Genomic DNA, 51,213 nt, shown 5'->3' on the forward strand with positions numbered 1-51,213 from the left:
AATATATGGTCTGTTGGTCAAGCGGCTAAGACGTCGCCCTCTCACGGCGAAAACAGGGGTTCGATTCCCCTACAGACTGCTCTGATGAAAATCAGCCCAACCCGAAAAAACTTGTGAGTCGTTTATGGCTTACAGGTTTTTTGTATATAATAAAAAGCTTTGAACAGAATAGTAAATATTTGGAGTCTTTAGAGAGGGACTGGCTGCTGAAAAGTCCTGACATAAAAATATTGAACCAGCCTGGGAGCTGCAGGAATAAAAAACCTGCCGGAAAGCCACCGTTATTATGGCATAGAGTGTGTATTATTAAATGTTTGTTTAATATATAAATTTAGGTGGTACCGCGGAAGTATATTTCGTCCTGAACATTATTGTTTAGGACTTTTTTATGTTATAGGAAATAAATGCTATGCATTCCGCTCAAGCGCGAAAGAGTCGCAAGCGACTCTTTGTACTATGTTATAGAAAAATATGGAGGAAAACAAAATGAAAGTATCAAAGTTAGTTGGATTAAGATTTAAAGAAAAACCTGCTGATTGCGTAATTGACAGTCATGCACTTATGGTTCGAGGCGGATATATGAAATATGTAGGAAACGGAATTTATTCTGAATTTCCTACACTCAGAAGAGTAACTGCAAAAATTGAGAAGATTATTCGTGAAGAAATGAATGCTATAGACGGTCAGGAAGTATTATTTCCTGTTGTTATGCCGGCTGAACTTTGGGAAGAGTCAGGAAGATACGATAGTGTCGGAAATGAGCTTGTAAGACTTAAGGACAGAAGCGGTTCTAAACTTGTTCTTGGTATGACGCATGAAGAGGCATCAGTTCAGCTTGTTCGTGAGTATGGCCAGTCATACAATAATTATCCGTTTATGATATATCAGATTCAGCGTAAATTCAGAGACGAGGCGAGACCTAGAGCGGGAATGATTCGTGTGCGTGAGTTTACAATGAAAGATGCTTATTCATTCCATACTTCTCAGGAGGATCTTGAGAAATATTATGATGTATGTTATAAGGCATACAATAGAATTTTCCAGAAAGCAGGAGTTCCGGAAGTTGTTACTGTAGCATCAGACTCAGGTATGATGGGAGGAAGCGTATCACATGAATATATGCTTCTTACACCTGTAGGAGAAGATTCTATCGTTACATGTACAGAGTGTGATTACAGAGCAAATATGGAAGCTGCCGAAAACATAATGCCTGATGAAAAGATAGGTACTGTTTCTGAATTGGAATGTATAGAAACACCGGATTGCAAAACTATTGAGGATGTATGTGACTTCCTTCACAGCTCGGTAGAGACATCATGCAAGGCTGTTGTATATCAGAGAAATGCTGATGATTCATTTGTTGTAGCATTTGTGCGTGGTGACTATGAGGTAAATGAGACAAAGCTTCGCAATATTGTTGGAGAACCTATACATGTTGCACAGATTATGGAAGATGACCCACTTGTTGCAGGTTATATCGGACCATACAATATTTCAAAGGAAGTTACGGTTTATATCGATTCTTCTCTTAAAGGTGTTGAGGGAATGGTCGCCGGAGCAAATAAAGAGGGATACCACTATAAGGGACTTAATCTTGAGAGAGACCTTGGCGAAGTTAATTATGTTGATATTGCAAAAGTTAAAGAGGGTGGAATATGTCCATGCTGTAAGAAAAATTCAATCAGCATTAAGCGTGGTATCGAGGTTGGAAATATATTCCAGCTCGGAACAAAATATACAAAAGCTATGAATATGACATATACTGATGAGAACGGAGAGACAAAGAATCCTATTATGGGATGTTACGGAATTGGTGTAGGAAGACTTGCAGCGTCAGTATGTGAGGCAAAGCATGATGAGTATGGTCCTATCTGGCCTATTTCAATAGCACCTTGGGAAGTTGAAGTATGCTGTCTGCGTGTGGATGATGAACAGACAAAAGAAGTTGCAGATAAATTATACAAGGATTTGCAGTCAGCCTCAGTAGAAACTTTGTATGATGACAGAGATGTACGTCCGGGAGCAATGTTCTCAGATGCCGATTTGCTTGGAGCACCTATAAGGGTGGTTGTAAGTCCAAGAAACCTCAAGGAATCATGTGTTGAGATTACAACAAGAGATAAGTCTGTAAAGGAAATGGTTCCTGTTGAAGAGGCATTTGAATATATCAAGGGACTTAAAGAAAAAATGTTTGCAGAAATCAATGCAAAAGTTGAAGAGTATTAGTTTTCCTATCATTGGATAATGATAATCAACAGAAAATTTAAATGCAATTAAAAAGAGCGATGTTTCCGTGTGTACAAAATCATAGAAACATCGTTTTTTTGATAATATGATGCAAGGTTCAAAAGATATTTTGATTTTTGCACAGTAGCATGTTTTAAAAGAAAAGGGGAGAATTATGTATAAGCTGATACTTGCGTCACAATCACCAAGAAGAAAAGAGTTATTAAAAATGATTGAATCGGAATTTGAAATTAAAGTTTCAAACTGTGAGGAAATAATAACAAGCAGTGAACCAAAGCAGGTTACGATGGAACTTGCAGAGCAAAAAGCCATGGCGGCTGCAACTGAGTTGAATAGACAAAAGAAGAATGATAAACAAATTGAAACAACGGTAAAAGATGAAGATAGTTTTATTGTAATTGGGGCAGATACAGTTGTTGCATCAGGTACAGAGATTTTTGGCAAACCCAAGGATAAAGATGATGCGAGAAGGATGATAAATAAAATATCTGGTGCAAGTCATCAGGTATATACAGGGGTGGCACTTGTACTTGTAAAAGGCGGAAAGGTGGAGCGTATTGATGTATTTTCTGAGAAAACAGATGTTGAAGTTGCACATATGAGCAGTCAGGAAATTGAAGAGTACATAAGCAGTACGGAACCGTATGATAAAGCAGGAGGTTATGGGATACAGGGGACTTTCGGAAAGTATGTAACGGGAATTAAAGGTGATTACAATAATGTGGTAGGATTACCGGTTTGCAGACTATATAATGAGTTAAAAAAGTGCACTAAAAATATATAAATATTTTTATAATAGATTTCGCGATAGCGAAATCTATTCGAGTTATTGCACAAGAAAAAAATAAATAATATAATGGATAATAATAAACTATAAATAATATATTATTGGGAGATTTTGCATGAAAAAATATATTTTAGCATTAGACCAGGGAACTACAAGTTCACGTTGTATTTTGTTTGACAAGCAGGGAAATATATGCAGTATGGCGCAAAAAGAGTTTGAGCAGATTTATCCTCATGCAGGATGGGTAGAACATGACCCTATGGAAATTTGGGCGTCGCAGTTATCGGTTGCAACAGAAGCTATAAGTAAAATTGGGGCAACAGGAGAAAATATAGAAGGTATTGGCATTACAAATCAAAGAGAAACAACAATTGTATGGAATCGTCATACAGGGGAGCCAGTTTACAATGCGATTGTCTGGCAATGCCGAAGGACAGCAGAACGTATTAAAGATATGGTAAAAAACGGATGGTCAGATTATATACAAAAAACTACAGGTCTTGTTCCTGATGCATATTTTTCCGCATCTAAAATTGCATGGATATTAGACAATGTCGAAGGAGCAAGGAAAAAGGCTGAAGCGGGAGATTTGTTATTTGGAACGATTGACACTTGGCTGATTTGGAATTTGACGAAAGGTTCGGTTCATGTGACGGATTATACAAATGCGTCCAGAACAATGATGTTTGATATTCATAATTTATGCTGGGATGAAAAGATACTTGCATATTTTGGTATTCCAAAGTCAATGCTTCCAAAGGTGTGTCCGTCAAGCAGCGTGTATGGATACACTGATTCGGGAATACTTGGCTGCAAAATTCCTATTGCAGGGGCAGCAGGAGACCAGCAGGCAGCGTTGTTTGGTCAATGCTGTTTCTCAGAAGGAGAAGTTAAAAATACATATGGGACAGGTTGCTTTCTGCTGATGAATACGGGAGAACAGGCTGTAAATTCTAAAAATGGTCTGCTTACAACGATTGCGGCAAGCTTTGAAAATAATGTACAATATGCGTTGGAGGGAAGTATTTTTGTGGCAGGAGCCGGAGTACAGTGGATGCGTGACGAGATGGACTTGTTTAGAGATGCATCCGAGACGGAAAAATATGCAGATTCCGTGGAAGATACGAATGGAGTTTATGTGGTTCCTGCATTTACCGGACTAGGTGCACCGTATTGGAATCCGTATGCGAGAGGAACGATTGTGGGTTTGACAAGAGGCTGCAAAAAAGAACATTTTGTGCGTGCGGTATTAGAAGCAATGGCTTATCAGACATATGATATTTTAAAAATAATGGAAAAAGAGTCCAGTGTGGATATTGTGAGCCTTAAAGTCGATGGAGGAGCATCAAAAAATAATTTTCTGATGCAGTTTCAGGCGGATGTGCTGGATGTAAATGTGCTTCGCCCTGAATGTGTGGAGACTACGGCATTAGGAGCAGCTTATCTGGCAGGTCTTGCAGTCGGCTATTGGAAAGACCTTGAGGATATACGCAATAACTGGGCACTTTCAAGGTCGTTTGAAGCTGATATGCCACAGGAACTGCGAAAGCAGAAGTTAGACGGCTGGGAAAGAGCGATACGTTGTGCACTTGCCTGGGCAGAAGATAAATAAATTAACAGGAGGAACTTAAGATGCGTTTTGTGATTCAAAGAGTGATGAATTCAAAAGTGACGATTGATGGTAAAATAAGAGGTCAGATAGGAAATGGCTTTATGGTTCTCATAGGTGTCGGAGAAGGTGACACTGTGGAGACAGCGGATAAAATGATTCATAAAATGATAAATCTGCGTATTTTTGAAGATGAAAACGGTAAGACAAACCTTGGATTAAAAGATGTTAGCGGAAGTCTGCTGATTATCTCGCAGTTTACATTGTATGCTGACTGTAAGAGAGGAAACAGACCGTCATTTGTTAAAGCAGGTGATCCCGACATGGCTAAGTCTTTGTATGAATATATAATATCAAAATGTAAAAATGAGATTGAGGTTGTAGAGCAGGGAGAATTTGGTGCAGATATGAAAGTTGAGCTTGTAAATGATGGACCATTTACAGTGTTGTTGGATAGTGATAAATTGTAGAATATAAAACAAATAACAGGTTATAGGAGGAAGATGATGTTACCGGCAGCAGTTAAAAATAAAATTGAACAGATTTGGCTTGATGTTATTGCGGGAGGGGTATCTCAGCCAACAGAAGTAATTGAGCAGCTGACATATCTTATGTTTGCAAAGCAGCTTGATGAAAGAGAGGCAGATATAGAAACGGCAGAATTACTTTCCGGTCAGAAGCAAGAGCATATATTTGGAGAGTCGAAAGAAGAACAGGCGCTTCGTTGGAGAAATTTTAAGGGGATGGAGGCAAGAGAACTTCATAGACATTTTATTGAACAGGTGGTTGATTATGTGGTAGAAAATGGCTATATAGATAATGCTATTGATTTAATGAAAGCTCCGTTTGACAGACCATATAAATTTAGTGCGATTTTTTCGAGAGAAGAACAAATGAAATTTGTTCAGATAATCAAATGTATTAAGGAGAATGCATTAGCTGCTTAAAAAAGTTATATCGTTTTTTACAATACAACTAAATAATTTAATGATAAAGTCTAATCAACAAATGATTAAGACAAAGGCGTCTGTTAGAGATAACAGGCGTCTTTTGTTTTCGGGAAATTAAGGAGGTCTGATATATATGGAAAGAATAGAAAATCATCCGATTTTAGGTGAGACACCTAAGCGTAAAAAAGTAACTTTCAGTTATGACGGAAAGCTTTTAGAAGGATATGAAGGAGAGCCGATTGCTACCGCGTTGAAGGCAGCAGGTGTTATGGCTCACAGATACACGGCGAGAAATCATGAGCCGAGAGGAATCTTTTGTGCAATAGGAAGATGTACAGATTGTGTAATGATAGTTGACGGTAAGCCTAATATCAGAACATGCATTACACCTCTTGAGGCAGGAATGGTCGTGCAGACACAGTATGGTGTTTCTGCAAAACCGGAAGAATAAAAGAATTATAAAACAAGAAGTATTGACAACTGATATTTTAGAGCTTGTAACTTTGTAACAATAAATTGTTCAGAAAAGAGGTACATTATGAAAATAGAACGATATGACATGATAGTAATTGGCGCAGGTCCGGCGGGTTTATCGGCAGCAATCGAGGCGGCAAAGAAAGGTTTAAAGCCTATTGTATTTGATGAGAATGCAAAGCCGGGCGGACAGCTTTTTAAACAGATACATAAATTTTTTGGTTCAAAAGAGCACAAAGCCAAGGTAAGAGGTTTTAAGATTGGGGAAGAACTTCTCAGTGAGGCAGAGGAATATGGTGTTGAAGTAATTTTAAATGCAACTGTTGTTGGTCTTTATCCTGAGAAGGAAGTTACGGTAAAGGTTGGTGACAGTGTTAAGCATTATAAAGGTGATGCTGTTTTAGTTGCAACCGGAGCTAGTGAGAACATGGTTAATTTTGAGGGATGGACAAAGCCCGGTGTTATCGGTGCAGGTGCGGCACAGACAATGATGAATCTTCATCACATTAAACCCGGAAACAGAATATTGATGCTTGGTTCGGGAAATGTAGGACTTGTCGTAAGCTACCAGCTTTTACAGGCAGGATGTGAGGTTGTGGCACTTGCAGATGCAGCTCCAAGAGTTGGAGGATATGGTGTTCATGCTGCAAAGATTGCAAGATGTGGTGTTCCGTTTTATCTGTCACATACTATTGTGAGAGTTGAAGGCGGAGATGCGGTTACGGGAGTTGTTATCGGACAGGTAGGACCTGATTGGAAGATAATACCGGGAACCGAAAAACATTTTGATGTAGATACAGTATGTCTTGCTGTTGGATTGTCTCCGATGTCACAGCTTTTAAAGCAGGCAGAAGTAAAAATGAATGACACAAAAGGCGGTCATGTCCCTGAAATCGATAAATACGGTGCAACAAGTGTTCCAGGAATATATGCCGCAGGTGATGTTTCAGGTATTGAGGAAGCAAGTTCGGCAATGATAGAAGGAAGAATGTCGGGAGCATCAATTGCATGTTATCTTGGATATATGACAGAGGAAGAGAGAGATGCAAGAATAGAGGAACTTGAAAATCAGCTTGAAACATTGAGACAGGGTATGTTTGCACCAAAGAACAGAGGTAAGCTTGTCGAAAAGACAGACGAGGGAATAGATGTCTCAATGAATCTTTTAAATAAGGGTTTTGTAGCTGATGATGAGATAGAGAGATTTCCGGGTGTTACACACCAGAAAGGAATACATCCTGTTATAGAATGTACACAGAATATTCCTTGTAATCCGTGTCAGGATGCCTGTAAGATGGGATGTATCCGCATCGGTAAGAATATAACTTCACTTCCTGCAATTGATGAGGAGAAAAAATGTATCGGATGCGGTATGTGTGTTGCATCATGTTCAGGTCAGTCAATTTTCCTTGTAGAAGAGGATGTAGAACCGGGATTTGGCGAAGTGACAATGCCATATGAGTTTTTACCGGTTCCAAAAGTCGGAGATAAAGGTATTGCACTTGGAAGAAACGGAAAAGAGGTATGTAAGGCAGAGGTTACTAAAGTTAGGACAGCTCCTGCATTTGACCATACAAATCTTCTTACAATAAAAGTTCCGAATGACATGGTTATGAAAGCAAGATTTTATAAAAAAGAAGCATAAGGAGGGTTTAGTTATGACAGACATTCAGGCAAAATTAAAAGAAATAGGACCATTTGTTGAAGGTGCTGACGACAGCCTTCTGGTATGCCGTTGCGAGGAAGTTACTAAAGGACAGATAAGAAAAGCTGTTCATGAGGGAATATTTACATTGGAAGAAATGAGAAGATATTTAAGGTCAGGAATGGGTCTTTGCCAGGGACAGACATGTGGAAAAATGGTTAAATCAATTATTGCATCTGAACTTAAAGTATCTCCGTCTGAGGTTGTACCTGCAAGTTCAAGAGCTCCAATGAGACCAATAGAAATGTGTATATTAGCAGAGGATGGAGGTGCAAGCCATGAATAAAACAGCAGATGTAGTAATTATCGGTGGTGGAATAAACGGATGCGCTGCAGCTTATTATCTTGCAAAAAAAGGTGTTAAGAATGTGGTCGTATTAGAAGCAACAAACAGTATAGGGCATGGAGGTTCGTCAAGAAACGGGGGCGGTGTACGCCAGTCGGGACGTGATGTTAGAGAACTTCCGTATGCGATGTATGGAATTAAAAATATGTGGCCTACATTATCGGAGGAACTTGGTGTAGATACGGAGTATACTCAAAAAGGAAATTTAAGAATGGGTAAGACAGAGGAACATCTGAAAAAACTTCAGACGCTTGCCGACAATGCAAAATCAGTAGGTCTTGATGTAAGAATGATTGATAAAAAAGAAGTTAAGGAGATTTGCCCTTATCTTTCAGATGATGTAATCGGGGCAAGCTGGTGTCCGACAGACGGTCATGCAAACCCTCTCACAACAACACTCGGATACTATAAAAGAGCACTTGAAATGGGTGTGAAATTTTATACAGATGCACCTGTAAACGCACTGCAGAAAGTTAAGGGTAAGGTAAGAAAAGTAATATTAAATGACGGTACCGTATTTGAAGGCGAGACAGTAATACTTGTGGCAGGCTATGAAAGCAGGGAGATAGCAAGGACAATAGGCATCGACGTACCTATGACAAGACTTATAGATGAATGTCTTGTAACTGAAATGCAGCCTCATATGATAGATGTAATGTTTGGTTGTGCGACAGCAGATTTCTATGGACATCAGACACATCACGGTTCTTTTGTATTTGGATCAGATTCAGGATGGGAAGCAGTAGATGAGATGGTAGACCCTTCAACAAATACGGCAGACCCTTCAAAGCTTATCACTAACTCCATGACATTATCGGCAAGCTGCAGGGCAATCCAGAGTTACATACCTGCACTTAAAGATGCAAAGATTGTGAGAAGCTGGTGCGGATGGCTTGATAATGCATTTGACGGAGTACCTTTCCTGAGCCCGGTAGAAGAAGCACCAGGACTTATACTTGCATGTGGATTTACAGGACATGGATTTGGAACGGCACCTGCTGTAGGACTTATGCTTGCGCAGATGGTAGTCGGAGAGGAAACAGTAGTAGATATAAGTGCACTTGATTATAGCAGATTTAAACCGGTGAGATGATTTTGACAGGATAATGTAATTATTGTAGAAAGTAACTTACAAGTTGTGAACTTGTGGGTTACTTTTTATTTTTAAAATTGTTTAACACCATTAAGAAGGTCTCAAACAATAAGTAGTTGTGGTGACTTCCGTTTTGCTGTTTTTATCTTGTAAGGCTTATTATATTCATAAAATTAGTAATAAATTACAAGTAAACGGTATTGAAAATGTTATGAATTGCTTGTGATAAGATAAATAAAAAGTTTGAGAACTCGAATGATTCTTTTAAGTTTTCATTGATTTGTACTCTGAATTATGGTATTATATTTATCATGTTGTAATTATGATTTATGCAGTTAGGTTTGAATAAAATCTAATTGATGATTTGATATTTAATATTGCGAGGTAGAGTAGATGTCGATTTCATATAACGGATTATGGAAAATGCTGATTGACAAAAATCTGAAGAAGGTTGATCTGATAGAAAGATTAGAGATTAGCAGCAGTACAATAGCTAAAATGACAAAGAACGAGGTGGTTTCTTTGCGGGTACTTGAAAAGATTTGTCGGGAGCTGGACTGTGATTTCGGAGATATTATTCGCTATGTGAAAGATGAGGAGGGTGAATGATCATGGAATACAGTGCAGGATTAACATCTAAATTGTTTTGGCTGCAGGAGGCAAGAAAGACGGCATCATATATTGCAGATGGTCTTAGCAAGTCTGAGATTAGAGCGATTGCATGGGATGAGAATATATATCAGGTAAGAGCCGAGTATCGTGCTTATGAGGTGTTGAATGGTACATATCGTAGGGTTTCTCTTCTTCCAATGGATTTACTAAAAGCATTTTTGTCCTGCGATATTGAGACGGCGAAGGTTTTAAATCTGATTTCGATATTGATGGACAGCCGTTTGTTTTTTGAATTTATGCATGAAGTGTATGATGAAAAGCTTAGAATTGGTGAGTCAGAGATTACAGACCGTGATTTGAATGTATTTTTTGCGGATAAGGCAATGCAGAGTGAAGTGGTTGCCGGATGGACAGATGCAGCAGTAAAAAAACTTAAACAGTGTTTTTGTCGCATGATGTATGAGGCAGGCTTGCTTGAAAGCAGTGCCAAGCCTAGGACTATGAGGCGGATACACATTGATTATAGAATGGAAGAATTATTGAAAAGGAATGGATTAGAAGCATATCTGAATGCAGTGAAGGGGGTGCGTTGATGGGAAAGTTATCATTGGATGAAAGGTTGAATCAGATAGAGAAGAAAATATCGGATCAGAGCTTTCGCAGCAATAAAGGATTGGGAAATGAGGTCGGATATTATATATTTGATTATGATCCGAGAGAAGAACTTCATGTGAGAAATCATATACAGTATCTAAAGAACAGAATAAATGAGAGCAGCTTGGGCTTTCAGATTATAGAACTCGATCTGTTTCACTTGATGATAGAAGTGTTAGAGGAGGAAGGTTATCTGGAAGCATTCTTTGATTTGGAAAGAGAGAATGGATTCTTTGAGATGGCAGACAGCCTTGTAGAAACATTGGGACTAGATGAGACAAATGAGCTGAATTTAATCATATCCAGAATATTGCAGGAAGATTTAACAGACAGTGTGGTATTTCTTACGGGAGTTGGCAAATGCCATCCAATTATTGCCAGTCACAATATCCTTAATAACCTGCATCAGGTACTGGATAGTGTTCCAGTGGTAATGTTTTATCCGGGCGAATATAGTGGACAGGATCTGAAGCTATTTGGAACGATGGATTCACATAATTATTATAGAGCATTACCTTTGGTGTAGAGGTGGCAGCAGTATTTTCTGAAAGGAAACAGTTTTTCGTAAAAAATAGGAGAATTAACAATGCAGATTAAAAATATGTTTGAAAAGCAGATTGACCGTGACATAAAAGGCGTTATTAAAGTAGGTCAGTCGGACGAAGAAAATATTTATCAGGAATTGGATGAGTATGTTGTTACGAAAGAGTTGTTAAAGCATTTTCGTGTTTTTTTTGAAAATTATGAAAAGGGTATAGACGGATATACAGATAAGATGGGGGTATGGATTTCTGGATTCTTTGGAAGTGGTAAATCACATTTTTTAAAGATTTTGTCCTATCTGTTAAAAAACAGCACAGTAGAAGGCAAAAGAGCCATTGAGTATTTTACCGGATGTGAGTCTGATGCAGGCATCAGACCCAAAATCGAAGATCCTATGCTTATCGCAGAGATGACAAAAGCCGGAGAAACAGATTCAGATGTTGTGCTTTTTAATATTGATTCAAAGGGTTCTGCAAAAATTGGTTCCGGGAAAGAGGCTATTGTTGAAGTATTTATGAAGGTGTTCAATGAGATGCAGGGATATTGTGGTTCTGTTCCTTATCTTGCAGATTTTGAACGCCAGTTGGATGGTGAAGGCAGATTTGAGGAGTTCAAAGAAAAGTTTGAACAGATTGCCGGAGCACCATGGGAGAAGAAGAGACAGGCATTTGCCGTGATTCAGGACAAAGTTGTAAAGACGCTTGTTGAAATGGATTTTATGAGTGAGGAAGCAGCACGAAACTGGTGCAAAAATGCAAAGGGCAATTATGACCTTAGTATTGAAAAGTTTGTGTCTTTGGTGCAGGAATATTGTGCAAAGAAAGGACCGAATCATCATGTGATTTTTTTAGTAGATGAGATTGGTCAGTATATTGCGGATGATACACAACTGATGCTTAATCTTCAGACAATTGTAGAAGACCTGGGAACTGCCTGCCGTGGAAAAGCATGGGTTATCGTAACAAGTCAGGAGGACATTGACTCTATCACCAAGACAAAAGGAAATGATTTTTCTAAGATTCAGGGACGATTTGATACAAGACTTTCATTATCGGCATCAAATGTGGATGAGGTTATTCGTAAGCGTGTACTTGCAAAGAATGATACAGCAGCACAGGCTCTCAGACTCATCTATGAGCAGAAAGAGTCAATTATAAAGAATCTTATTACATTTACAGTGGATACGGCAGATAAAAAGCTGTATGCAGATAAAGCTGATTTTGCAGATTGCTATCCTTTTATTCCGTATCAGTTCAGTCTTTTAGGACAGGTGCTTACTGCTGTCAGAACACATGGTGCAAGTGGAAAACATCTGTCTGACCAGTCACGCTCTATGCTTGCATTGTTTCAGGAGTCGGCAATTAGAGTAATGGATAAAGAGGATGGAGTATTAGTCCCATTCAGCTATTTCTATAATCCATTACATAAGTTTATTGATCACCAGCATAGCCAGGTAATCTCAGATGCAGAGGATAACAGTAAACTGGATGAGTTTGATGTAGAGCTGTTGAAAGTTCTTTTTATGATTAAGTATGTCAAGGAAATCAAGGCAAATGCAGATAATCTCACTACACTTATGATTTCAAATATTGATGATGACAGAATTGAAGTTCGTTCTAAGATTGAGGAGTCATTAAAGAAACTGATTAAAGAGACGCTTGTACAAAAGAATGGTGAGATATACATTTTCCTGACAAATGAAGAGCAGGAAATCAACAATGCCATCAATAATGAGTCTGTAGAGATGGGAGAAATCATAGGAGAAGCTTCAACAGTTATATTTGAGGAAATCTATACAGAAAAAAAATATAGATATAGTAATAGATATATGTTTGCATTTAATCAGAAGGTGGATGATCGATTTTTCAAAAGTAATCAGTCTAACGATATCGGAGTGACAATTATAACACCTTATGGTGGGGATTATGCAGATTCTGCACTTCGTCTACTCTCGGCACAGGAAAGCAGTATAATTGTGAAATTGCCAAATGACGGTACATTTCTTGATGAAATTACAGAATCAATAAAAATATATAAATTTCTTAATAAAAATGCTTCCGGTGCCAGAGGCAGCTTTGACAGCATCCGTAGGGCAAAAGAGGATGAGCGTATTGAAAAAAAGGATAGAATCAGAATCTTTATTGAGGATGCATTAAAGAATGCGGACATTTATGTAAATGGCGATAAGGCAGTCATTTCGGCTAAGGAGCCTGCGGCAAGGATTAACGAGGCACTTGGTAAGCTTGTAGCTATGAAATACAATAAGCTCACTTATATGGAGACAGCACCTGAACTGTCAGATATTAGTGCTATCTTTAAGCGTAGCGATGGTCAGATGAGTTTTCTTGGCACGAGTGATACAACACCGAATAAACTTGCATTAGAGGAGGTAGTGCAGGTAATTGGATTAAATAATGCCAGACATATGAAGACTTCTCTCAAATCATTACAGGATAAATTTGGTGCAGCACCTTATGGATTTGATACAAAAGATGTGCAGTGGCTTGTTGCAATGCTGTTCAAACTGGGAAGGGTTTCTCTTACACTTAACAGCCGGAATCTTTCATTGCTTTCAACAAATCCGGATGAATTAGTCAGATACATTACAAAGCGTGAATATGTAGAAAAACTTTTAATTGATATTAGAGAGAGAGCGACTGACGGACAGATTCGTTCTGTCAAAGAAGTTATGAAGGATTACTTCGGATTCACGGTAACAAGCGATGATGATGATAAAATCATGAGCAGTTTTAAGGATAGAGCAGAAGATAAAGTGGAAGTATATGATGACATTCTTGTAGAGTACCGAATTAATCCAAAATATCCTTGCAAGAGACTGATGGAAGATGCAAGAAACAGACTTGCAAAAATCCTTAATATAAATGAGGCAGCAGAGTTTTTTAAGACTGTAGATAAAAAGAGGGATGACTTGCTTGACGACGCAGAAGATACGGCACCTGTATTTGATTTCTTTAATGGCGAACAGAGAAAGATTTTTGAAGAAGCAGTAAAGAACCTTGCTTATTTTGAAAACAGTAAGACTTATGTAAGTGACCGTGAGCTGTTAAAAGTAGTTGAAGAGATAGAGGATGTTGTAAAGACCGGTAAGCCATTTGGTAAGATTCAGAGATTGCCGGAGTTGAACATGAAGTTTGAAGACCTTCACATGGGATTGCTTGAAAAAGAAGCTGCAATAATGGAACCGTTAGTACACGATGACTTTCTTAAAGTAAAAGAAGTATTGGATAGTAAACCTTTTGCAGAAGTGCTCCGTTCCCATATCAATCAAAGATTTGATGAAATACGGGAGAAACTTACAACATCCGGTGATATAGCTGCGATTAAAAATATCAGGCTGGAAAGCGATGCACTTAAAATAAAGTGCCTGGATGAGATAGATGAATATGAGAGAGTGCATCAACCGGTATCAGAACCGCCTGTTACACCGGTAGTTTCCGGTAAAGAGCCGGTTAATGATGTTCAGACACCAACTAAAGTAAAGACGAAAAGACGCAAAAATATTTCCATCAGCAATGTGGCTGGGGCAAGAACATATTCGATTGAGACAGAGCAGGATATTGATAAATTCCTTGCTCAGATGAAGCAGAAACTGATGCAGGAGCTGGAAGAAGACACAATAATTACATTGAGCTGATGAGCTTGATTGGAGGATATAGCACATGAACAAAAATGCAATTAAGAAATTTGCAATAGATGCAAGAAATAAACTGATAGCATCTGTCACAGACAAGGCAGGTATGCTTGGAATCACACCGGATAACTGCAGTGAAGCAATAACAAAAGGTGTCGATTTTGAAGTATATAAGACAACCGCAGGAACAGAAGTAACACTTAACAAAAAGCAGTGTGAGCAAAGAAGAAAACTGGTAGACCAGATTAATGCAAAAGGCTTTGAGGCGGTAGTGGAAGAAGTAGCATATACATGGTTTAATCGTATATGTGCTATCCGATTTATGGAAGTTAATGATTATATGTATCCTGTAAGAGTTCGTGTGCTTTCTTCTGAAAAAAAATCTTCTGTAAGCGGATTGGTAAAGAATGAGCCTGATGTGGTAACAATGGCACCTGATATTGATTGGGATTTCACAGATAAAGAGAGAGATGAAATCATTGATGCCAAGATGAATAACAGACTTGATGATTTATTCAGAATGCTCTTTATAAAGCAGTGCAATCTGCTTCATGAAGTATTACCGGGACTTTTTGAAGAGACAGAAGACTATACAGAAATGCTTCTTAACATCTCATTTACAAATGAAGATGATGTAATTCGTATGCTTGTAGATGGTATAGATGAAAAAGAATTTAATATCACTACTGTTGGCGAAGATGGCAAGGCAGCAGGACAGGTGGAAATCATTGGATGGTTATATCAATATTATAATACAGAGCCTAAAAATAAAGCATTTGCAAAGAAAGGCAAAATCACAAAAGAGGAAATTCCGGCGGTTACCCAGCTTTTTACTCCGGACTGGATTGTAAGATATATGGTAGAAAACAGCCTCGGCAGAATGTGGGTAGAAGGACATCCGGATGATGAATTGAAGAGCAAATGGAAATACTATCTGGATGAGGCAGAGCAGGAAGAGTCCGTACAGCAGGAACTTGATAAGATAAAGGCAGAGTATGCAACATTAAAGCCAGAGGATATAAAGCTTATTGATCCTTGCATGGGCTCCGGTCATATTCTGGTGTATGCGTTTGATGTATTTATGCAGATATATGAAAATGCAGGATGGTCACAGAGAGATGCTGCACAGAGCATTATACAAAATAATATATACGGACTTGATATAGACGACAGAGCAGCACAGTTGAGTTATTTTGCAGTATTGATGAAAGCAAGACAGTATGACAGAAGAATACTGACAAGAGGCATAGAGCCGAATGTATATGCTGTGCAGGAGAGTAATGGTATTAATCGAGGTCAGCTTAAATATTTTGGTGCAGGATTGACAGAGGAAGAGAAACAGACCGCATTATTGCAAATGGAAGGACTTCTTAATACATTAAATGATGCAAAGGAATATGGTTCTTTGCTTAATGTGGAAAGCTATGATTGGGAATTGTTAGGCAGATTTGTAGAAAGCAGCAATACTGAAGGTCAGATTTCTTTTGATACATACGGATTGGATGAGACAGCGGAGAAGTTAAAACGATTGATTAGAATTGGGAAGGTGATGGCTCAGAAATATGAGGTTGTTGTTACTAATCCGCCGTATGCGGGTACGAGTAATCTTAGTGCAAAAGTAAATAATTTTGTTAAGAAAAATTATCCTGATAGTAAGGCTGATTTATTTGCTGTGTTTATTGAGCGTTGTGGAGAGATGCTTAAGAAAAATGGATATCAGGCGATGATAACGCAGCATTCGTGGATGTTCATTGGAAGTTTTGAAACATTAAGAAGCAAGATGCTTAATTGTAATTTAATAAGTATGGTTCATTTAGGAATAAAAGCATTTGAAGAGATTGGTAATGATGTTGTACAGACATGTTCGTTTATTTATCAAAAAGATAAAAAAAATAATTATTTTACAAAATTTGTAAGACTTGTAGAATATAAAAGTTATAGCGAGAAGGAAAAGGAGTTTTTCAATACGCATAATAGAATAAACTCTAAATGTATGAGATTTGGCAATATACCAGGCATACCATATGCTTATTATGTGAGTGACAATTTTATAGATAATTTTCAAAATGCAAAATATATTGAAGATTATGGAAAATTAACTGGTTCGCAAAATATTACAGGTGATAATGAGAAATATTTAAGATTATTTTGGGAAGTCGAAAAAGAAAAAGTGGGTAATGAATGGCGATTGTATGCTAAAGGTGGTGATTACAGGCAGTATTATGGTAATTTATCTTATATTGTAAATTGGTCAGAACAAGCTAGAAAGTTTTATGCGACAAATAAAACATCTAATTTATTAGCAGAAGAATTTTGGTACAAAGAGGGGATAACATATTCGGCAATTACGAGTAGAGGGACTGGTTTTAGATATCTACCTAAAGGATGTATTTTTGATAAGGGAGGACCATCAATAAATCTGTTCATCAATAAAGATGAAGTTTTAGCATTACTAAACTCTAATGTGGCAAAATACTACTTTTGGGTTTTTAATCCATCAATAAATTTACAAATTAAGGATGTTAAAAGTTTTCCAATAATTTTACCTGAATTAGAAGAAATAAAAAAATTGGCAAAAGAAAATATTGATTGCTGTAAAATGGATTGGGACTCTTATGAAACATCTTGGGACTATAAGATACATCCATTAGTGAAGAATACATTATCAAAAGATCTTTCTGAGAAATTTGTAGAATGGGAAATGGAGTGCGACAACAGAATTAAAACACTTATTAGAAATGAAACAGAATTAAATAAAATATTTATTAATGCATATGGGTTAAGAAATGAGGTAACACCAGATGTTGAAGAAAGAGATATCACAGTCCATAAGGCAGATTTGCAGCGAGATATTAGGAGTTTAATTTCTTATGCAGTAGGCTGTATGTTTGGACGTTATTCTATCTATCAAGAGGGCTTGATGTATGCTGGTGGCATGTGGGATTACAGTAAGTATAAGGATGCAGCATGGAGAACGGAAGGAAGACCGGATGTATCTGATTTTTATACAAAACTTCATTATATGCCAGATTTTGACAATATTATTCCAATTACAGACGAAGAATATTTTACAGATGATATTGTTGGACTATTTGAAGATTTTATAAAAACGGTGTATGGAAAAGATACACTGGAGAAAAATCTCAATTTCGTAGCAGAAGCACTTGGTAATAAGGGCAACACAAGTAGAGAAGTAATCAGAAATTATTTTTTAAATAATTTTTTTAAGGATCATTGTAATACTTATTCTGTTACGGGTTCCGGTAAGCGTCCTATCTACTGGCTTTTTGATAGTGGTAAGCAAAATGGATTCAAAGCACTTATCTATATGCATCGATATGATGCTGATACAGTAGGCAGAGTAAGAACAGACTATCTTCATAAGGCACAGAAGTATGTAGAAAATGCAATGCAGAGTGCACAATATACGATTGACAATGCTAAATCTGCATCAGAAAAATCAAAAGCTACAAAAGCAGTAACAAAGTACACAAAGCAGCTTGCTGAGATGAAGATATATGATGAAGCCATTGCTCATGTTGCTAATCAGAGGATAGAGATTGATCTGGATGATGGCGTAAAGGTAAATTATGCAAAATTCCAGGGTGTGGAAGTCGCTCAGGAAGGTAAGAAAACATTGAAAGTTGATTTGTTGGCGAAGATATAGGTAATATTGTTTTAAAAGATATATAGATTAAAGGTGGTGCATATTAGACATGATAAGTCGTAACACAGATAATTTTACAGGATTTGTAATTCAAGATGAAGAGAAAATATATTTTCATGCACAGGATAAAGTGTTTAATTTTATAACAAAGGGAGTGGGTATATTTGCTGAGTTCTCAGAAAGCGTAATGAAATCGCCAGATTATTTTTTACATGGGTATTCAACGGATGGTTATCAGATTGCTTTATATACTGGGTATGATGAAAGGATAATATCGTCAAACTATAAATTGCGACCAGGAATTTATCTTGTGAGTACAGCTAATTTGTGTAGCTATGATATGTCTAAAATGCAAGCAATAGAGTTTATTGGTGGAACTCTTAACAATTTGTATCAGCAACCCCAAATCGTTACAAAATATGACAAAGAAAGGAAGTACTATATTAAAACTTATCCTGAATTTAAGAAAGAGTATTCTGTAAGAATAAATGGTATTGAATGCAAGTTTATTTTGAAAAATATACCATCAAAGAATAATCCATCAATCATGAACTTGATTGCGAGATATGAATTTCCAAAGGAAATGCCTATAAAAACCATAAGACTTACCTATAATGTTTTAATGAAAATATGCAGGTTTATGACAAATAGAGAAAATGTCGGATTCGATGAGGTGTGTCTCTATCAGATTGATGACAAAACAGGTAAGTGGTTTAAGTTTGCTGATGGATTCCTAGATTACCAGTATGATAAGTTTACAGAAAAGAAATATCAACAGAATATTTTATTTGATGATGTTGATGAATGCATAGCTAATTTACACTCTGTAATGTCTGCCGATACTGAGGGAAAGGCAACCTATTTATTTGATTTTTATGCAGATAACGATAAGGATTATAGCATATTGTCTAATGATAAGATTAAAAGTATATGTTCATCTATTGAATGTGAATTAGATTTTGTAACGGATCTTAAAGATGATGAAAATAATAATTTGACAGATTTAATTAAAAATGTGAAAGCGGTAATTAAACAGCATAAAAAGTCAGATAAAAAATTAGAAGACAAAACTTATGATATGATTTTTAGCAGTATATCTCATTGGGGGATGGCTAATAGTAGAAAGATACATTTGCTTTATAAAAGACAAGATTATTATATGAAAATACTCAAGGAAAAAGCTCAATTATCATGTACAGAAGAAGATATTGCGACATTTGTAAAATATAGAAACGATATTACACATGGAAGATATAGGACATTAGATTCGGTGGTTGCTGAGACAGCATATACTTTGATGGCATTAGCATATTGTTGTTTCTTACTTAGAATAGGAATAAAAGACGATAAACTGAAATTTTTATTTGAAAGTAATAGAATTGCGTCTTGAGTAATTTATGAAATATTCAAGTCATAAGCAGAAGTATTTCAAAAGATGATGCCAGATATGAGTTCCATGATCTTGATGGTACAGTTGATCCGCAGCATCAGTTTCCTGTAAGTATTGAAAGTACAGGCGACTGTCTGGACAATCATGATTTGAAATGGGTGCGTTCTCTTAATTCTGAAAGTGGAAATACAACAGTTAAAGAAGCAAAAGAATTAACTAATATATCAAAGGATGTACAAAAGAGAATTATGACAGGAGACAAGTCATTAATTCTTCCGTTGATATCTTATTATGGTACAGGAACGAAATTTGACACCATATTGTGGAATAATTATTTCATGGCTTGAGAGTAAATTGAATTGACAATATATCTCATTGATGATTATGCTACTAAAATGTTGATTATATTTTCTAATAATTACATAAGTAATCATGATATTACTGTAGGACTGTTTTCAGCGTTAAAATATCTTGAAAATATCGGATATAAAATAAAAGGAAAAAACCATAGAGATGTATATTATGAAGTAACTAAGTATCTAAATGTTTTGGGGGGAACATACATATTAGATTATTTTACATCAGAAGAATTAGAACAAAAGATTATAAAATATATGATGTCAATTAAAGGGGCAATTTGTACAGAGTAGAAATATAGTTGACGATATTATAAGTTATGTGTATAGTGTGTCATAATTAGAGATGGGAGTAAATAAATGGATTTATAAAATATACAATTGAGATTCATCTGAATAATGATGATGGTGTAAAGGTAAATTATGCTAAACTTCAGGGCGTGGAAGTCGCTCAGGAAGGTAAGAAAGCATTGAAAGTGGATTTGCTGGCAAAGATATAGATAAAGGATGGTGAGATATTTGTATTTAGAAAAGATTCATATAGAGAATTATAAAGCAATTGAAAAATTAGATATTAATTTAAAACCTGGGCTGAATCTGCTTATTGGTGATAATGGTTCAGGAAAAACTTCTGTCCTTGAGGGAATTGCTGTTGCTCTTGGAGGTTTGTTTGTCAATGTCGCAGGTGTCAGAACTAAGAATATCGTAAAAGATGATGTTCGTATGAATATAAAAGCTCTGGGTGACTCTTCAACGACGATTGAATATTGTGAACCTGTAGTGGCTGGCTGCACACTTCAGGTAACGGAAGACCAGAATTTTACATGGAACAGAATCAAGGAAGAGGTATCTGCTACCCATACAAAGATAGATGATAAAAATGTATGTGTTTGGATGAAGAAACTTGCTAATAATTCAAGTACAATTCTGCCATTGATTAGTTTTCAAAGTGCTGCCAGAGCATGGAGAGTAAGAAGAGGAGATTTTGGAACGGAATTAAAGAAGAAGTTAGATGACAGAAGATGTGGATATATCGGTTGTTTGGATTCTTCAATGGATGTGAAATCTATTCAGCAGTGGTGTCTCAAACAGGAAATAGTGACCTCCAATAAAGGAATAGTGCGGGAATACGAAATGTTTAAGAATATTGTAGCTTTGTTTATGAAAGAAATCAACGAACTAGATAAGATGCCTTCAATTTATTATTCTCCACAGTTTGATGAATTAGTTTACAAGGATGATAAGGAAGAAATGCCTATTTCAAAGCTGAGTGCCGGTTACCAGTCTTTATTGTGGATGGTTATGGATTTGGCATATCGTGTTTGTATGCTTAATCCGGAATTAGAAAGTAGAGACCAAATTACAGGTATAGTGCTTATAGATGAAATTGATTTACACCTTCATCCAAAGTGGCAGTGGAATGTAATTGATGCATTGCGAAAAACATTTTCAGGGGTTCAGTTTATCATTGCAACACATTCACCGATTGTAATTTCAGCGTCAAAAGAGGTAAACCTGATTCTTTTAGACAAAGTCAAAGCAGTGAGTTATTTACCAGATTGTTATGGATATGAAGTAGAGGATGTACTGAGCTACCGTCAGGAGAGTGTATCAAGACCAAAGGAGGTAAAATACCTGGTTGATGAGATAGAGAATGCGATTGACGATATAGCATTTGACAAAGCAGATGCTGCATTGGAAAGATTAAAAGATGTGCTTGGTGCAGATAATTTAGAGTACAAGAAAATGGCAGGAATGATTTCAGATGCAAAGCTGATAGAGGAGTGCTGACATGCTGTATATAGAAAAAGAAGGTTTGCCGAATGATATAAACAGAAAAATTATAGAGTTGAGCAAAAGCGAGGAATGGAAAAGCATCGGCGAAGACGACACAACAGCAATACGCAATGCCTTCGATAATGATTTTCCAAAGAATGAGGTTAAAGAGATTTTACTTCATGAACAACATGGAATCTGTGCATATTGTATGAGACGTATTCGTATGGACAATCATTCCAGAGTGGAGCATCTTGTACCATTGAGTAGAAACAAGGACATGGCAATTGATTATAACAATATGCTTGGAGTATGTGATGGTGGGGAGAAAGTTACTGGGGATAAGGGACATATTCTTTGTTGTGATGCACATAAAAAAGAGATAGAAATCACGATTAGTCCTCTAAATAGGTCTCAGATGGATAAGATTGCATATGACTCAAAAGGTAAAATCTTCACGAAACCGAAAGATGAAGATATGGAAAGAGATATAAATGAAGTTCTCTTGTTGAACGGTATTCAGAAAAAAGATGGGACGGTAAGAGATACCTCTACGGAACTGTTAAAGGGCAGAAAAGATGCCTATGACAGAGCAAAGAAAATGATGGCTGCCTTGAATACAAAAGGAAAATGTACATCAGCAACGCTTAAAAAGATAATGGATAAATTATACAACAGAGAAGAAAGAGATGAGTTTGTAGGTGTTCAGATATATTATTTTAGAAAACATTACAATTCGCTGATTCGCAGAGGAATGTAATTTGTGCATACCACCTGCACAAATGGATTAGAAGGTGAAATATGGATTTACAGAACATACAGGAACAATTAAATACAGAATTTGACAAGTCAGAGACACGAATCGTATTTTGGTTTGATGATAAAGGTGAATATGAAGATGAGGTATCAGAACTGCAGCTTGGTGATGTAAAGCTGCATATTCTTGATGGTTTAAACTGGTTTTATTCTAAGTATTTATTGAATGAAGCAGATACAGAGAGTAAATATCTTGTTTATGCAGCATTTGCAAAGCCAAGTGATGCCAAAAATCCTCTTGCAGATATGTATTATTACTCAATACATTATTATACAGACAGAGTGTCACAGATGTCTCAGGAGATTGGTATTGATAATCGTTTTAAGGAGCATTTGTCGCAGTATGGCAATTTCTGGAAAAATAAGCATCGTATTGAGAAGTTTAAGGAACTTGGAATTGACTATTACAATGCACAGACGATTGATATTGGTTTGATTGCCGTGCTTACAGATGTGAAAACTCCGAATTTTGAGGAGGTCGTTAAACAGATGATGCTAGGTGACAGTGGAAAATACTTTAAGGCATTGGCTGATAATGGATTGACTGATAAATTCTGGGAGCTTTGTGAAAAATTCTTCGGTTATAAGTCTGAAAAGCCAAACATAGATGATTTGTCTGCTTGTATGATATTAACTTATGCATCGTCTACATTAAAGTCTGCTGTTCCAGAAACAATAAGGTCTTATATTCTTAAGAAGCGTAATGATGTTGTGATTTTTATCCGTAATATCATGGACAATGTGAATTATCAGGATGCCTATGACAAACTGGTAGAAAGAATAGATAAGTCATTACATTTTGTGGCAAAAATACAGGGTGGACTAAAGAAAGATGTGGAAAATAAAAAAGACAGTTCTCTCCAAATATCTGACATATTTGCCTGCGATGCGTTTGCCGGGTTAGATGACATTATTATTGATTGGGCATTGGAACAGCTAAATGATGAGATTTTAGATGCACAGATTGATGGACTGAGTATTGCCGAGGCAGCAGACCAGAGAATGTCTAAGGCATATCACTATAGTGACAGATACAAGAATGAATATACAACTATCAAGTATGCATATTTGATGATGAAGTCTATATCACTTATGGAGTTATCAAGTGATATTAAGTCATTAGCTGCAAATTACCGGGAAGAATACTACCTGATAGATTCGTATTACAGATGGTTTTATTATGCATATGATCAGATTGAAGATAACACCAAATTCTCTGATATAAGACAGAAGATAGAGAATATTTATGCGAATATATACTTGCAGAAGATAACATCAAAGTGGAATGAGAATTTCACAAATGAGTTAATGAATACTATTGATTTGCCTAAGCAGGAAGATTTCTACAAGCATTATATTAGAGGTTACGATGGAAAGCAGAGAGTTATTGTAATTATCTCGGATGCTTTCAGGTATGAGTGTGCAAAGGAACTTTTTGGCAGACTGGAATTAGATGAGAAGTGTACACCAAAGATGGAATGTATGCTTAGTTGTCTGCCTTCTGTGACATCGGTTGGAATGGCAAGCCTGCTCCCACATAAAGATATGCAGGTAGATGGCTGTATGAATGTAACTGTTGATGGACAAGTATGTGCAAGTATGGAGCAGAGGGATAAGATATTGAAATCTTATAATGAAAATAATGTGGCTTTATCGTTTGATGAAGTTGCAAATGCAAATCAGGCTCGAATCAGAGAATTGATTCAGGGCAGGAATATCGTGTATATTTATCACAATCAGGTGGATGCAAGAGGAGACAAGCCTGCAAGTGAAAATGAGGTATTTAACGCTTGTGCTGAGGCTATAGAAGAGATACATAAGTTGGTTAGAAAGCTGACAATATATGTATCTGCACCGAAGTTTTTCATAACAGCAGATCATGGCTTTCTATATAGAAGAGACAGATTACAGGAGTTTGATAAGGTTGCATATCCGAAGGATAAATGCTTATATACCAACAAGAGATTTATTATTACAGAAGATGCAGTAAATGAACAAGGAATCATGGCAAGAACAATGCCATACCTTAATAAACTATATGTAGATACTCCGGTAGGAGCAGATATATTCAAAGTTTCCGGAGGTGGACAGAATTATGTACATGGCGGTACATCTCTGCAGGAGATGATAGTTCCGATAATTGAACTGACAACAAATACCAGAGGTGTAGCATACGATTATGTGGATGTTGTCCTTACATCTGTTACTCGTAAAGTGACAAATCTTATCACATACTTTGATTTCATTCAGACCGAGAAAGTTACAGACACTATGAAAGCTAGAAGTATAGTGGCTTACTTTACTACGGAGGATGGAGAAAAGATTTCATTTGATGTGCCGATGATTGCTAATAGCAGAGAAGATGCACCGGAGAAGAGAACTTTCCATGAGAAGTTTACTTTGAAATCAAGAGAATATAAATACGGTGATAAGTATTATCTTGTATTGGCAGATGCTAGTGATGAGAAGAATATTTTACAGCAGTATGAGTTTATGATTGATATTGCATTTATGGATGATTTTGGATTTTAGAATATTTAATAACATAAAGGATAGAGACGAATATATGAACAATTGGAATGAATTTATTAAGCTGTATAATAGTTTTCAATACGAGGAAATTGAAAAATTACACGGGAATATTTATCATTATACGAGTCCAGAAGGATTGAAGGGAATATTTGATACAAGCTCCTTATTTGCTTCAGATATGTATTTTTTAAATGATTCGAGTGAGGGAATGTATGTAATATCGCTTATTGAGGAAAATATTGATAGATTATGTAAAAGTGAAAATGAATTAAAGAGATATGTAGAGAAAGAATTGCGACTTATTAAATCAGGAAAATGGCAGGAACAAATACATAATTACATAATTTCATTTAGCCAAAATGGGGATTCACTTGAAATGTGGAACTATTATACAAAGGGTAATTCGATACAAGGATATAATATTGGATTTGATATTGATAAATTATCATCATGCATTCAGATAGAAATATTGGATGATAATGGCGGTCAGATACCGAGAGATAATGAGAAGCACTTAGTACTGTATCAAGGAAAGGTAATCTATGATAAAGATAAACAGGTTTCTATAGTAGAATCAATTTTTGATAAATTTTACCGAAAGTACATAGAATTGAGTGATAAGGAGATGTTAAGCCTAGTTGCTCATTTCATCGTTTCTAAAATAATTAATTATGGTATGTTTTTTAAATCAAAGGAATTTTCAATAGAAGAGGAATATCGTTTTATTTATGCTACATACTTACTAAAAAATAATTCTGAAAAAGGGATACCATATAAGGAGCAGTTTAGAATCCATGATGGATGCTTGGTGCCATATCAAAAATGTTTGTTTGATATGAAAAGCGTTTCAGAGGTAACATTTTCACCATCATTGTATAATGAAATGACAGAGGCAGGATTGAAACGGCTGCTAGATCAGTGTGGAATAATGCATGAGAATAGAATTAAAAAATCAAAGATTCCATTGAGATATTAACAAATTGTGTGGTAAGCAATATGGTTGAAATAAACAATTTTGCCGTGAAAAATCTAAATCTATTGGAGAAAACTTTATTCCGGTGGATGCATCAGATAAGCAGATGAAACAGAAATATATGGATATGGTTCGTCACAGTGCGGTAAATTCTTCTATGGAACAGATAAATAAATTCAGTCTGCAAATGTTTTATACTGCGGACATGGAGAATGTATATTATGCAAAAGATATAGATTGTTTTATTGTTGCAGAGGTAGAAAATGATGTATTGCTCTTGCAGAGTGTAATATGCAGAAATAAGGTTATGCTTTCGGAAATTTTACAGAGAGTGGGAACTAAATATCACAAATGCAGGCTGGGATTTACACCTGCCAGTGACGATATGTATATGTGCATTTCAGAGCGTTATAATGGAGAGAATGAGTACAGGTTGTTTTATTTGGGAGAGAAAATGGAAAGTATAATGCATGAGAAAATTTATTTTCCGGAACTTTCCCATGCGTAAAATACAATAACCCTGTATCGTTTTTTACAATACAAACAGGATAAAAAAGAATAATATGTTTATTGTAAGCAAATAAGTTAAGGCTGAAAAAATACTTGTAAAAATTTGACAATTATGATATTATCAATACATGACAAAGGTGTCAACGGTTGTATTCCGTTGGCACTTTTTTGTGCTTTTATTCCTTTGTTGTGTATTGAAAAGAAATGGAGGAATAAAATATGAGTGCAAAAATTGATTTTCTTTATTTAAGTGAGCCGGATATGATAAAAGCCGGAGTAAAAGATATGGGCAAATGTGTTGATGTTATGGAAGATATGATGGTTACCTTAAACAAGGGTGACTATGTTATGGGAGGCGAAAATCATAACTCACACGGTTGTATGGTTACATTCCCTGACAATCCGGAGTTTGAAGGAATGCCAAAGAACGGCGAAGACAGAAGATTTATGGCTATGCCGGCATATCTTGGAGGAAACTTCCAAATGGCAGGAATGAAGTGGTATGGCTCAAATATTGAGAACAAGAAAGAAGGACTTCCACGTTCAATTCTTATGATGATGCTTAATGACAAAGACACAGGCGCACCATTGGCACTTATGTCAGCAAATCTTTTGAGTGCATACAGAACAGGTGCAATTCCCGGTGTCGGTGCAAAGTATCTTGCAAGAAAAGATTCAAAAACGGTAGCCATAGTAGGACCGGGAGTTATGGGAAAGACAGCCCTTGCAGCATTTATGAGTGTATGTCCTAAGATTGACACGGTGAAAATTAAAGGAAGAGGAAAAAAATCAATAGATTCATTTGTTGAATTTGTTAAGAAGGAATTTCCACAGGTAACAACAATCAAGGTATGCGAGACTATGGAGAAGGCTGTAAGAGACAGTGATATTATAAATACGGCAACTTCGGTAGGTGATAAGGAAAGTCTTTTCCCTTACATAAATGATGAATGGATAAAAGAAGGTGCACTTATATGTATGCCGTCAGCAGCAAGATTTGATGAAAAATTTTATCTTGATGAAAATACAAAACTGGTGGTAGACAACTATAAACTTTATGAAGCATGGGCAGACGAATATCCATATCCGAGCTATGATCCGGTTCAGGTAGTCGGAGCAAAGTTTATGGATTTGCTTCATGACAAGAAGATAACAAGAGAAGAAATAATAGATATAGCAGATGTTATTACAAAGAAGGTTGCAGGACGAGATAATGATAAACAGAGAATTATATATTCTGTAGGAGGAATGCCTGTAGAGGACATCGCATGGGGCGAGACAGTATATAAAAATGCCGTGAAAATGGGAATTGGTGTTAAACTCCACTTATGGGATGAGCCTGAACTTCATTAAATGTAAAAATGTCTGTGAGATGTAAATTCAATATTTACATTGCCACTTTGCTAAACAGCAGAAATGAGGTTTTATAATGGAACAGACAGATATCATAAATCCCTTTCAACCATATATGACATTAGAGATGGATGGTTACAATCAGATAGACAGATCCGATTATGGAATTTCACATTTCTATGAATTTACAATTCATGATAAGAAAAAACATTGTATAAAAGCAGTGCCTGATGCAAGTATAGATTTGTTGTTTAATATAGGTACAAACAAAGTTTCAACATATATAAGTGGAACGGTGTTTGGTGTAAAAAAATGGGAACTTGGCACTCAGGATGACTGTTTTGGTGTGAGATTCCAGCCCGGACAGGGGCTGCTTCCAAAAGAGCTTACAATGGAAATGATAGTGAATGATGACGTTGAAATAGATGGTGATATCTTTGGACAAAACCTCACTGAAAAAATTGCTCTGGCAAAGACCATGAGTGAGAGAATGGAGATATTTAAAGATGCTTATGAAAATATGGTTTTAGAAAGAAATTCTTTATCTGACAAAGAAAAGATAAATCAATATCTTGTGAACAGAATAAGTCGAACTAAAGGAATGATAACAATGGGACAGCTAGAGGATGAGACGAATTATTCGGCTTGTTATCTTAGAAGGATATTTAAAAGTTATCATGGAATTTCGCCAAAGCAGTTTGCACAGTATATAAGGTTTCAAAATCTTCTTATGCAGGCAGATAAAAAGGATGTAAGATACGAGCAGGTTGCACTTGAGTGTGGTTATTATGATGAGCCGCATATGATGAAGGAATTTAAAAAATATGCGGGAATTACACTTGAACAGTATCGCAGAATGATAATTAAACAGGAAAAATTATTGCAATAGTAAAAAGATAAGAGACAAAGATTCAGTGTACTGTATTAATGATACAGTAGTTTGGTAGAAATTTAGCAGATAGAAATGAATTAAAAGGAGCGAGTGACTATGGGAATATCTAAAATAGAAGTAATAACAGGAATGTCAAAACTTACAAATCTTATATGTGAACTCAGCAAAGTAGGTGTACGCGGAGTTACCGTCATGCAGGTGCTTGGATGCGGCGTTGAACTTGGTACAAAGGAATATGAGGTTGAGCTTAACGAAGTGATGGAACTTTTGCCAAAGCAGCAGATAAATATTGTAGTTGAGGATGAAAAAATAGATAAGATACTTGACCTTATTAAAAAAGAACTTTATACAGGACATATCGGTGACGGAAAGATATTTGTGTATGGTATTGACAATGTTATAAGAGTTCGTACAGGAGATGAGGGTGTAGAGGCTCTTTGAATTTTTAACATGGAGCATTGCATATGCAGATGCGGTTGTGTCTGTTATAGTAATATGAAAGGAATTTGCTTATGAATAAACAGAAATTAGGGCTTGCAAATGTAATATCAATATCTGTCGGGCTTGTAGTTGCTACAAGCTGTCTTGTTTCATTGGGAGAAGGCTCCGGAACATTGGGAGTTACATTTATTCTTGCTATGGCAATAGCGATGTTGTTAAATATGACAACAGTTGCATCTTTATCTGAACTAAATGCATTGATGCCAAATACAACGGGTGGACTTGCACAGTATACTCTTGCAGCACTGGGACCATTGCCGACACTTGTGTCAATGGTAGGCGGTTATATAATATGTAATACGATGTCATGCGGCGTAGAGGCATCGATTTTTTCGTTTTCACTTGCAGATATAATTGGTGGAAATGTACCAAGTATAGTTTATACATTTATAATGACAGTTATAATTCTTCTTGCAAACTTACGTGGAGTTGACATGTTTGCAAAGATTCAGGATGTAGTCGCATTTCTTCTTGTCGGTTCGCTTGTAGTAATGGGATTTATCGGAATGATAGGAGCAGGCATGGGAGCGAGGGTTGAACAGCCGTTTGTACTTGAGGCAGATTTTAGGGGTATTGCATCTATGACGGCAGTTGCATTTTGGCTTTTTATCGGAGCAGAGTATGCAATACCAATCTCAAAGGAAGTGAAAAACGCAAAAAGAAATGTACCTCTTGGAATGATGATAGGACTGTTTTTAATCTTTATAATGCAGTCTGTCATGGTCTTTGGATTTCACAATTATGTTGAGTGGGGAAAACTTGCCGACTCAGCAGCACCACACCTTCTTTATGGATATGCAATTCTTGGAAAGTTTGGTAAAGTATGGATGATGTTAGTTGGAGCACTTGCAGTTATAAGCACACAGAACTCTACTGTAAACTCACTTGCCGTGATTTGTCAGGGTATGGCAAAAATGAATATGCTGCCAAAAATATTTGCGAAAACAAATAAATATAAAGTACCGTGGTTTGGTCAGGTTTTTGTGAGCACAGCAATCTTTCTGTTCGCATATGTCAGCAATAACTCAGCGGATATGATAGATTTTCTTATACTTGCCGGTTCGGTAATATGGATGGTTTCATATATACTTGCACACATAGATGTCCTGGTATTTAGAAAAAGACTTCCGAAAGCACCGAGAAATTTTAAAGTGCCAGGTGGATGGGTGCTTCCGATTATAGGAATTTTAGGAACTGCATATATGATTGTAAATATATCTACGGATGCACACGAAAGAATGATGATATGGCTGCTTACGGGAGTATCATTTTTAGTGCTTGGCATATATTCGGCAATATGGATAAAAGTGAAATTAAAAATGCCGGTGTTTAAACATGTGCCGCTTGAAAAAGTAATGGCAATGGAAAATGATTTGTACTATGTAGTCAGAAAACAAAAAGGAATATGGAAATAAAAAAGTAAACAGCAGAAATTGATATAAACTTTTCAGCGAATGGCGTTAGAATGTCAGTCAGTACTTAGTGTGCGTTTTTTGCACACTTATGTACTGCTACTGATATTCTCCGAGGCGAGAGCCGTCCATGAGTCGGAAAGTTTATATCAATTTCTGCGTTAAAAAGCCATAGCGAAAATAATTCCATATTATTATTTTTTGATTTTTATTGTATCTAATGTTCTAAATTCATAATTCTTTGATTTCATATATTTAATAATCTTTGGAAGTGCATTTGTGTCTGCTTTGGAGATAGCGTGCAGCAGAGGAATCATTCCTTTGTGGTAATAGCTTTTAAATCTTCCTACGACATAATCTGTGGTAGGCTGGTCAGCAGGATTGTAGTCATACCAGGCAAGGCTCCAGAGAACAGTTATATATCCCATATCCTGCATTGTTTTTAATGCACGTTCACTGTAATTACCCTCTGGCGGGCGGACAAATTTGTCGAGCTTATAACCGGTTTTCTTTTTCATACATTTCTCAACACTTTTTAATTCAGAACGGATTTTATCAGTATTACATTCACCAAGCCTTGGATGTGTTGAGGTGTGATTACCAACTAAATGTCCCTCTTTTTTCATGCGTTTAACAAGTTTTGCATTGCCCTCGATATATGGTTTTGTGACAAAGAAGATTGCTTTGATGTTTTTCTCTTTTAAAATATTGAGTATTTTTTTTGTGTATCCATTTTCATATCCACAGTCAAAAGTAAGATATATGCATTTCTTTTTAGTATTGCCAGTGTATATGGTATTGTACTTTTTTAATGAAAATCCGCTGTAAGGTACGGTTCCGCCAGGTGTTGCATGATTGTTATTAAGCCCCAATCCCCAGTCAACAGATTTCATAGAGTAATGTTTTTTTGCTGCCGTTACATTTTGTGTACCTGAAAAAGCAAGTGAGAAAATTAAAATCAGGCATATTATTTTTTTAATATTTTTCATTTGAAACTCCTCCATATTAGTGAAAATTAAAGTCGCTGATGCATCACAGGATGGACAGCATCACTTAATGATATTATTATATATCATGTCAGGTAAAAATGCGTTACAAATCTATTACATTATTGTGTCTTTTAAAGGCTGAACTGTTACTTTAAAGAAGTTTTGCTGTTTCATGACAATAGTGTGACAGTAACAAATAAGTGGCGTTATGGCAAATGAAAATAAAGTATGTTAAAATAGTAAACAGTATATTGGAGAAAGAGGTGTAAAGGTATGGCAATGAATATTTTATTTACCGCTTTCAAGGGAAAGAATAATTCATCAGCTATATTATTAGATAAGATAACAGGTGATAAGTTATATCTGACAAATTCATATGTTGGACTTGCGAAAGAGATAAATCATCTTGAACAAATATATGATGTGGTATTGATGTTTGGTTTGGATAAAAATTTAGATAATGAGATTAGGATAGAAAAAATTGCAGAGAATGATGGTGATATTATAGTTACAAATTTTGATACAGAGAAAATAAAAAGATACTTTGAAAAAAGAAACATAAAATGTACGGTATCAAATACTTCAACAAAGTATTTATGTAATGCAGCATATTATGATATGCTACAAAAGAATTTTCGAAATGTGCTGTTTATCCATATCCCAACATTAAAAAATTTAGGACAGGATTTATTTACAGAACTATTAGGATTTACTGAGATTATTAAATTAGTGTAGATGAGGTGATAAGAGTGCAGAGATTTAATTTGAAGTTAGGCAGGTTAAAATTTAGTGCTGAATTGAAATATAGAATAACGGTAATCGATGATGAAAGTGGAAAGGGAAAAACTTGTCTGTTCGATGCTGTCAAGAAATTTCCAGGAAATAGAGCTGTTTTGACATCTAGTTTAAAATTACAGGCAGTTGACAGCTTAAATGATATTGAAAATAATAATGAGAAAAAAATAATATTGATAGACGAGGATTGTAACTGTCTGCAGAAAAATAATATAAAAGAAACAATAAAATATATATCAAATTCAGATGATTGGTTTGTTTTAATGACAAGAGAAAATAAACTTGCTCAATTAGCGTATTCGGTTGATGCTATTTATAAGATTGTAAAGAAAAGCACAGAATTGACAATAAGCCCTAAATATCAGAAACTTTACACAAAAAATTCAAAGTATCCAATAGATACGATAATGATAGAAGATTCAACGACGGGATTTAGCTTTTTTAAAAAGTGTGTTGAAAATTGTGAATCATTTTATGGCAAAGACAATTACAAAAGATGTTTTAATATTGTTAAATATGGAAAGTTAATAATTTTTGACAGAATGGGTTTTGGTACTTGTATAAAAGATTTTTACAATCTTTTATTGAAACATTCAGAACTTCAGATATTAGATTATGATAGTTTTGAAGCGTTTTTGCTGGAGATTATGGATAAGAATATTGATGTTGAAGGATATTCTGAAAAAGAACTTGTAGCATTTGTACATGACAAACTGAGTCAATATGGCAAATCATCTACTTGCAGTTGTTTTGAAAAGTGTAAGCAGTGTGAAAGTTGCAATTTTAAAAATTTTTTTACTGATAGCAGAAAAGTTTTTAAGTTAAGTAAGTATTCAGATTATGTGGTTTTGAAGTGATAATGTGAAAAATACTGTTTATACAGTATTTTGTCACAAGCTCATACTGATAAAGAGTCTATACAAGTATAGAACTCATAGTTGTATGGAGCGGCAATTTGTGTCTGTGCACACTTGACATAAATTTGAGATGTATAAAAATGTGTGTAGAAATGAGGATTAGAATGGCAGATAACATACAGGAATTGAAAGATGAAAAAAATAGTTGCAATCTTTCGGTTTATTTTGGACATTTGGATGATGAACTTTATTATGTTGACTCATATTTTGACAACTGTTATGAAGAAGATTGGTTTACAAGCGAATTAGCAAAAAATATTTTAAAGGGAATAGACCGTGTTTATGAGATAAATGGTCTTTCTTTTACGGCAAGGCATTTTGTTGATGATAAGCCGGTTGTAATTTCTCCTGATAAATTATCTTCTGGAACTAAGGCACTTCTGATTTTGCTGAATACTGATGAACAATATGTATGTGTTTCTAGATGCGGAGATAATTGTATTCCGTATCTTCTTGAAATTGCAAAAGAAAAACCGATTACGATAACAATAAATAATTCATTTAGTCCACAGCCTGATTTTGAGTTTTACAGTATAAACGATAAAAAAATATTTTCGACATACGAAGACTTTGTTCGCAGGGTAATCGAATATTGCAAATAAGCGGCGTTATGGCAAATGAAAATAAAGTATGTTAAAATAGTAAACAGTATATTGGAGAAAGAGGTGCAAAGGTATGGCAATGTTTGTTAATCCTGACAATAGTGCTTTTCAGGTGGCATTAAATTCAGAAATCTATGTGGATAAAACAGGGATGTTAGAATATACAAATAAAGTTATGAATACATTGCAGGGGTATATATGTAACAGCCGTCCAAGAAGGTTTGGAAAGTCTGTCACGGCAAATATGCTTGCAGCATATTATAGTAAAGGCTGTGATTCGAGAGAAATGTTTTCAACATTAAAAATAAGTGAAAGTATAGGGTTTAAAAAAAATATAAATAAATATGATGTTATACATCTTGACATTCAATGGTGCATTGAACCGGCAGGAGGTTCAGAAAATGTAGTGTCATATATAACAGAAAAAACGATATGTGAATTGAGAGAGTATTATCCGAATGAATTGTCTGAAAAAATAAAATCGCTTCCCGAAGCGTTATCTGTAATAAATTCGATGAATGGAACAAAATTTATTATTATTATAGATGAATGGGACATTATAATTCGTGATGAAGCAAATAATAAAAAAGTTCAGGAAGAATATATCAATTTTTTAAGAGCGATGTTTAAGGGGGTTGAACCCACCAAATATATAGGTATTGCTTATCTTACGGGGATTTTACCAATAAAAAAATTAAAAACACAGTTGGCACTTAATAATTTTAAACAATATACAATGTTAACCCCAGGACCGTTAGCAGAATACATCGGATTTACAGAAGAGGAAGTGAAAAAGTTATGTGATAGGTATGGACAGGATTTTTACAAAGTAAAAAGATGGTATGACGGCTATAAACTGGGCAGATATCATATTTATAATCCAAATGCAGTAGTAAGTCTGATGATTGAGGGGGAATTTAGGAGTTATTGGTCAGAAACAGGTTCATACAGGATAATAGTTCCGTTGATAAATATGGATTTTGACGGGTTAAAGAGTGCGGTAATAGAGATGCTGGCTGGCGGTTCGGTAGAAATAGATGTTACTTCGTTTCAAAACGATACGGTCAATTTTGAAGACAAAGATGATATTTTGACATATCTTATACATCTTGGCTATCTTGCATATAATCAAAAAAGAGAAATGGCATTTGTGCCAAATGAGGAGATAAGGGAAGAATTATTCAGAGCGATAAAAAAGAAAAAATGGAATGAATTCATAGAATTTCAACAAAAATCACTTGAATTACTTGAGGCAACTCTTGAGCTGGATAGTGTCAGAGTGGCAGCAGAAATTGAAGAGATTCATACAAATTATGCATCAGCAATTCAGTATAATGATGAAAATTCTTTAAGCAGTGTATTGAGCATAGCGTATCTTGGGGCAATGCAGTATTATTTTAAACCTGTAAGGGAATTGCCGACAGGAAAAGGCTTTGCAGACTTTGTTTTTATGCCCAAACCGGAACACAGCCTGAATTATCCTGCAATGGTTGTTGAGTTGAAATGGGATCAAAAAGCGGAAACGGCAATAAAACAAATAAAAGATAAAGATTATTCAGATACAGTAAAGCAATACACAGGGGAAATATTGCTAGTTGGAATAAGCTATGATAAAAAAACAAAAAAGCATGAATGTGTTATTGAAAAGTATACAATAAATAAGTGAGATTAAAATTATTACACGCCCACTTGACAAATAAAATAACAGTGTTACATAAAGATGAAGGAAAGAGTATATGCGACATGAAACAGCATGAGTAACAGAAAATCTGCTTGAGAGTGCAAAAAAAGAATTTTTAAATATAGTTAGAAGATGCAAATGAAAAAACGGTCAGATTTATAATTTTTATAAATCTGACCGTGAGTTAAGATTTTCAGTTATTTTTTCAAAAATTTCAAATACATGAAGTTTTTCTTCGTCTGAAAAACCTTTAAGGCATAAATTTTCGAGTTTTTCAAATTCGGAATAAACTTCTTCAGCAGTTATTTTTCCTTTTTTGGTGAGATAAACTCTATGTGCATGTTTTCTGTTATTGGTTAATGTTTTTTCACGGTAAATAAAATCTGCTTTTTCCATATTGTTAAGGATGGAGGTCATTGATGGCGGAGTGACTTTACATACAGAAGCAATTTTTTTTTGGGTGCATCCGTCAATTGTTCTTAGAATATACAATACTTTGGGCTGTGCATTTGAAAGATTAAGTTTTTCAAAAATAATCTGGCTGCGTTTGGCGTGAGCTGCTGAAAGTTCAAGTAGTTTCAAAAAAAATTTTTCATTCATACATAAAATCCTCTTTATCTATAAAATGTACTTTCGGAATTTTCTGTTCAGAAGATACCGGGAGTATATAAAAAATGTCTGACTACTATCAATTTTCCGGCTGTTGTGATAATAGTCAGAATATTTTGATGTATATAATAATTGGTTGTTAATTATTTAAAAAGTCTTTTTGCAAAATTATAAAAACCATGATCCATTACTGTAATATCATGACCGCCTGTTGTCTTGTACCATATATGTTTTGTGTTTGTTTGTACAAGTGCGTTATGATATGTTTCAGGTATATCAAAGACAACGGAATCACTTTTTCCAGCAACAATCATTAAAAGTGTGTTATTAGAATATTCATCATTTAGTTTGAAATTATCTTCTTTGAAAAGACCATCCTCAGCAATACCATTCATTTTATATGCAAAAAGTCCCGGAGCAGGACAAAAACCGCCTATGTAGCCAAATGTATCCTGCATTGACAGTCCTATGTATAAGGCTGTACGCCCGCCCATCGAAAAACCGGCAATGGCAGTGTTTTCACGTCCTTCAAGTATTGAGTAATTCTCTTTTATGTAAGGCATAAGGTTATCACGAAGATCGTTTATAAAGTTATCAAATGCGTGATAATTGTCAAGAGAAAATGCATCACCGACATATGTATCATTTGCTCTCGCACGACAGTTTGGAAGTACAAGTATCATTTCCTTTGCTGTTTTTTCGGCAATCATATTACCAATGATTACAGGTGCTTTTGCATTAAGCCAATCAGTGTGATCCTGACCTAATCCATGTAGAAGATAACATACCGGATATTTTTTATTTTTGTCATAATGTGGCGGCAGTACTACAGCACATTTTTTGTTTTTGTTGGTGGTATTTGAAAAATATTTGTCAATATTAACCTTGCCGTAGGTGACAGCACTGTTTTTTTCTGCAAATGCAAAAGATACAGGATATGATACATCTCCATCATATGGATCGGGTTTTGAGATGTTTTTATTTTTTACTGTGACATTGCAGGTATAAGTTTTTTTGTTGTATTTTGCCATTATTCTGCCTTTTCCTTTCTTTTTTGCCTTTACAAGTCCTGCTTTATTAACCGTAACAATGGAGTTGTTGCTTGAACTCCATTCAATTTTTTTGCCTGCTTTTGCTATGGTTGTTACGGTATACATTGATGTCGTTAAAGATGCCAGTGGTATTGAAATTAAAAGCGCAGATGTTAAGAAATGTATTAAAATTTTTTTCATAATAAAAAACCTCCGATTTTAAGTTGAAAAATAATTTTAAATTGGTTACAACTTTAATTAGAACTCTAATTAGAATTATAATGCATATTCTATATTGTTACAAAAAATTTGTCAATATATAATATTGATTTAAACACGAGAGTATATTAAAATATTTGGTAAACAGTATTTAAATTAATGAAAGAAACGAGGTACAGATGTATGAAAGAATATGATGAGGCGTTTTTCATTGCCAAGGCAAATAAAATGGCAGGGCTTACGTGGTTTGTATTGATGATTATTGTGTCGGTTTTTTATAGTGTAAAGGTATTTACAGGCAAGCTTGATATGGGATATTTTTTGATGTTCTGTATTCTTGGCTGGTTATTACTTATTATTAGCAAAATACTGTTAAAGGTAAAAGGGGAAGATAACAAACGGTACAAGTGGATACTTGGATTGGGGTATCTGTTGTTTTATTCAGTTATTGCATGGACTTCTCTTGATCAGGTATCATATGTATTTATATTACCGTTGTTGTCGATATTGGTACTTTATAAAGATCCGAAATTTATAAAGGTAATGATGTGGATAACATTATTCATTTTGTTTTCAAGTAATATGTATAAGGGATTTGTAAAGGGGATTATGGATTTTGTATCAAGTGAAGAATGTGTATTGGAATTTGCTATTGTTTTGTGCTGTTATGCCTGTACAAATATGGCAATCAAGCATCTGGTAGAGTCAGATGGTGCACTTACATCTTCAATTGAGGAAAATCTTGCAAGGGTTGTTAAGACTGTAGAGCAGGTCAAAGTTGCGAGCAATGAAGTCGTAGACGGTGTAACTGTTGTAAGAGAACTCGCTGATGAGAACAAAGCCGGTGCAGATGACGTAGTAGAGGACATGGTGAAGCTTTCGGACAACAATAGTGTGCTGAATGATAAAACTGTTTCATCAATAGAGATGACTAAGGTGATAGATAATCAGGTGACTGATGTTGCCGGTCTTATGGAGCAGGTGGTTGATCTTATAAATGCTTCAGTTGAGCATGCGGATACAAGTGCAAAAGATCTGGTTGAGGTAGTGGATACAACAAACAGGATGTCAGAGCTTTCAAAGGAAGTTGAGAATATACTGGTAGATTTTAAGAAAGAGTTCGGAAGTGTTAAAGATGAAACAAGCACGATAGCAGGTATAACTTCACAGACAAACCTTCTTGCACTCAACGCATCCATTGAAGCAGCAAGAGCAGGTGAAGCAGGTAAAGGTTTTGCAGTTGTTGCTGATGAGATAAGAAATCTAAGCAATGGAACGCAGGCTTCTTCAAGCAGTATAATGGAAGCACTTTCAAGACTTGAAGAGACATCTGCCAGGATGATGGAGTCGATTGCACAGACAATAAAACTTATTCAGACAAATATTGAAAAAGTTTCAAATGTAAATACAAGTGTGACAAAGATTACAAATGATGCGACAACTTTAGGTGAAAATATTAAAACAGTAGATAATGCTGTCAAAGAAGTGGAGGCATCAAACAAGACGCTTATCGACAACATGAACCAGGTAGGCGATGTCATGGATGTGATGACGGAGAGCATAAATAAGGCAGAACTCACCACAAAGACGATGCTTAGCAAATATGAGTCAAGTGCACAGAGTGCAATAGATATTGAGAAGGTTGTCGGAAAACTTATGGAAGAACTCGGTGTCGGAGGATTTATGGGAGTTCAGGATGTAAAACACGGCATGAAAATTTCGATAAGTGATGTAAATGGTGCAAAGAAAGAATATACAGGTGAAGTTACTGACAGAAACGGCAATGATATATATGTAACCATTGAAAATGAAGCTGGTGATATTTTTGAGAACAGGGAAAGACACAAAAACAATATCTGCAAACTTAATATTGTAGTAGATAATGTATTGTACTGTTGGAGCGATATAGTTATCCAACGCAGCAAGCCAGGTGAAAACGGACAGTTTAAATTACATATTGAAACAAATCCACAGGTATATAATAGAAGAAAATATCCTCGTATGCCGATTACAAACACATGTACTGTAAAATTTGAAGGTGAAGATAAAACATATCAGGGCCATATGGTAAATATCAGCGCAAACGGTTTTGCCATTTCGATTTTTGATTCAGTTTTTGCAGATGCAAGAGAAAAGAATATCGTAGTTTCCGTAGATGATTTTGACGAAATTTCAGCTCATCCGCTTGAGGGCTGTATTATAAGAAGCTCAAACAATGACGGTGAGTATATCGTAGGTTGTCGTATGCCGGAAGATGTACAGTCTATAAAAAATTATGTAAGTAAAAATTATTGTAATTAGTTTTTATGAGAAGATGAGAAAGGGGTTGCGACTATGTGTAGAGCGATGGAAGAAATGAAACAGAACATGCAAAAGCAATTAAAGTTGCAAAGGGCATGTTGCAGTCTGGTAAATTGTCATATGAAGAAATAGCAGAAATAGCAGAATTGTTCATAGATGAAGTCAAAGCTCTGGACAAAAAAGTATAGGCGGGAAAAAATGAAAGAAAAAAACGGGTTTATATTAGAAGTAAAAAACATTAAAAAAACATTTATTACAGGTGATTCAAAAGTTGAGGCATTGAAAGGAATTTCATTTTGCCTTAAAAGAGGTGAGATGCTTGCTGTTATGGGAGGAAGCGGCTCAGGAAAGAGTACGCTTTTAAATGTTTTGGGTGCGCTTCTGATACCGGATGACGGAGAGATTTGGCTGAACGGGAAAAAGGAAGAACAGTATTCAGAGGAACCTCATGCTACTGAGATAAGAAACAGGCACATTGGTTTTATATTTCAGGATTTCAGTCTGTTAAATGATTTGTCAGTCAGGGAGAATGTCTCTTTGCCGTTGATTCTTAAAGGTGAAAAGGAAAAAAAGACGGAGGGAATTGTGAAAGATATTGTTATGAGGGTTGGGCTTGAAGATAAGCTTGACAGCAATATCACACAGCTTTCAGGAGGACAGCAGCAGAGGATAGCAATTGCAAGGGCGGTCGTGACACATCCTGACATTGTTCTTGCTGATGAACCTACCGGAAATCTTGACTATAATACTTCGCTTGAGATAATGGACTTGTTTATGCAGTTAAAAAAGGAAGAAGGACAGAGTTTCATTATTGTAACGCACGATCCGATTATTGCCACATATGCTGACAGAGTAATATTTCTGCATGACGGTGAGGTGAAGAGCGAATACAAAAATGGGGATGACAGCGATAATTTTACGAATATACTTGATATATTTCGTAGTCTTATTGCCTGATGGGAGAAAATCATAAAAATGAATAAAGATATAAAAAAGCTGAACGGAATAAGTATTAACTTCTTAAAAAAGAGCAGATTTTTGACGGTTTCGTGTGTAATATGCATATTTTTTGTGAGTACAATGCTTATTCTGATGTTTCAGCTTACAAGAAATTCTAAAAAGTCATATCTTCAAAATATGAGAGAGACGTTTGGGGATTGTGACATCATAGCTTCTCATGAAGATTATTCAAAAATTGATGATAACGTATTAAAAAAGGTATTAGGTATTGATGGAATTGATGAACTTAATACGGGAATATTTGATTATATTGATATTAGAACGGATTTGACAGAAAAAACTTCAGTTAACACATATATGATAGGCACTGACAATGGCAGGTTAAACAGGGCACGATATAAGTTTTACAGCCGTTTGAGAGACAACCTGATGGTAATAAATCAGAAGCTTGCTGATTCTAAAAATCTTAAAGTCGGTGATACTGTTTACTGCGGTGAAAAGGAGTTTACTGTATCAGAGATAATTTATGATGATAATTTTTCTTTTCAAAATATATTTTTTACTGTAGTTACTAAGAAAGCATTTAGTGAGATTAAAAAAGAAGATATAGGTTCATCATATATCCTGATAAAGACAAAACGCAGCAAAAAGATGAGCTGGATTAAAAATGCTATAAAGAATGCAGATAAAAAACTTGATATAACTATGATAGAGGATTCTAAGGAGTATCAGTCCTATGTAAATGTATATTCGAGCTTTATGAACATTCTTGCGGTTATAGTCGTTATAATAAGTCTGTTGTTTATAGCTGCCGTATTCAGGAGATTTATGCAGAAATACAGCAGGGATATGGCTGTTATGCGGACGATGGGTGCAAGTATACGACAGGTAAAAACGATATTTTCGTTGCTTGGAATTTATATAACAGGTGCAGGGTGTCTGTCAGGTTTTGTGTTTTCTCTGTTAGCCGGAAACATTCTGTTTAGTATTACAGCTAAAGAATTTGATTTTGCTGCGGAAGCGAGAACAGTTGATATTTCATTGGCGTTAGGGATTACGGCAATAGTATTTGCCGGGGTAGAAATATTTCTTACATTATTTTCAAAGTCATTTATAAATAAACTTCCATACCAGTCCATGAAAAATGATGGTTCGTCAAATAAAGCATATTCAGGAAAAGGAATTATAAACCGTTTTTTATCAATGGTATTGCCGCATGATATGCTCATAAGTTATAAGATGGCTGTTCCGAAAATGAAAGAAAATTTTCTTATGATACTTACGATAATCATGCTCACGGCATTTTCTTATTGCGGTGAGGATTTGATGGATGAGATAGGAAAAAACAATGATATATATTATAAGGGCATATATATGGATGATGTACTTATAAATGATGACCAGTCATATAGTTATTCAAAAATTGACAATCTGTGTAAAAAGATTCAACAGCAGGCAGATACAAATGTATTTCTGCAGGCGGATATAGATACGGGAATAGGCATTACGGCAAAAAAAACATCGGGCAAAGAGTTTTTCTTTGGAGGTGGAGAATCGTTTGCATCACTGGAAAAAATGCAGAAATCGGGGCTTGTGAAAAGTGATATATCAGATTTTGCACATTCGATATTGATAAGCAGGAAAGCTGCTAAAAAATATAAGATAAAAACAGGTGATAAGATAACGCTTAGTACAGAAGATGCAGATTTTTCATATTATGATGAAAAAACAGAAAACGAGTATAGAATGTGGAAGGATTATAAGGGAGTTAGTACAACAGTAACGGTTGTTGGGATTATTCCTGACAATATTTTTGATGTCGTCATCATTGACACAGATAATGAAATATTTAAATCATTTCCAAAAGATATGAGAGTAGAACAATGGAACATATTTGCACATGAAATGACAAAAAAACTTGATGTGAGTTTGCAAAATGCCCGCATGGGATTTACGGCACTCAGATGGCAGAGTTTTGAGCAGGTAATGGCATTTTCGCATAAAATTCTTAAACAGAGATATTTTATTGTGAGGTTTTTACTCTATATGTTAAGCATAATGGCAGGAATAGGCTGGGTAAATGCGGCGGCAAATATGATACAGTCGAGAAGAAAAGAATATGTAATATTAAGAAAACTTGGAATGTCAGAAAGAAGAGTGAAAAAGATAATATGGTACCAGCTTATCCTGTTTATCTTTTCGGGAATTGCAGCCGGGATAGTGCTTAGTCTTGAGATTATAAGGAAATTTAATATTCGTGAATATGGTATTTATCAAAGTGTTAAATTTCAGGCTGGAAATGTGTGGTTCATAATTGTTCTATTTTTGCTGCTATTGATGTCACTCAGAAAAAATGTCAGGGAGAATGTTGCTATTCAGGTGTAAAAATGAAAGGCTATTCAGCACCAAAAAGGGGATGTGAAAAAACTCGATTGAGTTTTTTCGCATCTCCCTTTTTGTACCTGTTGTGTATAAATGACTGAAATCATGCGCAAAGAAAGCGCACTTCCCCTACCCCATAGAAATTCTTTATTTAAAGTTTTTGACTTTAAACCCTAAAAGTACTTGCGTTTAAGGGTTAATATGGGCTATACTATTATGGTATCTGTCCGGGAATCAGGCTGTTGTAGATGACGTGAGCAGCATGTATCCCGGATGTTGTGAGTATGGAAGAGGGTTTAAAGTATGATAGTTACTCTGATTGAGAAAGTATATAGTTTTCTGTGGGGAGATCTGGTGCAGATTCCACTGCCGGGCGGCAGCACTCTGGGGATTTCGCTTCTGATTATATTACTGATTCCCACAGGAATTTATTTTACGGTTCGGACGCGTTTTCTGCCGATTCGCCTGTTCCCGGATATGGTGCAGGCACTGGTTGAGAAGAAACAAGAAAAAAACAGTCTGTCTTCATTTCAGACACTGATCGTTTCGACGGCAACCCGTGTCGGTATGGGAAATCTGATCGGTGTTGTTGCGGCAATTTCGGCAGGCGGCGCCGGTGCGGTTTTCTGGATGTGGGTGACGGCAATTATCGGTTCATCAACAGCTTTTATTGAAGCGACACTGGCACAGCTTTATAAAGAAAAAGATCCGCTGTACGGAGGTTATCGCGGCGGTCCGGCGTATTATATTCATGCATATGTAGAAGAAAAACAGAAGAAAAAGAGAAACAAAGTGGTGATTTCTGTGTTGTTTGCAATCTCCGGTCTGATCTGCTGGTGCGGTATCAGTCAAGTGATCAGCAATTCTGTTGTTTCTTCATTTAAAAATGCATTTTCCATTCCGCCGATCTATATGACGGTAGTACTTGTTGCTGTGGCTGCTGTGATAGTGCTTCGTAAAGATGCGACAGTTAAGATCCTGGATATGGTAGTGCCGGTCATGGCGGTATGCTATTTTGCAATCACGATTCTGATCATTGTGATGAATCTTGGAAGTTTGCCGGGTGTTTTTGCAAGAATTTTTGAGGAAGCATTTGGATTCCGACAGGCAGCAGCCGGCGGTTTTGGCGCAGTCCTAATGAATGGAATCAAACGTGGACTGTTTTCGAATGAAGCAGGTTCCGGATCTGCTCCGTGTGCGGCAGCAGCGGCAGAATGTGACCAGCCGGTCAAAGCCGGATTGGTACAGGCGCTCGGGGTATTTGTGGATACGATCGTGATCTGCAGCTGTACAGCATTTATCATGCTGCTTGCGCCGGAAGAAAAAGTTACAGGACTTTCCGGAATGGATCTTCTGCAGACAGCAATGGAACATCATCTTGGCCGTTTTGGTGTGATCTTTATTGCGGCGACGCTGTTTTTATTCAGTTTTTCGACGTTTCTGGGCATCCTTTTTTATGCGAGATGCAATGTTGCATATCTTTTCGGAGATAACTGGGCTTCACAGACTGCATACAAAGTACTGGCGCTTGTGATGCTGTTCATCGGCGGCCTTGCAGCATATACATTTGTGTGGGATCTTGGTGATGTTGGAATCGGACTGATGACGATCTTTAATATCATCATTCTTTACCCACAGGGTGAGAAGGCTCTGAAAGAACTGAAAGAATACGAAAAAGAAAAAAGAAAATGAAAAACACAAAGAGAAAGCATTTGAAACTATGTCTGTTGTTATTGTTTATGGTTCTGGGATGTTTTGCGATAACCAATGTCAGGACGACAACGGTGCAGGCATCATCGCGGACGTTCAAATCAAATGGCAGAACCTATATGGAAAAGCATAATGACAATACACTTAATACGGTATTGTATCAAAAAGTTTCCGGACGTTACAAACAGGTTGCGAAATCGTCAAGATATCTCATCTACAGATTTTCTTATGGAAAGAAATTGTATTTTTCAAGTGCTGACGATGAAGGAACAGGTATTACCTGCACATATACGAAAGGCAAAAATGGATTTAAACTTGAACGAAGCAAGATGGTACTGACAGAACGCAGTGGAAGATATGCAGTCGGATATATCTGTATGATCGTGTATACAATTTTATGATTCCGTTTGTGGATGTTGTTTACGACGGGGATGATTATGAATTTGAAATTTCCCTTGAGCCAAAGTATCCGTGCTGCTTTGGATTTAAAGTAGTATATCATAACGGTTCATTTTTACTCCTGCAGAATATTGAGTCAATAGACATCTCCTGTGTCTCAGGAATGGAATATATTGAAAACGATGAAGAACTGTATGACCGTGAACCGTTTACGGTAGAAGTTGGAAATACAGAAGACATTGATAAAATCGCAGATATTCTCCGTGAGCTTGGAGACCATTATCTGGAAGAAGATGTAGCATCTATTCCGTTATCACTCACTGCTTATATGAAAGTCACATCTTTTAATCCAGTTGTATATGAAGTTTGCTACATGGATAAAGAAAGAAAACAGAGGACAGTAGAAGAGGAGAAACTTCGAAAAGAAGCAGTACAGGAACTTCTGATATACCAGGGGTAATTTTCGAACATTTTTTGGGGATGAACTGTTACATTTTTTTGAAAATAATATTGTAAATTATTTTAATAAATTGTAAAATGGTATCATAGCTTTGAAAAATAAAAATACTGAAAAAGGAGAAGCATATATGATAGCATGGTACAAGTTTGATAATGAAAAAAATATTGGAGCAGACAGTTCGGGAAATGGTTTTGATGCTGTTCCTGCCGGGGACAATGCGCCTGTTATAAAAGAGGTTGACGGAAGAAATGCGGTCTTGATTAGCGGTGATGGAAAGGCTGCTGCTTCATATCTTAAATTACCTGAAAATATTCTTAAATCAATTTCTGATGATGATGGTCTTTGTATTTCATTTTGGATGAATCTTTCTAAAGGAGTTAATGTTTGGGAGAGACTTTTTGATTTTGGTCATTCTACAATGGGACCTTATTTCTTTCTCACCAGAAATTTAAGAGCAAGCTGCTTTAGCGGTGCTGATTTGCTTGCTGATCCGGGAAAAGGATTCGCGGAGCATACATGGATGCATGTTGCCGTAGTTGTCCACGGTACGAAAAACGGAACACTCAGCAGTGCGGGTCCACAGGTATATGTTGACGGAGAACTTATTGCAGATGGTCTTATAAGCCAGACATCAAGCGGAAATTATAGGAGACTCAGAGAATGGTTTGCAGGTCTTAAGGAAGATGGAAGATATGTAAACAATTTTATCGGTCGTTCACAGTTTGATGCAGATCCTGATGCAAACGTGGCACTTTCAGACTTTAGGATTTATGATTCTGCTTTGTCAGAGGGTGAGATAGTAGATATTGTTTGTGAGAGTATTTCAAAGAAAGATATTCTTGAGATGGTGTGTGAAAAGTATCTTATGGCACCTGACAAGATAATAACAGAGGACATAGAGCTTCCTACATCTTATATGGGAGGAAAGGTAAATGTCGTATGGAAGTCAGAGGATGAATCTGTTTTAAGTTCTGACGGAAAAGTTGGAGATTTTGAGAAAGCTAAGTATATAAAACTTAGTGCAATTCTTTCGTTTGATGATGAAAAAAAGACTATCGAATATTATGTTACGGTTGTTCCAAAGACAGAGGTTCCATATGAGCTTACTATCCATGCTGACAGTGAAAAGGTAAAGATAAGTGATACTCTTTACGGACTTTTTTATGAGGATATAAACAATGCGGCAGATGGAGGTATTTATGCAGAACTTGTAAATAACCGTTCATTTGAGGCATTTACATACAATACATACGACCCATCATCAGGGGAGAACGGAAAGTCTACAGGCAGAAATCATACACCGCTTGCATTTTGGTTCGGTGATACAGACAAAGTTACACCTAAATGTGAGGGTGGTTTAAATGAGCATCTTGGAATTACAAAGCCTGATACAAGCGAGTATTATATTACTGCAAAATCAGGTGCAGTTCTTTATAACAGAGGTTTCTGCGATATGACAGCAGCACTTTCTATGTATCTTAAAAAAGATGAAAAGTACGATTTTTCAATATGGGCTAAGAGTACGGATAATGTGGCAAAGATAAAAGTTTCACTTGTCGATGAGGATGATGCATTAGTAAGTGATGAGATAGTTCTCGATGGAATTACTGATGCGTGGAATAAGTTCGGTGAGAGCAAAAAGCTTGTTCTTACTGCTAAAAAGACAGGTTATGCACAGCTTAGACTTATATTTGAAGGAGAAATTTCGATAGATATGGTTTCTCTTATGCCTGAGAATGTTTGGGGAGCAGATGAGGAAAGCACAAGTGCTACGGCTCATGCAAACTATACAGGCAATAAGAATTACCGTCTCAGAAGGGATCTTGTTGAGGCAATGCGTGACCTTCATCCAAAATTCTTAAGATTTCCGGGCGGATGCGTTTCGGAAGGCTCATTTATTTGGGAAAATGTATATGACTGGAAAGATTCTGTTGATGATATTGAATACAGAAAAGAAAACTTTAATGTATGGGGTTATATGATGACAATGGGACTTGGATATATGGAGTATTTCCAGCTTGCCGAGGACTTAGGAGCATCACCACTTCCTGTTATGGCTTGCGGAGTGCTTTGTCAGGCACGTTCTGATTATGCAAATCCGGCAGGTGGAGAACTTCAGAAAAAATATATCAAAAACTTTACAGACCTTATTGACTTTGCAATCAGTACCGACTGTGAGAATAATGAGTGGGCGGCACTAAGAAAGAAAATGGGACATGAAAAGCCGTTTGACATGCATCTTTTAGGTGTTGGTAATGAAAACTGGGGCGAGGAATTTTTCGCAAGTTTTGAAGAATTTAAACATGCCATTGATGGGCATATGGAAAAGAATTATCCGGGATATGACCTTACAATCATTTCAACGGTAGGTGCGCAGGCAGATGACGATGCATATAAGTTTGGCTGGAGATATTTAAGCGGAAATCTCAAGGATAAGGGTGCAGTTATTGCCTTTACTGACGGAAACGAAAGCTTTGACGAAAATGTTGAGTGGTACAAATACCAGAAACATTATATGGAAACTGTAGTCGATGAGCATTATTATCGCTCAAATGCATATCTGTATGAAAATGCGGACAGATATGATTATTACTACAGAGCATATAAGGCAGACGGAACAATTGATGATGACAATTCATCGAAAGTATTTGTGGGTGAATATGCTTCATCTGACAAGAACACACTTGCAGGAGCAGTTGCAGAAGCTGCTGTTATGACAGGGTTTGAAAATAATTCGGATGTAGTGAGACTTGCGGCAACAGCACCATTATTTAACAAGGTGATTTATGACGGAGCATACCGCTGGACACCGGATGCAATATGGTTTGATAATGATTCTGTATGGCACACACCAAACTATTATGTTCAGCAGATGTTTGCAAAGTACATAGGTGACCATGCGGTAGATACATCATTTAAGATGTATGACAAGGAAGAGAAAAAACAGCTTATACCACACGGCGGAGTGTCAGTTTCAGTGACAGAAGCAGATGTGCTTTTACAAAAGATTGAGATAATCTCAAATGCGGACGGAAGTGTATTGTTCAGCCAGGATTTTGCAAAAGAGCTTAATGAGAAAATTTCACTGATACCGGGTTCTGAGAATTATGAAAAACAGCCAGATGGAATTTTATTTAAGGCAACAGACAAAGCTGCAAATGGAATATATATATATGATGACAGCTGGACGGATTATAAGGTAAATGTGACAGCAAAGAGGATTTCAGGAAACGGCGGATTATTTGTTGGAGCAGGTCTTACGGATATATCAGAGAAGAATAAAAATGTCGTTGAGTATGCTGTTTCAATGCACGGTTATCTCACCGGTGTAAGAGTCTTTAAGGACGGAAGTGAGGGCTACCGAATGGGCGACTACTCATCAAGTGAGCTTGCTGGAAACTTGAGAGAGTGCAATTTTGAGCCGCTTGAGGATGGAAAACAGTATGTATTTACCGTTAATTACGGATGCGGAGATGCGAGGGGACTTCAGATGTATTATACAGATGAGGCAGGAAACAAGAGTATAGTCCTTGACTATAAATTAAATGCATACAACAGAGTTGTATTTAACTCCGTAACAAGAGATGAAAAGAACATCTATGCAAAACTTGTAAATACAGATAATGTTGCAAAGAAAGTATCAGTAAAACTTGATGCTTACAAAAAGGTTGCGAGTGCCGAAGTCGTAATGCTTACGGTGGATAAGGATCTTGCTGGTGTTGCAAATGTGAATACTAAAGAAAAAGAATATGTCGTTCCCGTAAAATATCAGACAGCCGTAAATAATCAGACAGCAGAGATATTGCTCCCTGCAAATTCAGTAGCGGTAGTAGTATTTTAAAGCAGAGGTAAAAATCATAGTGTCTAAAAATACGAGATGATTATAAAATGAAAGCAAAGATTTAATTAAATAAGAGGCTGTCACAGTAAGTATAATCTATACAAATGTAGCTGATGATAACAGAGTTCTTCTCTGTATATTGTATGAATAGAACTTAGCGTGACAGCCCTTATTATTTTTTTAAGCAATTCCAAAAGATTAGTGCGATTTTTGATCAAATAAAATTCTACATATTATTAACTGCATTTATGTTTCGCCATTCTCTTGGTGAGATATTATATATCTTCTTAAATGCACGCGAAAAATGAAGCTGGTTTTCATAGCCGACAGCTTTGCTTATATCTCCTATTGACATTTTTGTGAGTCTCAATAATTCAGTTGCCTTTATCATGCGGTAATTTATTAGAAATTCTTGTGGAGTCTGTTTTAATGTCTGTTTAAAGATTTTGCCAAAATAACTTCGGTTAATACCGAGTCGGTTTGCAATGTCAACTACGGAAATATCATTCTGAAAATTTTGTTCTATGTAAGTTATTGCCTCTTTTATATAGTAATCCTGAAGTTTGGTGCTGCCCTTTACTACAGTTGATACTGTTGAACGCATAAAATAATCAAGAAACAGATAAAGATGACCTATTATATTAAATATAGTTTCATCAGAGTGAGTTGCTATATACACGAGTTCTTCTTCCATTTTTTGGCTCATATCTCTTTGTTTTGTGTGAAATATCGGTCTGTCTAAAGAAAATCCTGCCGTATCCATAGCTTCTTTTGCACGAAGTCCGTCAAATTCTATCCACACATATTCCCATGGAAGTTCTTTGTCAGCTATATATGTTGTTATCTGATTAGGAAAGATTAAAAATCCCTCGCCGCTTTTAAGATGGTATGTTTTGGTAGTGCCGGTCGAATCATCGGCATATAAGGTGCCTGTTCCCGAAATTATATAGTGAAATAAAAAATGATTTCTTGCTGCAGGACCGTATGAGTGGGATGGAGAACATTGTTCCATACCAAATTGGTAAAGTCCAAGATCTATAAAGCGTTCGTTTGGAAAAATAGAAAAGTATAATTCATTTTCATTCATAGTCATACCTCGTTTCTAAGTAATGTGCATTCTTTATAGTGTGAAAATTTAAATTAAAAATGTCTTTTTTGGGTACATATGGAAAATATACCATAATGCTAACTGATATATAAATAAGCTATGTAATGTTGCATATTGGTATAAAATTGCAAAAAACAGACTATATCATATAGCATTATGAGATGTTATAATGTCTTTACAAGATATATATCGGACGAAAAAATAAAAGTTTGATTTGGATATGACAATATGCAATGTATTTTGGTGCATATATGTTGTTAGGTAATTGCGAAACTCGCTAAGCTTGTTTGCAATCTTAACTGAAAATAGGGATGAATTTGTGAAAAGCACAAATTCTAAGCTGAAAAGTTGACAACTAC

Annotated in this window: 41 protein-coding genes, 1 tRNA gene and 1 other annotated feature; of the genes, 38 read left to right on the forward strand and 4 right to left on the reverse strand. The window is 36.0% G+C overall.

The window, feature by feature from the left end; translation table 11 throughout:
* Positions 1–7 precede the first annotated feature (7 nt).
* From ACZLXV_RS10755 to ACZLXV_RS10885, 27 genes are all read left to right on the forward strand, one after another.
* Positions 8–79, forward strand: a tRNA-Glu gene (locus ACZLXV_RS10755).
* A 71-nt stretch (positions 80–150) separates the two neighbouring features.
* Positions 151–367 (forward strand) — a binding site (T-box leader).
* A 119-nt stretch (positions 368–486) separates the two neighbouring features.
* Entirely contained in the window at positions 487–2,226 is a 1,740-nt protein-coding gene (locus ACZLXV_RS10760; RefSeq protein ID WP_482383421.1) for a proline--tRNA ligase, read from the forward strand.
* Between the two features lie 175 nt (positions 2,227–2,401).
* Positions 2,402–3,031, forward strand: coding sequence for a Maf family protein (locus tag ACZLXV_RS10765; protein WP_482383422.1), 630 nt, complete (start codon positions 2,402–2,404; stop codon positions 3,029–3,031).
* A 118-nt stretch (positions 3,032–3,149) separates the two neighbouring features.
* Positions 3,150–4,646: a glycerol kinase GlpK gene (gene glpK / locus ACZLXV_RS10770; RefSeq protein WP_367336235.1), complete on the forward strand. Its 1,497-nt coding sequence runs from the start codon at positions 3,150–3,152 to the stop codon at positions 4,644–4,646.
* A 20-nt stretch (positions 4,647–4,666) separates the two neighbouring features.
* Positions 4,667–5,113, forward strand: coding sequence for a D-aminoacyl-tRNA deacylase (dtd, locus tag ACZLXV_RS10775; RefSeq protein ID WP_482383423.1), 447 nt, complete (start codon positions 4,667–4,669; stop codon positions 5,111–5,113).
* 33 nt (positions 5,114–5,146) lie between these two features.
* Entirely contained in the window at positions 5,147–5,590 is a 444-nt protein-coding gene (locus ACZLXV_RS10780; RefSeq protein WP_482383424.1) for a type I restriction-modification system subunit M N-terminal domain-containing protein, read from the forward strand.
* 136 nt (positions 5,591–5,726) lie between these two features.
* Positions 5,727–6,044, forward strand: a complete 318-nt coding sequence (locus ACZLXV_RS10785; protein ID WP_022224141.1) for a (2Fe-2S)-binding protein — start codon at positions 5,727–5,729, stop codon at positions 6,042–6,044.
* A gap of 87 nt (positions 6,045–6,131) precedes the next feature.
* Complete coding sequence (locus tag ACZLXV_RS10790; protein WP_482383425.1) at positions 6,132–7,712, forward strand: FAD-dependent oxidoreductase; 1,581 nt, start codon at positions 6,132–6,134, stop codon at positions 7,710–7,712.
* Between the two features lie 13 nt (positions 7,713–7,725).
* Entirely contained in the window at positions 7,726–8,058 is a 333-nt protein-coding gene (locus tag ACZLXV_RS10795; RefSeq protein ID WP_022224143.1) for a (2Fe-2S)-binding protein, read from the forward strand.
* Positions 8,051–9,211: an NAD(P)/FAD-dependent oxidoreductase gene (locus ACZLXV_RS10800; protein ID WP_482383426.1), complete on the forward strand. Its 1,161-nt coding sequence runs from the start codon at positions 8,051–8,053 to the stop codon at positions 9,209–9,211. The genes ACZLXV_RS10795 and ACZLXV_RS10800 overlap by 8 nt, the downstream gene beginning before the upstream one ends.
* 393 nt (positions 9,212–9,604) lie before the next feature.
* Positions 9,605–9,820: a helix-turn-helix domain-containing protein gene (locus tag ACZLXV_RS10805; RefSeq protein ID WP_022224145.1), complete on the forward strand. Its 216-nt coding sequence runs from the start codon at positions 9,605–9,607 to the stop codon at positions 9,818–9,820.
* A 2-nt stretch (positions 9,821–9,822) separates the two neighbouring features.
* Positions 9,823–10,416 (forward strand): DUF1819 family protein, encoded by a 594-nt coding sequence (locus ACZLXV_RS10810; protein ID WP_482383427.1) that lies wholly within the window; start codon positions 9,823–9,825, stop codon positions 10,414–10,416.
* Positions 10,416–11,003, forward strand: a complete 588-nt coding sequence (locus ACZLXV_RS10815) for a DUF1788 domain-containing protein (protein ID WP_482383428.1) — start codon at positions 10,416–10,418, stop codon at positions 11,001–11,003. Before ACZLXV_RS10810 ends, ACZLXV_RS10815 begins: the two co-directional genes overlap by 1 nt.
* A gap of 60 nt (positions 11,004–11,063) precedes the next feature.
* Complete coding sequence (gene brxC / locus ACZLXV_RS10820) at positions 11,064–14,675, forward strand: BREX system P-loop protein BrxC (RefSeq protein ID WP_482383429.1); 3,612 nt, start codon at positions 11,064–11,066, stop codon at positions 14,673–14,675.
* Between the two features lie 25 nt (positions 14,676–14,700).
* Positions 14,701–18,339, forward strand: a complete 3,639-nt coding sequence (gene pglX, locus ACZLXV_RS10825) for a BREX-1 system adenine-specific DNA-methyltransferase PglX (protein ID WP_482383430.1) — start codon at positions 14,701–14,703, stop codon at positions 18,337–18,339.
* Between the two features lie 49 nt (positions 18,340–18,388).
* On the forward strand, positions 18,389–19,729 hold the full coding sequence (locus tag ACZLXV_RS10830) for a hypothetical protein (protein WP_482383431.1): 1,341 nt from the start codon (positions 18,389–18,391) through the stop codon (positions 19,727–19,729).
* A 149-nt stretch (positions 19,730–19,878) separates the two neighbouring features.
* Positions 19,879–20,076 (forward strand): hypothetical protein, encoded by a 198-nt coding sequence (locus ACZLXV_RS10835; protein ID WP_482383432.1) that lies wholly within the window; start codon positions 19,879–19,881, stop codon positions 20,074–20,076.
* A gap of 12 nt (positions 20,077–20,088) precedes the next feature.
* Complete coding sequence (locus ACZLXV_RS10840; protein WP_482383433.1) at positions 20,089–20,379, forward strand: DUF6339 family protein; 291 nt, start codon at positions 20,089–20,091, stop codon at positions 20,377–20,379.
* A 225-nt stretch (positions 20,380–20,604) separates the two neighbouring features.
* A complete protein-coding gene (locus tag ACZLXV_RS10845) occupies positions 20,605–21,876 on the forward strand; it encodes an AAA family ATPase (protein WP_482383434.1) in 1,272 nt (423 codons plus the stop codon).
* Between the two features lies 1 nt (position 21,877).
* Positions 21,878–22,621, forward strand: a complete 744-nt coding sequence (locus ACZLXV_RS10850; RefSeq protein WP_482383435.1) for a retron system putative HNH endonuclease — start codon at positions 21,878–21,880, stop codon at positions 22,619–22,621.
* A gap of 41 nt (positions 22,622–22,662) precedes the next feature.
* Positions 22,663–25,209 carry a BREX-1 system phosphatase PglZ type A gene (pglZ, locus tag ACZLXV_RS10855; protein WP_482383436.1) on the forward strand — a complete coding sequence of 849 codons (2,547 nt, stop codon included), beginning with the start codon at positions 22,663–22,665 and terminating at the stop codon, positions 25,207–25,209.
* A gap of 34 nt (positions 25,210–25,243) precedes the next feature.
* Positions 25,244–26,185: a DUF2971 domain-containing protein gene (locus tag ACZLXV_RS10860; RefSeq protein WP_482383437.1), complete on the forward strand. Its 942-nt coding sequence runs from the start codon at positions 25,244–25,246 to the stop codon at positions 26,183–26,185.
* 82 nt (positions 26,186–26,267) lie between these two features.
* Positions 26,268–26,690, forward strand: coding sequence for a hypothetical protein (locus ACZLXV_RS10865; protein WP_482383438.1), 423 nt, complete (start codon positions 26,268–26,270; stop codon positions 26,688–26,690).
* A gap of 221 nt (positions 26,691–26,911) precedes the next feature.
* Positions 26,912–28,045: an ornithine cyclodeaminase family protein gene (locus ACZLXV_RS10870; RefSeq protein WP_482383439.1), complete on the forward strand. Its 1,134-nt coding sequence runs from the start codon at positions 26,912–26,914 to the stop codon at positions 28,043–28,045.
* A 76-nt stretch (positions 28,046–28,121) separates the two neighbouring features.
* Positions 28,122–28,934 (forward strand): helix-turn-helix domain-containing protein, encoded by an 813-nt coding sequence (locus ACZLXV_RS10875; RefSeq protein WP_022223809.1) that lies wholly within the window; start codon positions 28,122–28,124, stop codon positions 28,932–28,934.
* A gap of 99 nt (positions 28,935–29,033) precedes the next feature.
* Positions 29,034–29,378: a P-II family nitrogen regulator gene (locus ACZLXV_RS10880; protein ID WP_022223810.1), complete on the forward strand. Its 345-nt coding sequence runs from the start codon at positions 29,034–29,036 to the stop codon at positions 29,376–29,378.
* 71 nt (positions 29,379–29,449) lie between these two features.
* The gene (locus tag ACZLXV_RS10885; protein ID WP_482383440.1) at positions 29,450–30,853 is read left to right on the forward strand and encodes an APC family permease; all 1,404 of its coding nucleotides are present in this window, start codon (positions 29,450–29,452) and stop codon (positions 30,851–30,853) included.
* Positions 30,854–31,044: 191 nt separating this feature from the next.
* Here the strand turns inward: ACZLXV_RS10885 and ACZLXV_RS10890 are convergent, their stop codons facing one another.
* Positions 31,045–31,839 carry a polysaccharide deacetylase family protein gene (locus ACZLXV_RS10890; RefSeq protein ID WP_482383441.1) on the reverse strand — a complete coding sequence of 265 codons (795 nt, stop codon included), beginning with the start codon at positions 31,837–31,839 and terminating at the stop codon, positions 31,045–31,047.
* Positions 31,840–32,112: 273 nt separating this feature from the next.
* Between ACZLXV_RS10890 and ACZLXV_RS10895 the strand changes: the two genes are divergently transcribed.
* The 4 genes from ACZLXV_RS10895 to ACZLXV_RS10910 all read left to right on the forward strand — a co-directional run bounded on the left by ACZLXV_RS10895 (position 32,113) and on the right by ACZLXV_RS10910 (position 35,819).
* Positions 32,113–32,574 (forward strand): C15 family peptidase, encoded by a 462-nt coding sequence (locus ACZLXV_RS10895; RefSeq protein ID WP_022223400.1) that lies wholly within the window; start codon positions 32,113–32,115, stop codon positions 32,572–32,574.
* Between the two features lie 14 nt (positions 32,575–32,588).
* Positions 32,589–33,491 (forward strand): hypothetical protein, encoded by a 903-nt coding sequence (locus ACZLXV_RS10900; protein ID WP_022223399.1) that lies wholly within the window; start codon positions 32,589–32,591, stop codon positions 33,489–33,491.
* Between the two features lie 164 nt (positions 33,492–33,655).
* Positions 33,656–34,153 carry a DUF4869 domain-containing protein gene (locus ACZLXV_RS10905; protein WP_022223398.1) on the forward strand — a complete coding sequence of 166 codons (498 nt, stop codon included), beginning with the start codon at positions 33,656–33,658 and terminating at the stop codon, positions 34,151–34,153.
* A 73-nt stretch (positions 34,154–34,226) separates the two neighbouring features.
* A complete protein-coding gene (locus tag ACZLXV_RS10910; protein WP_482383442.1) occupies positions 34,227–35,819 on the forward strand; it encodes an AAA family ATPase in 1,593 nt (530 codons plus the stop codon).
* A gap of 180 nt (positions 35,820–35,999) precedes the next feature.
* Here the strand turns inward: ACZLXV_RS10910 and ACZLXV_RS10915 are convergent, their stop codons facing one another.
* Together ACZLXV_RS10915 and ACZLXV_RS10920 are read right to left on the reverse strand one after the other, a co-directional pair.
* Positions 36,000–36,434: a MarR family winged helix-turn-helix transcriptional regulator gene (locus ACZLXV_RS10915; protein ID WP_482383443.1), complete on the reverse strand. Its 435-nt coding sequence runs from the start codon at positions 36,432–36,434 to the stop codon at positions 36,000–36,002.
* Positions 36,435–36,586: 152 nt separating this feature from the next.
* The gene (locus tag ACZLXV_RS10920; protein WP_482383444.1) at positions 36,587–37,675 is read right to left on the reverse strand and encodes an alpha/beta hydrolase-fold protein; all 1,089 of its coding nucleotides are present in this window, start codon (positions 37,673–37,675) and stop codon (positions 36,587–36,589) included.
* A gap of 201 nt (positions 37,676–37,876) precedes the next feature.
* On the opposite strand from ACZLXV_RS10920, the gene ACZLXV_RS10925 reads away from it, so the two are divergent.
* From ACZLXV_RS10925 to ACZLXV_RS10955, 7 genes are all read left to right on the forward strand, one after another.
* Positions 37,877–39,994 carry a methyl-accepting chemotaxis protein gene (locus ACZLXV_RS10925; RefSeq protein WP_482383445.1) on the forward strand — a complete coding sequence of 706 codons (2,118 nt, stop codon included), beginning with the start codon at positions 37,877–37,879 and terminating at the stop codon, positions 39,992–39,994.
* A gap of 198 nt (positions 39,995–40,192) precedes the next feature.
* Positions 40,193–40,951, forward strand: a complete 759-nt coding sequence (locus ACZLXV_RS10930) for an ABC transporter ATP-binding protein (RefSeq protein ID WP_482383446.1) — start codon at positions 40,193–40,195, stop codon at positions 40,949–40,951.
* 18 nt (positions 40,952–40,969) lie between these two features.
* Positions 40,970–43,339 carry an ABC transporter permease gene (locus ACZLXV_RS10935; protein ID WP_482383447.1) on the forward strand — a complete coding sequence of 790 codons (2,370 nt, stop codon included), beginning with the start codon at positions 40,970–40,972 and terminating at the stop codon, positions 43,337–43,339.
* A 300-nt stretch (positions 43,340–43,639) separates the two neighbouring features.
* Entirely contained in the window at positions 43,640–45,028 is a 1,389-nt protein-coding gene (locus ACZLXV_RS10940; protein ID WP_055945498.1) for an alanine/glycine:cation symporter family protein, read from the forward strand.
* Positions 45,025–45,447: a hypothetical protein gene (locus ACZLXV_RS10945; protein WP_195590890.1), complete on the forward strand. Its 423-nt coding sequence runs from the start codon at positions 45,025–45,027 to the stop codon at positions 45,445–45,447. The genes ACZLXV_RS10940 and ACZLXV_RS10945 overlap by 4 nt, the downstream gene beginning before the upstream one ends.
* Positions 45,444–45,905: a hypothetical protein gene (locus tag ACZLXV_RS10950; protein WP_482383448.1), complete on the forward strand. Its 462-nt coding sequence runs from the start codon at positions 45,444–45,446 to the stop codon at positions 45,903–45,905. Before ACZLXV_RS10945 ends, ACZLXV_RS10950 begins: the two co-directional genes overlap by 4 nt.
* A 127-nt stretch (positions 45,906–46,032) precedes the next feature.
* The gene (locus ACZLXV_RS10955; protein WP_482383449.1) at positions 46,033–49,746 is read left to right on the forward strand and encodes an alpha-L-arabinofuranosidase C-terminal domain-containing protein; all 3,714 of its coding nucleotides are present in this window, start codon (positions 46,033–46,035) and stop codon (positions 49,744–49,746) included.
* Between the two features lie 226 nt (positions 49,747–49,972).
* Here ACZLXV_RS10955 and ACZLXV_RS10960 read toward each other — a convergent pair whose 3' ends face one another.
* A complete protein-coding gene (locus ACZLXV_RS10960; RefSeq protein ID WP_482383450.1) occupies positions 49,973–50,833 on the reverse strand; it encodes an AraC family transcriptional regulator in 861 nt (286 codons plus the stop codon).
* Positions 50,834–51,213 lie beyond the last annotated feature (380 nt).

It is taken from the genome of Butyribacter sp. (assembly GCF_056818865.1).

Bases quoted from the DNA above. Each gene is read 5' to 3' on its own strand.
- ACZLXV_RS10810 (WP_482383427.1), top strand. From the start codon at position 9,823: ATGGAATACAGTGCAGGATTAACATCTAAATTGTTTTGGCTGCAGGAG.
- ACZLXV_RS10955 (WP_482383449.1), top strand. From the start codon at position 46,033: ATGATAGCATGGTACAAGTTTGATAATGAAAAAAATATTGGAGCAGAC.
- ACZLXV_RS10760 (WP_482383421.1), top strand. From the start codon at position 487: ATGAAAGTATCAAAGTTAGTTGGATTAAGATTTAAAGAAAAACCTGCT.
- ACZLXV_RS10830 (WP_482383431.1), top strand. From the start codon at position 18,389: ATGATAAGTCGTAACACAGATAATTTTACAGGATTTGTAATTCAAGAT.
- ACZLXV_RS10790 (WP_482383425.1), top strand. From the start codon at position 6,132: ATGAAAATAGAACGATATGACATGATAGTAATTGGCGCAGGTCCGGCG.
- ACZLXV_RS10880 (WP_022223810.1), top strand. From the start codon at position 29,034: ATGGGAATATCTAAAATAGAAGTAATAACAGGAATGTCAAAACTTACA.
- ACZLXV_RS10895 (WP_022223400.1), top strand. From the start codon at position 32,113: ATGGCAATGAATATTTTATTTACCGCTTTCAAGGGAAAGAATAATTCA.
- ACZLXV_RS10950 (WP_482383448.1), top strand. From the start codon at position 45,444: ATGATTCCGTTTGTGGATGTTGTTTACGACGGGGATGATTATGAATTT.
- ACZLXV_RS10785 (WP_022224141.1), top strand. From the start codon at position 5,727: ATGGAAAGAATAGAAAATCATCCGATTTTAGGTGAGACACCTAAGCGT.
- ACZLXV_RS10905 (WP_022223398.1), top strand. From the start codon at position 33,656: ATGGCAGATAACATACAGGAATTGAAAGATGAAAAAAATAGTTGCAAT.
- ACZLXV_RS10915 (WP_482383443.1), bottom strand. From the start codon at position 36,434: ATGAATGAAAAATTTTTTTTGAAACTACTTGAACTTTCAGCAGCTCAC.
- glpK (WP_367336235.1), top strand. From the start codon at position 3,150: ATGAAAAAATATATTTTAGCATTAGACCAGGGAACTACAAGTTCACGT.
- ACZLXV_RS10925 (WP_482383445.1), top strand. From the start codon at position 37,877: ATGAAAGAATATGATGAGGCGTTTTTCATTGCCAAGGCAAATAAAATG.
- ACZLXV_RS10815 (WP_482383428.1), top strand. From the start codon at position 10,416: ATGGGAAAGTTATCATTGGATGAAAGGTTGAATCAGATAGAGAAGAAA.
- pglX (WP_482383430.1), top strand. From the start codon at position 14,701: ATGAACAAAAATGCAATTAAGAAATTTGCAATAGATGCAAGAAATAAA.
- ACZLXV_RS10870 (WP_482383439.1), top strand. From the start codon at position 26,912: ATGAGTGCAAAAATTGATTTTCTTTATTTAAGTGAGCCGGATATGATA.
- ACZLXV_RS10765 (WP_482383422.1), top strand. From the start codon at position 2,402: ATGTATAAGCTGATACTTGCGTCACAATCACCAAGAAGAAAAGAGTTA.
- ACZLXV_RS10860 (WP_482383437.1), top strand. From the start codon at position 25,244: ATGAACAATTGGAATGAATTTATTAAGCTGTATAATAGTTTTCAATAC.
- ACZLXV_RS10940 (WP_055945498.1), top strand. From the start codon at position 43,640: ATGATAGTTACTCTGATTGAGAAAGTATATAGTTTTCTGTGGGGAGAT.
- ACZLXV_RS10780 (WP_482383424.1), top strand. From the start codon at position 5,147: ATGATGTTACCGGCAGCAGTTAAAAATAAAATTGAACAGATTTGGCTT.
- ACZLXV_RS10960 (WP_482383450.1), bottom strand. From the start codon at position 50,833: ATGAATGAAAATGAATTATACTTTTCTATTTTTCCAAACGAACGCTTT.
- ACZLXV_RS10800 (WP_482383426.1), top strand. From the start codon at position 8,051: ATGAATAAAACAGCAGATGTAGTAATTATCGGTGGTGGAATAAACGGA.
- ACZLXV_RS10930 (WP_482383446.1), top strand. From the start codon at position 40,193: ATGAAAGAAAAAAACGGGTTTATATTAGAAGTAAAAAACATTAAAAAA.
- ACZLXV_RS10910 (WP_482383442.1), top strand. From the start codon at position 34,227: ATGGCAATGTTTGTTAATCCTGACAATAGTGCTTTTCAGGTGGCATTA.
- ACZLXV_RS10935 (WP_482383447.1), top strand. From the start codon at position 40,970: ATGAATAAAGATATAAAAAAGCTGAACGGAATAAGTATTAACTTCTTA.
- ACZLXV_RS10850 (WP_482383435.1), top strand. From the start codon at position 21,878: ATGCTGTATATAGAAAAAGAAGGTTTGCCGAATGATATAAACAGAAAA.
- ACZLXV_RS10890 (WP_482383441.1), bottom strand. From the start codon at position 31,839: ATGAAAAATATTAAAAAAATAATATGCCTGATTTTAATTTTCTCACTT.
- ACZLXV_RS10805 (WP_022224145.1), top strand. From the start codon at position 9,605: ATGTCGATTTCATATAACGGATTATGGAAAATGCTGATTGACAAAAAT.
- brxC (WP_482383429.1), top strand. From the start codon at position 11,064: ATGCAGATTAAAAATATGTTTGAAAAGCAGATTGACCGTGACATAAAA.
- ACZLXV_RS10795 (WP_022224143.1), top strand. From the start codon at position 7,726: ATGACAGACATTCAGGCAAAATTAAAAGAAATAGGACCATTTGTTGAA.
- pglZ (WP_482383436.1), top strand. From the start codon at position 22,663: ATGGATTTACAGAACATACAGGAACAATTAAATACAGAATTTGACAAG.
- ACZLXV_RS10875 (WP_022223809.1), top strand. From the start codon at position 28,122: ATGGAACAGACAGATATCATAAATCCCTTTCAACCATATATGACATTA.
- ACZLXV_RS10885 (WP_482383440.1), top strand. From the start codon at position 29,450: ATGAATAAACAGAAATTAGGGCTTGCAAATGTAATATCAATATCTGTC.
- ACZLXV_RS10920 (WP_482383444.1), bottom strand. From the start codon at position 37,675: ATGAAAAAAATTTTAATACATTTCTTAACATCTGCGCTTTTAATTTCA.
- ACZLXV_RS10945 (WP_195590890.1), top strand. From the start codon at position 45,025: ATGAAAAACACAAAGAGAAAGCATTTGAAACTATGTCTGTTGTTATTG.
- dtd (WP_482383423.1), top strand. From the start codon at position 4,667: ATGCGTTTTGTGATTCAAAGAGTGATGAATTCAAAAGTGACGATTGAT.